At 42.4% G+C, this 57,671-nt stretch carries 52 protein-coding genes, 2 pseudogenes and 1 riboswitch (2 of these 55 cut by a window edge); of the genes and pseudogenes, 42 read left to right on the plus strand and 12 right to left on the minus strand.

The features are described 5' to 3' along the window. Positions 1–420, plus strand: partial view of an arsenate reductase (thioredoxin) gene (gene arsC / locus ACFFGV_RS15920; protein ID WP_377349875.1) — the 3' portion only. Its footprint begins 6 nt before the window's first position; the window shows 420 of its 426 coding nt (coding positions 7–426); the start codon falls outside the window, past its left edge; its stop codon occupies positions 418–420. Positions 421–578: 158 nt separating this feature from the next. Here arsC and ACFFGV_RS15925 read toward each other — a convergent pair whose 3' ends face one another. Then, complete coding sequence (locus ACFFGV_RS15925; RefSeq protein WP_377349877.1) at positions 579–1,676, minus strand: citrate/2-methylcitrate synthase; 1,098 nt, start codon at positions 1,674–1,676, stop codon at positions 579–581. A 112-nt stretch (positions 1,677–1,788) separates the two neighbouring features. Here ACFFGV_RS15925 and ACFFGV_RS15930 point away from each other — a divergent pair, with 112 nt between their 5' ends. The 3 genes from ACFFGV_RS15930 to ACFFGV_RS15940 all read left to right on the plus strand — a co-directional run bounded on the left by ACFFGV_RS15930 (position 1,789) and on the right by ACFFGV_RS15940 (position 3,740). Further along, entirely contained in the window at positions 1,789–2,670 is an 882-nt protein-coding gene (locus ACFFGV_RS15930; RefSeq protein ID WP_377349879.1) for a LysR family transcriptional regulator, read from the plus strand. A 210-nt stretch (positions 2,671–2,880) separates the two neighbouring features. After that, positions 2,881–3,339 (plus strand): LytTR family DNA-binding domain-containing protein, encoded by a 459-nt coding sequence (locus ACFFGV_RS15935; RefSeq protein WP_377349882.1) that lies wholly within the window; start codon positions 2,881–2,883, stop codon positions 3,337–3,339. Next, positions 3,336–3,740, plus strand: coding sequence for a DUF3021 domain-containing protein (locus tag ACFFGV_RS15940; RefSeq protein WP_377349884.1), 405 nt, complete (start codon positions 3,336–3,338; stop codon positions 3,738–3,740). Before ACFFGV_RS15935 ends, ACFFGV_RS15940 begins: the two co-directional genes overlap by 4 nt. A gap of 33 nt (positions 3,741–3,773) precedes the next feature. Here ACFFGV_RS15940 and ACFFGV_RS15945 read toward each other — a convergent pair whose 3' ends face one another. Continuing rightward, positions 3,774–5,243: a phytoene desaturase family protein gene (locus ACFFGV_RS15945; protein WP_377349886.1), complete on the minus strand. Its 1,470-nt coding sequence runs from the start codon at positions 5,241–5,243 to the stop codon at positions 3,774–3,776. 175 nt (positions 5,244–5,418) lie between these two features. Here ACFFGV_RS15945 and ACFFGV_RS15950 point away from each other — a divergent pair, with 175 nt between their 5' ends. After that, positions 5,419–5,868: an OsmC family protein gene (locus ACFFGV_RS15950; RefSeq protein WP_377349888.1), complete on the plus strand. Its 450-nt coding sequence runs from the start codon at positions 5,419–5,421 to the stop codon at positions 5,866–5,868. 19 nt (positions 5,869–5,887) lie between these two features. On the opposite strand, the gene ACFFGV_RS15955 is transcribed toward ACFFGV_RS15950, so the two are convergent. Together ACFFGV_RS15955 and ACFFGV_RS15960 are read right to left on the minus strand one after the other, a co-directional pair. Next, positions 5,888–6,451: a CBO0543 family protein gene (locus ACFFGV_RS15955; RefSeq protein WP_377349890.1), complete on the minus strand. Its 564-nt coding sequence runs from the start codon at positions 6,449–6,451 to the stop codon at positions 5,888–5,890. A 136-nt stretch (positions 6,452–6,587) separates the two neighbouring features. Beyond that, positions 6,588–6,839: pseudogene (locus tag ACFFGV_RS15960) on the minus strand (BCCT family transporter); the annotation flags it as partial. 378 nt (positions 6,840–7,217) lie between these two features. Then, positions 7,218–7,365: riboswitch (FMN riboswitch) on the plus strand. Between the two features lie 164 nt (positions 7,366–7,529). Here ACFFGV_RS15960 and ribD point away from each other — a divergent pair. Genes ribD through ribH form a run of 4 tightly spaced genes read left to right on the plus strand, consistent with a single transcriptional unit; the run spans position 7,530 to position 11,003 of the window. Next, on the plus strand, positions 7,530–8,636 hold the full coding sequence (gene ribD, locus ACFFGV_RS15965; protein WP_377349892.1) for a bifunctional diaminohydroxyphosphoribosylaminopyrimidine deaminase/5-amino-6-(5-phosphoribosylamino)uracil reductase RibD: 1,107 nt from the start codon (positions 7,530–7,532) through the stop codon (positions 8,634–8,636). 3 nt (positions 8,637–8,639) lie between these two features. Continuing rightward, the gene (gene ribE, locus ACFFGV_RS15970; RefSeq protein WP_377349894.1) at positions 8,640–9,296 is read left to right on the plus strand and encodes a riboflavin synthase; all 657 of its coding nucleotides are present in this window, start codon (positions 8,640–8,642) and stop codon (positions 9,294–9,296) included. A 22-nt stretch (positions 9,297–9,318) separates the two neighbouring features. After that, positions 9,319–10,512 (plus strand): bifunctional 3,4-dihydroxy-2-butanone-4-phosphate synthase/GTP cyclohydrolase II, encoded by a 1,194-nt coding sequence (locus ACFFGV_RS15975; protein WP_377349897.1) that lies wholly within the window; start codon positions 9,319–9,321, stop codon positions 10,510–10,512. Positions 10,513–10,532: 20 nt separating this feature from the next. After that, a complete protein-coding gene (ribH, locus tag ACFFGV_RS15980) occupies positions 10,533–11,003 on the plus strand; it encodes a 6,7-dimethyl-8-ribityllumazine synthase (protein ID WP_377349900.1) in 471 nt (156 codons plus the stop codon). Between the two features lie 324 nt (positions 11,004–11,327). On the opposite strand, the gene ACFFGV_RS15985 is transcribed toward ribH, so the two are convergent. Beyond that, positions 11,328–12,179, minus strand: a complete 852-nt coding sequence (locus ACFFGV_RS15985) for a TetR/AcrR family transcriptional regulator (protein ID WP_377349902.1) — start codon at positions 12,177–12,179, stop codon at positions 11,328–11,330. A gap of 112 nt (positions 12,180–12,291) precedes the next feature. Here ACFFGV_RS15985 and ACFFGV_RS15990 point away from each other — a divergent pair, with 112 nt between their 5' ends. Continuing rightward, positions 12,292–15,474, plus strand: coding sequence for an efflux RND transporter permease subunit (locus ACFFGV_RS15990; protein WP_377349904.1), 3,183 nt, complete (start codon positions 12,292–12,294; stop codon positions 15,472–15,474). A 130-nt stretch (positions 15,475–15,604) separates the two neighbouring features. Next, positions 15,605–15,736 (plus strand): hypothetical protein, encoded by a 132-nt coding sequence (locus tag ACFFGV_RS15995; RefSeq protein WP_377349907.1) that lies wholly within the window; start codon positions 15,605–15,607, stop codon positions 15,734–15,736. A gap of 200 nt (positions 15,737–15,936) precedes the next feature. On the opposite strand, the gene ACFFGV_RS16000 is transcribed toward ACFFGV_RS15995, so the two are convergent. After that, positions 15,937–16,059: a YjcZ family sporulation protein gene (locus ACFFGV_RS16000; RefSeq protein WP_377349909.1), complete on the minus strand. Its 123-nt coding sequence runs from the start codon at positions 16,057–16,059 to the stop codon at positions 15,937–15,939. Positions 16,060–16,154: 95 nt separating this feature from the next. Next, a complete protein-coding gene (locus tag ACFFGV_RS16005; RefSeq protein WP_377349911.1) occupies positions 16,155–17,150 on the minus strand; it encodes a YeiH family protein in 996 nt (331 codons plus the stop codon). A 113-nt stretch (positions 17,151–17,263) separates the two neighbouring features. Between ACFFGV_RS16005 and ACFFGV_RS16010 the strand changes: the two genes are divergently transcribed. The 4 genes from ACFFGV_RS16010 to ACFFGV_RS16025 all read left to right on the plus strand — a co-directional run bounded on the left by ACFFGV_RS16010 (position 17,264) and on the right by ACFFGV_RS16025 (position 22,781). Further along, a complete protein-coding gene (locus tag ACFFGV_RS16010; protein WP_377349913.1) occupies positions 17,264–18,157 on the plus strand; it encodes a LysR family transcriptional regulator in 894 nt (297 codons plus the stop codon). Between the two features lie 90 nt (positions 18,158–18,247). After that, positions 18,248–19,648 (plus strand): L-cystine transporter, encoded by a 1,401-nt coding sequence (locus ACFFGV_RS16015; RefSeq protein ID WP_377349916.1) that lies wholly within the window; start codon positions 18,248–18,250, stop codon positions 19,646–19,648. 335 nt (positions 19,649–19,983) lie between these two features. Further along, positions 19,984–21,426, plus strand: a complete 1,443-nt coding sequence (locus ACFFGV_RS16020) for a cryptochrome/photolyase family protein (RefSeq protein ID WP_377349918.1) — start codon at positions 19,984–19,986, stop codon at positions 21,424–21,426. A gap of 113 nt (positions 21,427–21,539) precedes the next feature. Continuing rightward, positions 21,540–22,781, plus strand: coding sequence for an aminopeptidase (locus ACFFGV_RS16025; protein WP_377349920.1), 1,242 nt, complete (start codon positions 21,540–21,542; stop codon positions 22,779–22,781). A 113-nt stretch (positions 22,782–22,894) separates the two neighbouring features. Here the strand turns inward: ACFFGV_RS16025 and ACFFGV_RS16030 are convergent, their stop codons facing one another. Together ACFFGV_RS16030 and ACFFGV_RS16035 are read right to left on the minus strand one after the other, a co-directional pair. Next, positions 22,895–23,212 carry a DMT family transporter gene (locus tag ACFFGV_RS16030; RefSeq protein WP_377349923.1) on the minus strand — a complete coding sequence of 106 codons (318 nt, stop codon included), beginning with the start codon at positions 23,210–23,212 and terminating at the stop codon, positions 22,895–22,897. Beyond that, positions 23,212–23,559 carry a DMT family transporter gene (locus ACFFGV_RS16035; protein ID WP_377349925.1) on the minus strand — a complete coding sequence of 116 codons (348 nt, stop codon included), beginning with the start codon at positions 23,557–23,559 and terminating at the stop codon, positions 23,212–23,214. The genes ACFFGV_RS16030 and ACFFGV_RS16035 overlap by 1 nt, the downstream gene beginning before the upstream one ends. A gap of 204 nt (positions 23,560–23,763) precedes the next feature. Here ACFFGV_RS16035 and ACFFGV_RS16040 point away from each other — a divergent pair, with 204 nt between their 5' ends. Beyond that, positions 23,764–25,014: a Glu/Leu/Phe/Val family dehydrogenase gene (locus ACFFGV_RS16040; protein ID WP_377349927.1), complete on the plus strand. Its 1,251-nt coding sequence runs from the start codon at positions 23,764–23,766 to the stop codon at positions 25,012–25,014. A gap of 21 nt (positions 25,015–25,035) precedes the next feature. On the opposite strand, the gene ligD is transcribed toward ACFFGV_RS16040, so the two are convergent. Further along, on the minus strand, positions 25,036–26,835 hold the full coding sequence (gene ligD / locus ACFFGV_RS16045) for a DNA ligase D (protein ID WP_377349929.1): 1,800 nt from the start codon (positions 26,833–26,835) through the stop codon (positions 25,036–25,038). 99 nt (positions 26,836–26,934) lie between these two features. Here ligD and ku point away from each other — a divergent pair, with 99 nt between their 5' ends. The 21 genes from ku (at position 26,935) to ACFFGV_RS16150 (ending at position 47,401) form a co-directional block, all read left to right on the plus strand. After that, entirely contained in the window at positions 26,935–27,813 is an 879-nt protein-coding gene (gene ku, locus ACFFGV_RS16050; RefSeq protein ID WP_377349931.1) for a non-homologous end joining protein Ku, read from the plus strand. A 261-nt stretch (positions 27,814–28,074) separates the two neighbouring features. Further along, a complete protein-coding gene (gene phnD, locus ACFFGV_RS16055; protein ID WP_377349933.1) occupies positions 28,075–29,127 on the plus strand; it encodes a phosphate/phosphite/phosphonate ABC transporter substrate-binding protein in 1,053 nt (350 codons plus the stop codon). 68 nt (positions 29,128–29,195) lie between these two features. After that, positions 29,196–29,984 (plus strand): phosphonate ABC transporter ATP-binding protein, encoded by a 789-nt coding sequence (gene phnC / locus ACFFGV_RS16060; protein WP_377349935.1) that lies wholly within the window; start codon positions 29,196–29,198, stop codon positions 29,982–29,984. Beyond that, positions 29,974–30,759, plus strand: coding sequence for a PhnE/PtxC family ABC transporter permease (locus ACFFGV_RS16065; protein ID WP_377349938.1), 786 nt, complete (start codon positions 29,974–29,976; stop codon positions 30,757–30,759). The genes phnC and ACFFGV_RS16065 overlap by 11 nt, the downstream gene beginning before the upstream one ends. Next, a complete protein-coding gene (locus ACFFGV_RS16070; RefSeq protein ID WP_377349940.1) occupies positions 30,759–31,610 on the plus strand; it encodes a PhnE/PtxC family ABC transporter permease in 852 nt (283 codons plus the stop codon). Before ACFFGV_RS16065 ends, ACFFGV_RS16070 begins: the two co-directional genes overlap by 1 nt. Before the next feature lie 200 nt (positions 31,611–31,810). Beyond that, positions 31,811–32,536, plus strand: coding sequence for a GntR family transcriptional regulator (locus ACFFGV_RS16075; RefSeq protein WP_377349942.1), 726 nt, complete (start codon positions 31,811–31,813; stop codon positions 32,534–32,536). A 43-nt stretch (positions 32,537–32,579) separates the two neighbouring features. After that, positions 32,580–33,020, plus strand: coding sequence for a phosphonate C-P lyase system protein PhnG (gene phnG / locus ACFFGV_RS16080; RefSeq protein WP_377349944.1), 441 nt, complete (start codon positions 32,580–32,582; stop codon positions 33,018–33,020). Next, positions 33,004–33,618, plus strand: a complete 615-nt coding sequence (phnH, locus tag ACFFGV_RS16085) for a phosphonate C-P lyase system protein PhnH (protein ID WP_377349946.1) — start codon at positions 33,004–33,006, stop codon at positions 33,616–33,618. The genes phnG and phnH overlap by 17 nt, the downstream gene beginning before the upstream one ends. A 6-nt stretch (positions 33,619–33,624) precedes the next feature. Continuing rightward, complete coding sequence (locus tag ACFFGV_RS16090) at positions 33,625–34,749, plus strand: carbon-phosphorus lyase complex subunit PhnI (protein ID WP_377349949.1); 1,125 nt, start codon at positions 33,625–33,627, stop codon at positions 34,747–34,749. After that, complete coding sequence (locus tag ACFFGV_RS16095) at positions 34,733–35,605, plus strand: alpha-D-ribose 1-methylphosphonate 5-phosphate C-P-lyase PhnJ (protein ID WP_377349952.1); 873 nt, start codon at positions 34,733–34,735, stop codon at positions 35,603–35,605. The genes ACFFGV_RS16090 and ACFFGV_RS16095 overlap by 17 nt, the downstream gene beginning before the upstream one ends. After that, positions 35,602–36,483 carry an ATP-binding cassette domain-containing protein gene (locus tag ACFFGV_RS16100; protein ID WP_377349955.1) on the plus strand — a complete coding sequence of 294 codons (882 nt, stop codon included), beginning with the start codon at positions 35,602–35,604 and terminating at the stop codon, positions 36,481–36,483. Before ACFFGV_RS16095 ends, ACFFGV_RS16100 begins: the two co-directional genes overlap by 4 nt. 45 nt (positions 36,484–36,528) lie before the next feature. Further along, positions 36,529–37,164: a DapH/DapD/GlmU-related protein gene (locus ACFFGV_RS16105; protein WP_377349958.1), complete on the plus strand. Its 636-nt coding sequence runs from the start codon at positions 36,529–36,531 to the stop codon at positions 37,162–37,164. Positions 37,165–37,177: 13 nt separating this feature from the next. Continuing rightward, a complete protein-coding gene (phnL, locus tag ACFFGV_RS16110) occupies positions 37,178–37,888 on the plus strand; it encodes a phosphonate C-P lyase system protein PhnL (RefSeq protein ID WP_377349960.1) in 711 nt (236 codons plus the stop codon). After that, positions 37,888–39,057 carry a phosphonate metabolism protein PhnM gene (phnM, locus tag ACFFGV_RS16115; RefSeq protein WP_377349962.1) on the plus strand — a complete coding sequence of 390 codons (1,170 nt, stop codon included), beginning with the start codon at positions 37,888–37,890 and terminating at the stop codon, positions 39,055–39,057. Before phnL ends, phnM begins: the two co-directional genes overlap by 1 nt. Positions 39,058–39,100: 43 nt before the next feature. Further along, the gene (locus tag ACFFGV_RS16120; RefSeq protein ID WP_377349965.1) at positions 39,101–39,958 is read left to right on the plus strand and encodes a PHP domain-containing protein; all 858 of its coding nucleotides are present in this window, start codon (positions 39,101–39,103) and stop codon (positions 39,956–39,958) included. A gap of 458 nt (positions 39,959–40,416) precedes the next feature. Next, positions 40,417–41,421, plus strand: a complete 1,005-nt coding sequence (locus ACFFGV_RS16125) for an acyltransferase family protein (protein ID WP_377349968.1) — start codon at positions 40,417–40,419, stop codon at positions 41,419–41,421. Positions 41,422–41,520: 99 nt separating this feature from the next. Next, on the plus strand, positions 41,521–42,183 hold the full coding sequence (locus ACFFGV_RS16130) for a type 1 glutamine amidotransferase domain-containing protein (RefSeq protein WP_377349971.1): 663 nt from the start codon (positions 41,521–41,523) through the stop codon (positions 42,181–42,183). Positions 42,184–43,070: 887 nt separating this feature from the next. After that, positions 43,071–44,015, plus strand: coding sequence for a polyprenyl synthetase family protein (locus tag ACFFGV_RS16135; protein ID WP_377349974.1), 945 nt, complete (start codon positions 43,071–43,073; stop codon positions 44,013–44,015). 74 nt (positions 44,016–44,089) lie between these two features. After that, positions 44,090–44,263: a competence pheromone ComX gene (gene comX, locus ACFFGV_RS16140; RefSeq protein ID WP_377349977.1), complete on the plus strand. Its 174-nt coding sequence runs from the start codon at positions 44,090–44,092 to the stop codon at positions 44,261–44,263. Between the two features lie 102 nt (positions 44,264–44,365). Then, positions 44,366–46,702 carry a sensor histidine kinase gene (locus ACFFGV_RS16145; protein ID WP_377349980.1) on the plus strand — a complete coding sequence of 779 codons (2,337 nt, stop codon included), beginning with the start codon at positions 44,366–44,368 and terminating at the stop codon, positions 46,700–46,702. 12 nt (positions 46,703–46,714) lie between these two features. Then, complete coding sequence (locus ACFFGV_RS16150) at positions 46,715–47,401, plus strand: response regulator transcription factor (protein WP_377349983.1); 687 nt, start codon at positions 46,715–46,717, stop codon at positions 47,399–47,401. 454 nt (positions 47,402–47,855) lie between these two features. Here the strand turns inward: ACFFGV_RS16150 and ACFFGV_RS20890 are convergent. Continuing rightward, positions 47,856–47,971, minus strand: a pseudogene (locus ACFFGV_RS20890) (transposase); the annotation flags it as partial. Between the two features lie 180 nt (positions 47,972–48,151). Then, on the minus strand, positions 48,152–49,867 hold the full coding sequence (locus ACFFGV_RS16155; protein ID WP_377349985.1) for a hypothetical protein: 1,716 nt from the start codon (positions 49,865–49,867) through the stop codon (positions 48,152–48,154). A gap of 520 nt (positions 49,868–50,387) precedes the next feature. On the opposite strand from ACFFGV_RS16155, the gene ACFFGV_RS16160 reads away from it, so the two are divergent. From ACFFGV_RS16160 to glmS, 5 genes are all read left to right on the plus strand, one after another. Continuing rightward, positions 50,388–52,589: a hypothetical protein gene (locus tag ACFFGV_RS16160; protein ID WP_377349987.1), complete on the plus strand. Its 2,202-nt coding sequence runs from the start codon at positions 50,388–50,390 to the stop codon at positions 52,587–52,589. Between the two features lie 35 nt (positions 52,590–52,624). After that, complete coding sequence (locus tag ACFFGV_RS16165; RefSeq protein ID WP_377349990.1) at positions 52,625–53,788, plus strand: hypothetical protein; 1,164 nt, start codon at positions 52,625–52,627, stop codon at positions 53,786–53,788. Between the two features lie 19 nt (positions 53,789–53,807). After that, on the plus strand, positions 53,808–55,220 hold the full coding sequence (locus tag ACFFGV_RS16170; RefSeq protein WP_377349993.1) for a glycosyltransferase family 2 protein: 1,413 nt from the start codon (positions 53,808–53,810) through the stop codon (positions 55,218–55,220). A gap of 100 nt (positions 55,221–55,320) precedes the next feature. Beyond that, entirely contained in the window at positions 55,321–56,676 is a 1,356-nt protein-coding gene (locus tag ACFFGV_RS16175) for a nucleotide sugar dehydrogenase (protein WP_377349996.1), read from the plus strand. A gap of 126 nt (positions 56,677–56,802) precedes the next feature. Further along, positions 56,803–57,671, plus strand: partial view of a glutamine--fructose-6-phosphate transaminase (isomerizing) gene (gene glmS, locus ACFFGV_RS16180; protein ID WP_377349998.1) — the 5' end (the start) only. 964 nt of this gene lie beyond the right edge of the window; the window shows 869 of its 1,833 coding nt (coding positions 1–869); it begins with the start codon at positions 56,803–56,805; its stop codon lies beyond the right edge, outside the window.

Raw genomic sequence — 57,671 nt, forward strand, 5'->3', positions numbered from 1 at the left:
ACTACTAAACCAGTACTTTACTTTTTATGCACAGGAAACTCTTGCCGCAGCCAAATGGCAGAAGCATGGGGGAAATACTATCTTGGAAATGAGTGGGACGTGAAAAGCGCCGGCATTGAAGCACATGGCCTAAACCCAAACGCTGTAAAAGCAATGGAAGAGGTTGGTATGGATATTACGGATCAAACGTCTGATATGATAGACAATGATATTCTAAATAATGCAGGCTTCGTTGTTACACTATGTGGAGATGCGAATGACAAATGTCCAATGACACCTCCGCATGTAAGAAGAGAGCACTGGGGCTTTGACGATCCGGCCAAAGCAGAAGGTACGGACGAAGAGAAGTGGGCAGTATTCCAGCGTGTCCGTGACGAAATTGGTAATCGTATTAAGCATTTTGCTGAAACAGGAGAATAAATGGTAAAAAGCCGAGCAGAGTCTCGGCTTTTTTTATAGCCTCTGATATGGATGGGCGTTGAGGTTAGATGGGTACGTAAGCAGGATAGCTGTGCTGTTTCCGTCCAATCTAAATAATGAAAATATTTAGCTGCTGCTTGCGAAAAAATCGATTTTCTTTATACTTCATAGAGCGGACCAATATATTCGGCTCTTGGACGAAAGATTACATTGTCTGCTCTTTGTTCGATTACGTGTGCTGTCCAGCCAACCATTCGACTTGCGGAAAAGGTTGGGGTGAAGAGGTGGGAAGCAAGGCCGAGCTCCCGCATGATGGCAGCTGCGTAAAACTCTACGTTCGTATAAAGACTGCGTCCAGGCTTGACTTCCTCTAGAACTTCAATTGCAAGGGCCTCGAGATCCATAGCAAAGTGAAGCCAGCTGTTGTCCTTATTATTTTGCTGCAGCTGCTCTTTTAGTGCTTCTGCTCGTGGATCCATCACTTTATACACACGATGGCCGAATCCCATAAGTCTTTCTCCTTTTTGAACCTTTTGATAAATATAGTCTCTGGCATTATCAACAGCAGCTGCTTCGTCGAGCAGGGTTAGTACTCCTGTAGGTGCACCTCCGTGAAGCGGTCCCTTCATCGTACCAAGTGCGGAACAAATAGCCGAAATCATATCTGCTTCTGTAGATGCTGTCACCCGGGCTGAAAAAGTTGAGGCATTTAATCCATGCTCCATCGTAAGTATCATATAAGTCTCAAGCGCTTTCACCTGAGAAGGTTCAGGGAGACTGCCGGTAAGCATGTATAAATAATGCTCTACGTGCGTAAGATCATTTCTAATTTCTGGTAGTGTTGGGGTGATTTTTCGTTGGTGGAGAGCTTCTTGATATGCAATAATAGCTGGGGTCATTGCAGTTAGTGTGATCGCATCTTCAATGGTTGGCTGTTCCTGATTATGTGCTATACAGGAAGATAAAGCCGTTCTTAACACACTTAACACATCTAACTGAGCTGGAAGCTGCTCTATGATAGCCTTTACGTGTTTCGGTAAGGCTCTTCTCTCTCTTAGCTTAGCTGTGATTTGTGTTAATTCATCAGCAGTTGGAAGGTGACCATACCATAATAGGTGGGCTACCTCCTCGAAAGAATGATGACGTGTTAAATAATCGATAGGATAACCCCTAAATAACAGTGTACCTTGCTGACCATCTATGAAACTAATACTGGTTTCTGTACAGACGACACCTTTTAGTCCTTTGTGAATCATGGGTAACACTCCTTTATAAGTCTTACTATAAGTATAAATCTTCTGATAATTTAACAGAAATAAATATTATTAATGAAATAGTTTATTATTTTTAAAGAATGGAGAGAGATAGATGGAACTATCATGGATCAACACCTTTGTCACCGTTGCGGAGGAGGGGAGCTTCCGTAAAGCGGCGGACCTGCTATACGTATCCCAACCGACCATTACGGTACATGTGAAATCTCTGGAAAAGAATTTAGGCGTCACATTGTTTCAGCGCAACAACCGAAATGTGAAGCTGACTGAAGAGGGGAGAGTTTATCTAACCCATGCCAAACAGCTACTATCCACCTATCAAAAAGGAGTGGAAGAGCTGCAGACCTATACCCAAGGCTATAACACTACTCTACGTTTAGCGATATCTCCCTTAATTGCAGATACCGTAATGCCATCTGTCCTGAAGCGGTTCACAAAAGAAAATCCAAACGTAGAAATATCGGTTCACGTTATGGAATCAGAGGATATCGAAAAAGCACTAACGAGCGAACAAGTAGATATAGGCTTCTCCTGCATGGAAAGTCACAACCCAGACCTCCAATGCCAGATGTTGTATGAGGATGAAGTAGTTTTCGTTGCACCACACGATGGAATGGACATGGAGACTGCGCCTGCCCATGATATAGAGGACCTGTTCAGTAAACATTATTTATTAAGCCATAACCATCCAGGATATTGGAATCCGCTATTGCAGCAATTAAAAACATGGTACCCAGGCCTACGATCCATGAAAGTTTCCCAAATTCATATCACCAAACGGTTCATCGAAAATGGATTAGGTATTTCCTTTCTGCCAAAAGCAACCGTACGCCGAGAATTAATGGAAGGTAGATTAGTAGAGGTGAACTTCGGAAACGTAGAACTGCCAAAGGCTAACACCTATGCCATTACAAAATATCACCACTCTCTCGAACGAGAATTCCTAGACTTCGTAACTCAATATCGTTATAAGTAAGAGCAAGAGCTATCCTCCATTTTTGGGGATAGCTCTTTTGAGTTTGCGGTGGGCGCATGGCGCATACAAGGTGACACGCCTAAAGCAAATGGACACCACCATTTCATACCTTCCCCGTCTCCGCTTAAGTAAGCTTTTCAGCATGTTATGTATTTTTTTCCACATCTATATTTTAATGTGCGATACTTACGTCAGGAAGGAGGCGATAGGTTGGATATTAAATTAGATATACATGCTAAATACAAGGATACTTCTGTAACCGTTCACACACCGAGCTGGACGAAGGAGATTGAATCTCTCCTGAATCAACTTCAGGCTCAGACTAATACGAAAAAATTAGCTGGAGTGCTTCGCGATCAAACCATATTATTGGATCCAAATGAAGTAGATTACGTTTATGCGGAAGCTCGTAAGGTATTTGCGGTTTTCGATGGGGAGTCGATTGAGCTAAATATGAAATTGTATGATGCGGAGAGGCTTTTGACCTCATATCGATTTACTCGTTTCTCGAAATCGGTGATTGGTAATGTCAATCGTCTGGAGCGTTTTGAATTATCTTTTAATGGAAATCTTTGTGTGTTCTTTTCGTCCGGTGCGAAGGAATATGTCAGTAGGAAGTATGTGAAGGAGATGAAACAACAATTATTAATGGAGGTGGAGGATAGGTGATAAGTATTATTGGGAGTCGTGTATTATCTGGGTTAGGGTTTGGTGGTCTTATGATGGTGTGCTTCCTGAGTTATTACCATTATGTTGATATCGAGATGTCTGTAGCGACTATTTGGCAACAGGCTGTTGGGGCAAGTGTAGTAGGGGTGTATTTTGGTTTGGCGTCCCTTCTCTTCGATGTAAAGGGTTGGAGTCCTATGAAATCAACGGTTCTTCATTTTCTTGTTTCTGTTGCAGTGTTCTTTCCAATCATTATTATGGCTGGCTGGATTCCGCTAGAGGCGGGACCTATACTAGTTTGTTTTGGGATCTTTCTCGTTATATACCTCTTCCTTTGGTGTATGATGTACCTTTATTATAAGAATCAAAAGGATGCGTTAAATAAAGGGCTTATAAAATAAGGAACAGAGGGGCGCGTCCCCTCCTGCTCCCTTTTATTTCATCGCTTCATTTGCTGCAATCCATCCTGACAAAGTTGTACCGAGGGTGCCTGCTCCTGGGAAAACGGTGTCTCCACAGCTGTACACGTTGTTAAGGCCGGTGTAGACAGAATGCTGATGAAGCCAACTCCATTTTCCGGTAGGGATATAGCCTCCGACGCGTCCTTTATCGCGTTTAACATATCTCTCAAAGGTTACAGGGGTGCCAGGGAGCTGTAAATCTATATGATTGCGAATGGAAGGGAAGGAGGTCTCCACCCCATTTAGCATTTTTTCTACATATAATGCTTTTCGTTCTTCATATGCGTCTCGGTCCCACCATTGGTGCAGCTCTGTATGAGTGGATAAGGTGATGGCTCGTTTTCCCTCCGGGGCCATAGTGCGGTCCTCTTTTTGTGACAAGGATAACAGAAATTGATTGGTTTCTGTTACAGGCTTGGAGGGATCTTGTATGATTTGGTGATATAGTACATCCTCTGGGAATATATCGTCTACTCCAAGGTAGAGGACGAAGGCTCCCCAGGATGCATTCTTGTCCTCTAAAGAACTAATGTTGCTGTCGGCAACCTGCTGCTGGTTAAATAAAGAAGTAAAGTTATGGATGGAGTTATTCAGAATAACTTTCTTGGCTGTATAGGTTCGTTGCCGTTTACTGGTAATGAGCCATTCCTTTCCCTCCGGGTCGACGCTCAGTGCCGGTCGGTTGAGTCGAACTTCCCCGCCATTATCCTTAATAGAATCGGCAAGTCTCTCTGCGACAGTAGCTAGCCCGCCTTCGACAGCATACGCACCCTTGTGAAAGGTATGAAGGGCGGCATGGCCAAGAAAAGCAGGGCAGTATTCGGCTGTGGTTTGGACACTGTCCATTAGCTGGCCGTTTAAAAAGGTCATAAAAGTACGGTCCTTGTGCAAATGATACCGTTTTAAGCGATCGTACAACGTCTGGGTTAAATATGGGGCAAGTCTTATCGTATTACCGTTGAGATAAGGGATTAGACGAACCCAGTCCCCTAATCGTTTAGGTGGGAAGACTGGAAGGTCCAAAAGTAGGGCATCCAGTCTTGTACCGACTTGAAAAACCTCTTCAAAGAAGGCTTTCACGGCTGAGGAACGCTCTGGAAAGATACGTTCAATTTCTTGAAACCACTTGCTTTTTTTACGGTAATAATGGATAGTCTGACCTGGTAAATGAATATCCATGATTGTATCCATACGCTGCATGGGAGGAAGATCGATTTCTAGTTCGTCAAATAAACGAGCTAACACACCGTTTTTCTCAAAGCCCATTCCTACTGTAGCTCCTGCCTGAAAACGGTAGCCTGGGCGATTGAACTTTCCTGCACAGCCTCCTAGCTCGGTAGAAGCTTCTAAAACTGCTACGCGCCATCCTTTCTTCGCAAGAATGGCGCCAGCGCTCAGCCCGCCAAATCCTGCCCCTACTATAATGGCATCATAAGTACTCACAACATCACCTGCTTTTATAGAAAATGTACGACCATTCAAGCTCTTATTAACATTGTACAACTTCTGAGCGTATATGTTAGCTGGGGATGGGCTCTCAATATGCTCTGTTATCAGGCATCACATTGGAAACGGGGAATTTTTTTCGTTATGATAGCGGTAACGAGGAGGTAGAAGTATGGCAAAACATTCATTCCATTTAAATGCTGACTGGCCTGGAGGACGTAACTCCGTGGGCTCCATCGATGCCGGTCAATTAAAAACAAAAATATCTATTCCTCAAGAGATGGATGGACCTGGTATCGGCACCAATCCAGATGAAATGCTACTTGGAGCTGCGGCGACATGCTATGTTATTACGCTTGCTGCGATGATGGAGCGCGCTGAGCTGCCGTTGCATGAAATGGGACATACGTCTGAAGGAATTGTGGATGTGACGAATGGGGTCATTTCCTATGAGGAAATTATTCATCGGCCAACAGTGACACTGCAGTCAGGAGCAACAGCTGCACACATGGAAAAGCTAGAGAAACTTGTAGAGAAGGCAGAAAAAAGCTGTATGATATCGAGAGCTATTCAAGGAAATGTTAAGCTCACGCTTGAGCCTACTCTTTCTATAAAGCAATAGACGTATAAAACCTCCAGTCTCATGTTGAGCTGGAGGTTTTGTTCTGATGTTCCGATTTTTTCAAACACTGGACAAAGTAACGAGCTAAAACACCAAGTAAGTAATAAATCGGAACAGAATATATGCTCTTCCACGTTACTAATTCATAAGCACCGATGAGACGAAACAAGCCGCCCCCGATATATGTGTTAAACAAAGCCACAAAAATCAGGCTGATTAAGTATCCCTTCCAAGAACGGGTGTATTGGTACACCAGCATATACACTATAGGCAACAGGGTGAAGTTTGCCGGGTCAAATACCTCCCTCTCTAACGGGGTAAGGGTATAAGGGTATTCCCATAACTGAAAGGACGCTCCGACTTCATCGAGGAAAAAGGAGGTCAACATAATAAACAGCCCTACAATCCACGTCCGGAAGGCCTGATTTCGATCAAATAACAGCCAAAATAAAAACCAGGGAGCCATTAGTGAAAATAGTAGAAACCACCATTGAGGAGAAAGGTAAACCTCCTCCTGCCAATATTGGAACTGAAGCTTAGAAGCTTTTTCTTGAATTTGCAGTACTTTATCCAGGGATGCCATATTCTTAACCTTCTTTAATACATAGTAATCTTAGTATGGATTAGAATTGGTCATTATATACTTTTTTGGACGTATGATGACATTGAAGTAATCACCTCCGAAGGTGTTGTAAGCAGCCTACACTTACTGGGAAGCAGCGAGGCTTCTCCTTTGGGTCTCCTAATACAACCTGGCCATATTTAGAAAAGGATAAGTATAAGCCAGCTGCTACTAACAGAAACCCATACCAAAGGTACCCCCAGCTAAACGTATCCACAATATAGGAGAAGATAGAATTTAAAAGCTCCAATGACTTTTTTTCGTAAAGAGCAAATGGAATACTGATGGCGATAATCACGAGTAGCGATGGAATGAAGATACTATAGTCTATCAATTTTCTCCGCTGCATAATATCCTCCTTTTATAATTTGTTTATACGTAGCTTATCTACCCTGATAAGAATGTAATTAAAAGGGAATTTAACTATTTTTATATAATTTAACTAGGGAAAGGGGGAACCGCTATGGTTATGCGGGAGAATATTATGTTAAATATTTTATGCATAAAATATATAGTAACAAGAGAAGAAAATGTTGGTCTTTTTCAAGGTATTGGGATTATGAATTAGTTTATTAATATATTAAAATGGTCGAGATGGGTTTGATGCTTCACTAATAAAAATAAGGGTTCGAGTGGTGAATGAATCTAATGGAGTTTTGAGCATCCGTTCGTTTCAAACAATTGCTAAATACGTAAAAATCAGATATATTTATTTTATACAATCGAATATTTCCTTCGGGGTCGGGTGAAAATCCCAACCGGCGGTGATCGAGTGAAAGCTTGCTAGCCCGCGACCCGTATCGTGTGTGTACGATGCGGCTGATTTGGTGAGAAACCAAAGCCGACGGTGAAAGTCCGGATGGGAGAAGGAATAGGAGTAGAGTCACTTAAGCATAAAAAATGCTTTCGATAAATTCTGGAAGTGTGTCCATTTTCGAACTATTATGTGGACTCCGCTAAAGCCCTGGGGAACGTGTATCTTCCTCAGGGTTTTTTGTTTAGGTAAAGCTTTTACAGAGCATAAATAGGAGGTGAAACGATGACACAGGAACAAGACCGACAATATATGGAGCTAGCTATTCAAATGGCTGCTGCTACAACAGGCCAAACATCCCCAAATCCTCATGTCGGGGCAGTCGTTGTCCATCAAAACGAAGTGCTGGGTATGGGGGCGCATCTTAAAGCGGGAGAAGCCCATGCGGAAGTCCATGCCCTTAATATGGCAGGTAATCGAGCGCGGGGCGGTACGATTTATGTCACGCTCGAACCGTGCAGTCACCATGGGCGGACGCCTCCGTGTGCCGAACGAATTATCCAAAGTGGTATTGCTCGTGCAGTAATTGCGACGCTTGATCCGAACCCTAAAGTAGCAGGGCAAGGAGTACAAAAGCTTCGAGAGGCAGGGATAGAGGTGGAGGTTGGTCTTCAGCAGGAAGAAGCAGATCAGCTTAATCAGGTATTCTACCATTATATCTCGACGAACACACCTTATGTCACGATGAAAACAGCCATGACGATGGATGGCAAAATTGCAACCACAACTGGTGAAAGTCAGTGGATAACGGGCGAAGCGGCCCGGGCTGATGTCCATCAGTATCGTCACGCTAATGATGCGATATTAGTAGGGGTGAACACGGTGATCCAGGATAAGCCGCGTCTCACTGCCAGGTTACCCGATGGAGGGAACCATCCGACTCGAATTGTTCTTGATACACACTTAAGAACTCCTATCGATTCTCCTCTCATACAAAACCCCGATGCTCCTACGTGGATCCTTACCGGAAATCAGGTGGAGCAAGATCAAATCGATGTATATCAATCCTATCCTCATGTAGAGATTATAAAGCTTTCTCACGAAACTATTTTTATACCGGACGTACTAACGTTGCTTGGTGATAGAGGGATTACCTCCTTGTTTGTGGAGGGTGGTGCACAAGTGAATGACGCGTTTGTTCGAGCGGGAGCAGTCCAGCAGGTCATTCAATATATTGCACCGAAGCTGCTCGGTGGAAAAGACGCTCCTACTCCAGTAGGTGGGGAAGGTATTGGTGAACTTCAAGCAGCCCTTGCCCTTGAAATTACTGAAGTATCATCCATCGGGCAGGATATAAAGGTAGTCGCAAAACAGAAAAGACAGGAGGGATGAAGCGTGTTTACCGGAATTGTAGAAGAAATAGGAACGTTGAAGCGCATCAAACAAGGGAGTGAATCCCTGGAGCTTGTCGTAGGTGCTGAAAAGGTGTTAGAGGACGTCCATCTAGGAGATAGCATTTCCGTTAACGGTGTTTGTTTGACTGTGACAGACTTCTCCAGCAAAGAGGCTAGCTTTGACGTTATGCCAGAAACGTATCGAGCTACTAATCTCCATGAACTACGTATTGGCTCTGGAGTAAACCTAGAACGTGCGATGCAGGCTGGCGGGAGATTCGGTGGCCATATGATGAGCGGTCATGTGGATGGAGTTGGTGTTATTACAAGCAGGAAAGCTGCGTCTAATGCTATTTACTATGAGATAGCGTTAGATAAAGAAGTAATGGATTACTTAGTATATAAAGGTTCTATAGGAGTAGATGGCACGAGTCTTACTGTTTTTGGAGTAGGCGATCAAACGGTAACAATCTCTCTCATCCCTCATACGGTTGAATATTCGGTCATTGGCACAAAGCAAGCGGGTGACAAGGTCAATATTGAAATAGATATCCTAGGAAAATATGTAGTGAACTTTTTAACAAAGCAAAGCGGGCAAGGTGGTACCACGCAATCAGCAATAACCACCTCCTTTTTAGAAGAAAACGGCTTTAAATAAGTGTAATGGAGATGAGAAAACGATGTTCAATACCATACAAGAAGCATTAGAGGATTTGAAAAAAGGAAGAATGGTCATCGTTTGTGATGATGAGGATAGAGAGAATGAAGGAGACCTAGTAGCGCTTGCAGAACACACTACACCAGAAGTAATTAATTTTATGATTACACAGGGCAAAGGGCTGGTATGCGCCCCTGTTTCTCATAGCATTGCGGAGCAGCTGGAACTTTTTCCAATGGTGGAGCGGAGTACGGATCCCCATGGTACTGCATTTACGGTTAGTATCGATCATAAGTCCTCTACTACCGGTATTTCTGCAGCAGAGAGAGCCAAGACAGTAAGAGAGTTATTGAATCCAGAAGCGAGATCTCATGATTTTAAGCGACCTGGTCATATCTTTCCGCTGCTTGCCAAAGATGGAGGTGTCCTCCGTCGGGCAGGCCATACAGAGGCGGCAGTTGATTTGGCTAGATTAGCTGACTCTAAGCCCGCTGGCGTTATTTGTGAAATCATTAAAGAGGATGGAACGATGGCGCGTGTTCCAGACCTTCAGGTAATGGCGAAGGAATTTGACCTGAAGATGATTACCATACAGGATCTCATCCAATACCGGAATCGGGAGGATAAACTGGTTCAAAGAGAGGTAGACATTAAGCTGCCAACGGAATATGGAGATTTTACAGCAATCGGCTATTCGAACGTCGTCGATGATAAGGAGCACGTAGCCTTAATCAAGGGGGAGGTCGATCCGAATCAGCCGACGCTTGTCCGAGTTCATTCCGAATGCTTAACAGGCGACGTATTCGGTTCCTTTCGATGCGATTGCGGCCCGCAGCTTCACTCGGCTTTGAAGCAGATTGAAGAAAATGGATCGGGCGTTTTGCTCTATATGCGACAAGAAGGACGCGGCATTGGATTGTTAAACAAAATGCACGCTTACCGCTTACAAGAGCAGGGGATGGACACAGTAGAAGCAAACGAGGAATTAGGATTCGCCCCTGACTTAAGAGATTACGGCATAGGAGCACAAATATTAAAGGATCTTGGTATCCGGCAGTTAAACTTGTTAACCAACAACCCGCGAAAAATTACCGGTTTAAAGGGATATGGTTTGGAAGTAGTAAATCGTGTGCCGATTCAAATGGAAAGCCGTAAGGAAAACGAACGTTATTTAAAAGCGAAGCAAAGCAAGCTAGGCCATTTATTACATTTTTAAGATAAAGAGGAGGAACAAATATGGGTAACGTATTTGAAGGAAATTTAGTAGGAAGTGGATTGAAAGTAGGTATTGTGGTAGGAAGATTCAATGATTTTATTACAAGTAAGCTATATGATGGTGCTGTCGATGCACTAAAGCGTCATGGGCTAGACGAGCAGGACATTGATGTTGCTTATGTGCCTGGCGCTTATGAAATACCGATGATTGCTAAGAAAATGGCGGCTACCAATAAATACGATGCAGTGATTACTCTTGGGGCGGTAATCCGAGGCTCTACTCCTCACTTTGATTATGTATGCGGGGAAGCTTCAAAAGGGGTTTCTCAAGCGAGTATGCAAACAGGTGTGCCAGTGATTTTCGGCATTATTACCACTGAAACGATTGAGCAAGCAATTGAACGGGCTGGAACTAAAGCAGGAAATAAAGGCTACGAAGCAGCAACAGCAGCTATCGAAATGGCTAATCTCACCAAAAGCTTTGCAGAGTAATATGGAAAGGAAAGAGGAGTGGATAATTCCATTCCTCTTTTTTTGATTAGCATCTGTTATAGGTTTTACTGAAGAGTACCCTTCGTAGAAGACTTGAATTCCTCGGGAGGGGGAAGGGCGTTACGTCATGGAGAGGACAGTATAGCTCGGAAAACACTTGATTTCCTACTCCCCCACCCGATGTGGGGCTTGTCTCAACCATTCTTCCGGGGGAGTCACAGATTTTCCAAGCCATCCCTTTTGCCGTATATAGAGAAACGTTCTGGGAGTTTAGTTGATAACCCTTTTTAATGGCAATTAAATCATCATAATGAAGAAATTTAGTTAATAGCTGGTGCAATATGTTCGTATCATCATGGCGACATCAAAGGAAGAGGTGTGCTTCTCTAAATTGGCTGTCATCCCGTTGATAACAGCTTTTCGTGGAGTTTCTCGTTGGAATTCTTCTAGTAGCACATCAGCAGTATCCGATAATTCTGCTTCTTTTTCCTCGGCCTTTATTTCCTTCAAACGTTCGATAATTTCTATCTGTTGATTCGAGGCAAAATCAGCAGGTATAATTTGTTGAATAAGGCTTTCCGTTATGACTGGCTGGTCATTATGGTTGAGAAAGCCTTCTATGAGATAGTCGGTACGTTTTAATATAGCCTTGGCTATATCAAGATAATCCAGCTCTGCGTTATCGGTAATGATTAGGTCGATATAAGTTCGTATGAGTGATTGACTTAACAAGGCCATTTCCGAAACGTATGTCTCTACCTTATCTCCATACATGTCGAGTAGGTGTTTTTTATAAAATAAAAACCCGTATGTTCTCATTTTTTTAATGAATGTTTCAATCGTATCGTTAAACGGGATAGCCTGCTCCCGAACCTGCATAATAATGAATTCTCTGTGGTTTGCTATTTCTTCGATTACTACTTTAATTTGTTCGGTAAATCGTTCTCTAGGATCATCTGAGATGAAATGAATCGTATGCACTCTGTGCTGGATTTGCTTCCAATAGTATTCTAGTAACGTATAAAGCAGTGCATCCTTTGACTTGAATTGTAAGTAAAAAGCCCCCTTAGACATTCCGCATTCTGCAGCAATCTCTTGAACGGAAGTAGAGCTGAACCCCTTATTTGCAAACAGTCTGCTAGCTTGTTCGATGATGTGGACTTGTTTCTCTTCCATGCTGAATCCACCTTTCTAAAAAACACACCTTTTCTCTTGACTAATGACTGACTGGTCATTTATATTGTATTACGTGATGACTTACTAGTCAATATAGGAGGGGAAGGGTCGAATGAAGAATATCATTAACTTTTCCATGAATAATAAATTTGCTGTGTGGTTGTTGACCATTATTATAACAGCAGCAGGTTTATATTCTGGGTTAAACATGAAATTGGAAACGATACCTGATATCGAACCACCAGTTATTACCGTGACGACAGTGTACCCAGGGGCTACACCAGCGGAAGTAGCTGATGAAATATCAGAACCATTAGAAGAGCAGATACAGAATCTAAGTGGAATGAGCACCGTAAGCTCCACGTCCTATCAAAATGCGTCCAACCTACAGCTAGAGTATAGCTATGACAAGGATTTGGATGAAGCTGAAGATGAATTAAAGGAAGCTGTGAGCAATGTCCAATTACCAGACGATGCTCAGGAGCCAAGTGTATCAAGGGTGAACTTTAATGCGTTTCCTGTCATCAGTATGAGTGTGTTAAACGATGGCCAATCGCTAGAGGAGCTCACGAATAAAGTGGAAGAGGATATTATCCCACAGCTAGAAGGGCTGGAGGGGGTTGCTTCCGTACAAGTTTCTGGCCAGCAGGTGAAAGAAGTTCAGTTAGAGTTTGATGAGAACGCTCTTCAGGAAAGAGGCATGGACCAACAAACTGTACAGCAGATAATCCAAGGCTCTAATGTTAATTTTCCTTTAGGCTTATATACATTTGAGGACACTCAGAAATCTGTTGTCGTAGATGGTAATGTATCCTCGCTTGAAGATTTAAAGCAATTGAACATTCCTATGATTCCATCTCAAGGTGGGGGATCACAAGCGGCTGAAGGAAGCCAGAATAGTCAGCAACAGGACCAGGCACAAGCCCAACAGGGCCAAGCGCAGGCTCAGCAAGCTTCTCCACAGGGGCGGCAGACAGGTCAAGCTGGACAGCAAGCAGCACAGCCACAAAATGTTCCAACAGTAGAACTGCAAGAGATTGCTAATATCGAGGTTGAAGGGAAAGCCGAATCCATTTCCAGAACGAATGGAAAAGAATCCATTACTATTCAAATTGTGAAATCACAAGAAGCCAATACTGTAGATGTTGTAAACCTTGTGAAGGAAAAAGCAGACGAATTCGAAGGTGATATGGACGGAATGGAGTTCGTCACTACATTTGATCAAGGGGAGCCAATTGAAGATTCGGTTAAAACGATGCTGAATAAAGCATTATTTGGTGGTTTATTTGCCATCATAGTAATTCTGATGTTCCTGCGTAATTTCCGTACTACATTAATTTCAGTCGTATCTATTCCGCTATCTTTATTAATAGCCATTTTGATTCTTAATCAAATGGGCATTACGCTGAATATTATGACGCTTGGTGCTATGACCGTTGCCATCGGCCGGGTGGTCGACGATTCCATTGTGGTCGTAGAAAATATATACAGGCGAATGGCGCTGCCAGGAGAGACATTAGAAGGTAAAGACCTAATTCGAGCTGCTACGAAAGAAATGTTTATGCCAATTCTGTCGTCCACCATTGTGACGATTGCAGTATTCTTACCGCTTGGCTTAGTAGAAGGCGTCGTAGGGCAAATCTTCTTGCCATTCGCGCTTACCGTTGTATTTGCGTTACTTGCTTCTTTAGTTGTAGCTGTAACAATCGTACCGATGATGTCCCATTCCTTACTGAAAAAGGAACATGCTGTGAAAGGGCATCAGGAAGGCGGCGGTCGTTTAGCGAAAGGCTACCGTTCTGTATTAAACAGTATATTAAACCATAAAATTATATCCTCCATCGTTGCAATAGGAGTACTCGCAGGCAGTATCGCTATGGTACCGCTCGTTGGTGTCAGCTTCCTTCCAGCGCAGGAAGAGAAGATGGTAATGCCTACCTACAGTCCAGCACCGGGACAGACGATAGAGGATGTAGAAGCAATTGCCGAAGATGCTCAACAATATTTCGATGGAAAAGAAAATGTGCAGACAATCCAATATTCAGTTGGTGGAGAAAATCCAATGAATCCTGGTGCATCTAATCAAGCAGCCTTTTTCATTGAATATGATAGCGAAACAGAAAACTTCGCTGATGTGAAGCAGGAAGTTATGGATGATCTCAAGGCTATGACGAATAAAGGAGAATGGGCGAATCAAGACTTCTCCTCAACCGGTTCTAGTAATGAAATTCAAGTACAAGTATTTGGAGATTCCACCGAAGAGATAAAGCCTGTGGTCGAGGATGTAACAGCCATGATGAGTCAACAGGATAACCTGCGGGATGTGGATTCTAGTCTTTCAGCAACGTATGAAGAGTACACATTAGTAGCCCAGCAGGAGAAGCTTAGCGAGCTCGGCTTAACAGCTGGGCAAGTAGGTCAGAGTTTAAGTCAAAATGGAGAACGTCCGAAGATTACTACCATCAAAGAAGATGGTGAAGAGCTGCAGGTCTACCTGGAAGTTAGTGAGGACGATTATAATACTATTGATGAACTCACAGACAAGGAAATTCAATCACCACTAGGGCAACGTGTTCCTATTAGTGAAGTGGTGGAAGTGAAGGAAGGTACGACTGAGGATACGATTAACCGCCGTAACGATAAGGTATATGCAAGCGTTAGTGCTCAAGCTACCACAGATGATATTGGTTCTGTATCTTCTGCTGTGCAGGAAGAGCTGGATACTATTGAGCATCCTTCTAGCGTAGATCTAAGTATCGGCGGAGTAACAGAAGATATAAATGAATCCTTTACCCAGCTAGGGTTAGCAATGCTTGCAGCGATTGCCATTGTATATCTCGTACTGGTCATATTCTTTGGGGGAGCCCTTGCACCATTTGCGATTCTTTTCTCCTTACCATTTACGATTATAGGAGCTGTCATAGGACTTCTCATTGGAGGGGAAACCCTAAGTATTTCAGCTATGATTGGTGCCTTAATGTTAATCGGTATTGTAGTAACAAATGGTATCGTATTGATTGACCGTGTCATTCATAAAGAAAAGGAAGGACTATCAACTCGAGATGCGTTACTGGATGCAGGTATGACCAGGCTCCGTCCTATTTTAATGACAGCATTGGCAACTATCGGAGCATTGCTGCCACTTGCATTAGGGTTTGAAGGTGGATCCATCATTAGTAAAGGACTTGGCATCACCGTTATTGGCGGTCTTGCAAGCTCCACTCTACTAACATTGTTAATCGTTCCACTTGTGTATGAAATGCTAAGTAAATTCCGTAAAAAGCAAACGAGATAACAAACCACCACACGCACCTGTGCTTAACAGGTGCGTGTGGTTTTTCTGCATGAAACAAGTTCAGAACGTACACACTACAAGGGTATCTTAATAGAATGAAACAATAACCGGAAGAAGCGGGTGAAGCGTGATGCGCGAATCTAGATTCGATACATTTGTAGAAAGCTTAAAGAAAAAAGGGGTAAATATTGAAGTCATCCCAAAAAACAGAGAAACTCAGGAAAAAGCTACAAGCTTTAAGGAATCAGGGGAGCGGCCATAACGAAGAAAGTAAATATGTATTTATGGAGGAAATACGAAGCTTTGTGAGCTTCAGCTATGTACATAGGGAAGGGGCCCGCTGAGGGTTCCGTCCGTGAGAGCATACCTCTGTAGTGTGCTCCCGTGAGATAAGATCTCATTTATACTAGTAAACAATACAACAGGCGCAGATATAAACCACTCTGCGCCTGTTTTTCTCTATTAGTATCCGTAACCGCCGCCATAGCCTCCACCGTAGAATGCGCCTGCTCCGATAATGATAAGCAGGATGAAAAGTACTACGACAAGAGCAAATCCTCCACCGTATCCGTAGCCTTCTGACATTACATCCACCTCTTTTACGTATAATTTAACTTTCCCTGTTACTATATGCCGTTCCTTAAGATTTGGGAGGGCTTTTGACTAGTAGGGTGTATTTCTTATAAGACGAAAAGAGTAATGCCGCTTAATAATATGGATGTAATGAGCATGGCCAGCAATGGTTTGGCTGTTTTCGAGCCCATTTTTCGCAGGTCCACATTAAGACCCAATCCACTCATGGCCATGGCTAGCAAGTAGGTAGTAATAAAGGACACCCCTTGTTCCATTGTGTCAGGGAATGGGATAACGTCTCCTATTACATAGGTTCCTAAGAAACTCATAGCTATAAAACCGATAAGGAACCAAGGGAAGGCTACGGCTGCTGAATCGCTCGATTTTGTTTCCTTTCTCCGCATCCACCACACTAAAAGAAAGGATAGTGGAATAAGTAAAAGGACACGTCCTAACTTAGCGAGGAAGGCCATGGCTAGGGCATCTTCTCCAGCTGGTTCCGCTGAAAGTGCGACGTGGGCAATTTCGTGTAAGCTTAAGCCGGACCAAACTCCGTACTGGACATTGCTTATCGGTAAATAAGGCCCGATTATAGTATAGGCAATTCCAAAAATCGTACCAACCAAGGCGATAATCCCGACGCTTAATGCGGTATCCTCTTCTTTTGATTTAAGGATGGGGGATACTGCAGCAATGGCTGCTGCTCCACACACTCCGGTTCCTACAGCCAGCAGCATGGAGATGGTCCAATTCGCTCTCAGCCATTTAGCTAGAAGCATTGTGACTACAATGGAGAACACAATGGTGCCAGCACCTCTAGCTAAGAGGCCGAGTCCTTCCTGAAACACAACATCCAAGTTGAGCTTTAGTCCAAATAAGATAATGGCTAGACGTAACAATTTTTTGGTCGAAAACTGAATACCCTTATGGATAGTCGTTGGGTATCCGATGAAATGTCTATATATAACAGCTAGCAAAATAGAGGTAGCGAGTGCGCCAATGTGCGCGAAGCCTGGTAATGACGCGAGCAATAATCCAACTCCTGCAATAACGAACGTAAACAGAATCCCGCCTATTTGTGCCTTAGATTCAATTGGTTTCATATGTTCACCTCCAGTAACTCCATATATAGCGTAAGGGATGTTATAGTATAAGTGAAATAAATCATAATAATTGAAAGAATAAGTGATTACTTATAGTTATAGAGGTGAATGGATTGGAGCAGTCGTTTAGAGTATTTATTGAAGTGGTTGAAGCCAAGAGCTTCTCCAAAGCAGCGGAGCGGCTATACATGACGCAGCCAGCTGTCAGTCAATATGTGAAGTCATTAGAAAGTCAGCTCGATGCAAAGCTTTTGGATAGAAGCTATAAGAAAATAAGACCGACGAAGGCTGGGGAGATTGTGTATGAACATGCGAAAGAGATGGTGCACCATCAGGAAACGATGGAGCAGCTGATTCACGATTTGTTTCATGAACCAAAGGGGGAGCTGGCGATTGGGGCAAGTTACACCTTTGGAGAATATGTACTTCCTCGTATTATTGCCTCACTGCGGATTCAATATCCCGGTATCCATCCGACAGTAACGATTAGTAACACACAAGAAATTGCTGAGCTTGTGGAGCGGATGAAGCTGGACATTGGTATTGTTGAGGGAGAGGTCCATTTGCGTGGATTGCAGGTGGAGGATGTAGCGGAGGATGAAATGAAAATCGTAGCATCCAGGCACCATCCTCTAGCAGGGAAGGAGCAAGTATCGGTTAAAGAATTAGAGCAAGCGATGTGGATTACAAGAGAAGTTGGATCTGGGACGCGAGCTGCGACAGATAAGTTATTTGAGCAGCTGTCATGCTACCCTGAGGAACGAATGGAGTTTGGGAGCACCCAAGTCATTAAAGAATCAGTGGAGGCAGGCATCGGTCTATCCTTACTATCGTTATGGACGGTTAGAAAAGAGATAGAAATGGAGTCATTAGTAGTCATTCCGGTAGAAGGTGGGAATGTCAGACGGTCTTTTTCGATTCTCACCCGAAAGAAATTACAGCAAACGAAAGCGACGCAAGCCTTTAAAGAATTATTACGTACAGTCATCAGCCACTATTCCGACTAGAAAACGAGTCCCCCTACTCATAACGCAAAGAACGGTATGCATATATATAAGAAGTAAACGGATTTTCTAACATCAGGAGGAGGGGGACATATGGAAACGCTGTGGATTATATGTAATATCGTACTTATGCTAATAGGGATTTGGCTGCTTATTCGAATGTATAAACAGAAAGTATCATTTAGTAAGAGAGTGTTTACAGGGCTTGGCTTAGGTATCTTGCTTGGAGCGTATCTTCAATGGGTTTTTGGTCCCGAGTCAAATGTGGTTGGAGTCACGACAGACTGGTACAGCATTGTTGGGAGTGGTTACGTTAAGCTATTATACATGATTGTTATACCACTCATAATGGTGTCGATCATTCAATCCATCACTAATTTAAAGAAATCCTCAGAGCTTGGTAAAATGTCTGCATGGATTATTGGCATTCTTGTGGCAACAGCGATGATAGCGTCCTTAGTTGGCGTAGCCACCTCGGCTATGTTCGATTTAAGCGCTGATCAGATTCAGGCAGGTGATGCAGAGGTAGAGCGTGGAAAGGTGTTGGAGGAACGACTGGAAGGAATTAAAGATTTATCTACACCAGATAAGATACTGGAATTCATACCTTCCAATATCTTTTTGGACATGACAGGGGATAGAGCGACCTCTACTATTGCTGTAGTGCTCTTTTCTGCGCTAATTGGTCTTGCTGTACTGGCACTTCGAAGGAGGAATCCAGAACAAGCGGCTGTGTTTACGAAAGGAATTAATTCGGTGTATGGAGTGGTTATGCGTCTAGTGGCCATTGTCCTTCGCCTAACACCATTCGGAATTATGGGGTTAATGGCTAATACCGTTGCCTATACAGACGTAGGAGGAATTCTGGAGCTAGGAAAATTTGTGCTTGCTTCCTATGTGGCGCTGGCTGTTATGTTTGTTATCCACCTTCTTTTGTTGCTCTTTACAGGACTGAACCCATTAACGTTTGTGAAGAAGGTTTTGCCAGTGTTAGGATTTGCCTTTACATCTCGTTCTAGTGCTGGGACTATTCCGCTGAATGTGCAAGCTCAAAAATCAAACCTCGGCGTCCAGGAGGGTATTGCAAACATGTCCGCCTCCTTTGGTGCCACCATCGGTCAAAATGGCTGTGCTGGTATTTACCCAGCAATGCTAGCTGTGATGATAGCTCCGACGGTTGGGGTCGATCCTCTCAGTCCGGGCTTCATTCTCAGCCTTATGCTCATTGTCGGAATCAGCTCATTTGGAGTTGCTGGAGTTGGCGGGGGAGCCACCTTTGCAGCATTAATCGTGCTATCGGCGATGAACCTACCAGTATATCTCGCTGGACTACTAATTTCTGTGGAACCGTTAATTGACATGGGAAGAACTGCAGTCAACGTTAATGGTGCGATGACTTCTGGGACGATAACAGCTAAGGTGCTTGGCAAATTAGACAACGCTACCTATAATGACCCGAATGCTAAAGAAATAGATTCCTCCTATAATTTATAGGGAGAAAAATAAAATCTCATCGTAGATTCAGCTCCGGCTGAAAGGTACAACTGCTTTAAATGATAAAGCTCCCTATCCGTTTGAAGGATGGGGAGCTTGTTGTGCGTTCATGAAATTCAGGATTCGATATAATGTCTCTTTTGAAAATGTCCCAAAATCACTAGCCATAGGTTTAAGAATGCGCTTAACATAATACATATTAGCCTATCATTTCTATGAGTGCTTTCCCATCAGCCTTTCTATTGGCTGCTAAAAGGGAAGCACATCAAATGTGTCATTTTCCTGCTAGATTAGGGTACTATGGAAGGAAAGAGCGAATGTCTGGGGGATTGTATATGAATGAGGTAGTAGTAGTTTGGTTTCGACAGGATTTACGGTTGCAGGATCATAAAGCACTTCACTATGCGATAAAGGATGCAAAACAGAACAATCGCTCAATTATAGGTGTATTTCATATACATCCGGCGTTGAATGAGACATTCACAATTCGGCATGATTATTTTTTCAGCACGCTGGCAAGCTTTACAGAGGATGCCAAGGAAATTAACCTGCCCATTCACTTTCTTCACGGAGACACAGAACAAGCGTTTAGGAATCTTTTGTCTACTATCCCTTCAATCCAAGCTGTCTACTTCAACTTAGACGAGGTTGGCTTTGGCAGGCAGCGAGACGATCATATAACGGTGTGGCTGGAAGAACAAGAGGTGAATGTTCATCGGTTCGTGGATGCGCATATTCACGGGGCGGAAGAGGTGAAAAAGCCAGATGGAGGATTTTATCAAGTGTTTACTCCGTACTATAGGCGGTGGAGCTCCTTTGATAAACCCTCTTTATATACCATTGATAAACAAAAGCTGCAACAGTACGGGCAGGATAATACGGACCAATTTTCACGTGGTAAGGAGCAATTTCAGCAACTGCTCAACCAATGTCAGAAGGATTGGAACCACATTGGTGAAAGGTCAGCTGTTCAGCGGCTAAGCCATTTTCTCCGCCATAAGGTGAAGAAGTATGAGCAGGAGCGAGACTTTCCGGCTAAGCATGCTACCAGTATGATATCTCCTTATTTAAAAAATGGAGTGTTATCGCCGAGAACCGTGTATCAAAAAGCGATGGAAATACAGAACGAATACGGAGAATCAAAAGGGTTGGAGACCTTTGTGTCGGAAATTGCCTGGCGAGACTTTTATAATATGGTTCATTACCTCTATCCCAATTTTAAAAAAGAAGAGGTTCAATCGAAATATCAAGGGTTGGACTGGAATGAGGATGAGGAGCTATTTGATACGTGGAAGAAGGGAGAGACGGGCTTTCCGATTGTCGACGCTGCGATGAAGCAAATAAATGAAATAGGCTGGATGCACAACCGGCTGAGAATGGTAGTGGCTTCCTTTCTAACTAAGGATTATTTAATAGATTGGCGTAAAGGGGAGCGATATTTCGCTGACCATTTAATTGATTATGACCCCTCTTCTAATATTGGAGGTTGGCAGTGGGCAGCTTCAACGGGGACGGATGCAGTGCCGTATTTTCGAGTGTTTAATCCGACAAGACAATCAGAGCGGTTTGACCCTGATGGAGAGTTTATTAAAGCGTATATACCAGAGCTTACACATGTTCCGAAAAAGTATATTCATGAGCCTTCGAAGATGACGGAAGCAGAGCAGGAACGGTATGGTTGTATAATCGGGAAGGATTATCCGAAGCCGACCGTAAACCATAAAACAATGCGTAAACAAGCCATTGCTATGTTTGAAAACAATGAGCCCTCACTCTAAAGTGGAGGCTCTATTGTGCTTTTCACAATGCAGGCTAAACTATTGGTAAGGGAGGCAATTTTATGAAATAATAGAAGATAATTCTGAATCTTTATATTATAGGGGGAAATAGGATGAAACCAACTCAACAACAAATAGAGAAATATGCGGACCTTGCCATACATACAGGTGTTAACCTACAGGAGGGTCAGCCAATCATCATTAATGGTCCAATCGAGGGGGCGGACTTTGTACGGACCTTGGCTAGAAAAGCGTATGAAGCGGGAGCGAAAGATGTCCACGTGCGTTGGAATGATGAGGATTTAACCTACTTAAAAATGAAGCATGCTCCCTTGGAAGTGCTAGAGAATGTACCACAATGGAAAGTGGACGAAGTAATGAGCTACGCTAAAGATGGTGCATCCATCCTTTCTGTTTATGCACCCAATCCCGATTTGCTAAAGGATATTGATCCAGAGCGTATCGCTGCGGCGAATAAAGCAAATGGTCAGGCGTTGAAGGAGTATCGCGATTACATTATGAATGATAAAGTGTCGTGGTCTCTCGTTTCCATTCCTACTGAAAATTGGGCAAAGAAAGTGTATCCGGATCATTCACAGGATGAGGCAGTTAGCAAGCTGTGGGATAAAATTTTCCAAATTACGCGTGTGGATCAGGAAGACCCTATTCAAGCATGGGAGGAGCACAACGCAACGCTGCGCAAAGCTCGAGCATATTTAAATGAAAAGCAATACACGAAATTGGTCTATAAGGCGGAAGGAACCGACCTTTCTATTGAGCTAGTAGATCAACATATTTGGCATGGGGGAGATACGAAAACACAGGATGGAAAGAAATTCAATCCTAACATGCCTACAGAGGAAGTATTCACCATGCCTCATAAAGACGGAGTAAATGGTAAAGTCACCAGTACAAAGCCGCTTAACTACGCGGGTAACTTAATAGAGAACTTTACTCTGACGTTTGAGAACGGTAAAGTAGTAGATTTCGCTGCAGAGCAAGGGGAAGAAACTCTGAAGCTTCTGCTTGATACAGATGAAGGAGCGCGTCGATTAGGAGAAGTAGCACTAGTACCTCACCAGTCGCCTATCTCCCAATCTGGCTTGATTTTCTTTAATACGCTATATGATGAGAATGCATCCTGCCACCTGGCACTAGGAGGAGCATACCCTACGAACATTAAAGGCGGTTCTGATTTCGACGAAGCGCAAAAAGCAGAGCACGGTGTCAATGACAGCATGGTGCATGAAGATTTCATGATTGGGTCAGCCGACATGGATATAGACGGTGTATTAGCCGACGGAACTACGGAGCCGGTTTTCCGTGACGGAAACTGGGCAATAGACTTCGATTAATGGAAAAGGCCCTTCCTCATGTTTTGAGGAGGGCCCTTTTTTGCTTTAGGAGCTATTTTTCCTGTGTATGAGCTATTTCTTGTCGAATAAGAGCTTGTGCATTGCTGCCCTTATTAAGCGGTGGTCATCTTCAAACCGACGATACCGATAATGATAAATGACATAAATAACAAGCGAATCCACTCTTTTGATTCTCGGAAGAAAATCATGCCGATGAGCACACTGCCTAGAGCTCCGATTCCAGTCCAAATGCCGTATGCCGTTCCTACAGGCAGGGATTCCAGAGCTAGGGATAGTAAGTAAAAATTAACAACACTCGCTATAATGGTTGCTGCAAGATACCCTTTGTTTTTGAAGCCGTCGGAAAGCTTTAGCAATGTGACAGCTGTTACTTCTGCGACTCCTGCTATGATTAAAATCACCCATGCCATTAGGAACGCACCTCCTCAGCCGTTTCTTCAGATCGATCAGTATATTTTAACCCCATAATTCCAGTAATTAATAATAGTAGGAAGAGTATCTTCATAAAGCTGATTAGCTCTGGCTCCATAATGAATTCGACGGTAACTGCTCCTACAGTGCCAATACCAGTAAAGACTGCATAGGCGGTGCCGACTGGGAGCACCTTCATAGCAACTGCTACAAAATAAAAGCTAATGATTAATAATACAATCGTTATGACGCTTGGGAGAAGGTTGGTGAAGCCGTTAGACATCTTCATGGTGAATACCCAAATAATTTCCAATGCGCCTGCTATCAAGACATAGGACCATGCCATTGATTATCCCTCCGTTCCTACAGGTGTTGCTCTTGAGACTCTCACGAGTATAACACGATTAGACCTGAGACTGCCCGTATGCCGCACACTATATGGAGAGTTTTCTCTTCCTATAGGGTCTAAGGAACCATAATTTGGTTTTGGATATGAGCGCTTTGGGAAGAGAGGGTATATAGACTTAAAGACGAAGGAGTGCATGTTTCGGTGAGTAATCAAAGCCCAGTAGAACGTTTTCGAGCTCAAATACAAGAGGTAGTAGAGGAATTAGACATATCCCCATCTGTCTATCAAATATTAAAAAATCCGAAACACATTATGACAGTGTCAATCCCATTAGAGAGGGATGATGGTACTGTTGAGACATTTACAGGTTATCGCTCGGTCCATAGTGATTTATTAGGACCTGGGAAAGGAGGCATCCGATTTCATCCCGAGGTTAACCAGGAGGAGGTTACCGCTTTATCGATGTGGATGACACTGAAAACAGCTATTGTGAAGCTTCCCTTTGGAGGAGCAAAGGGTGGTGTCGTCGTAGACCCAGGCACTTTATCCAGAAGAGAGCTTCAGCAGCTTAGTCGTCAATATGTGCAGCAAATGGAGCCTGTCATTGGGCCGCAAAAGGATATACCAGCACCTGATGTCAATACAAACGGCCGTGTCATGGGCTGGATGATGGATGAGTTTTTTAAACTGAGAGGACGTAATGTACCTGGTTTTATTACCGGAAAACCTCCCGTGGTCGGAGGCTCAGAAGGTCGTGTGGAGGCTACAGGACGCGGAGTTGTCGTCAATGTCATGCAAGCATTGGAGAAGCTCGAGATGGACCCCTCTACAACGAAAGTAGCCATTCAAGGCTTTGGAAATGTTGGTTCGGTTACTGCTCTCAGGCTTTATGAGGAAAATGTCTCTGTAGTAGCTGTAGCGGATGTGGATGCTTTCATCTATGATGAAAACGGTTTGGATATTCCGGAGATGGTGAACTATTTAGAGAAAAAAGGATCCTTACAAGGTTACCATCATCATGATGGTTCTCCTGAGGATATTTTCGAGGTGGAATGTGATGTGTTCATCCCGGCTGCTCTTGAGAACCAAATTACCGAGGATACAGCACAAAGCATCAAGGCATCTATCGTTGCCGAGGCGGCAAATGGTCCGACGACGGCGAAAGGAGATAAGGTGCTGGCTGAGAATGGTATCTTCGTTATCCCAGATATTTTGTGCAACGCTGGTGGTGTGATGGTCTCTGCCTTTGAATGGATGCAAAATGATTCCCATGATCATTGGGCCAAGCAGGTCGTCAATGCTCGTTTAGACAAAGACATGGCCCAAGCATTTCAGGAAGTGTACGATATGAAAGAGGAGGTAAATAACAATAAGACCATGCGCCATGCAGCTTATTACTTAGCTGTCCAGCGATTAGGTGATGCCATGTATGCTCGTGGCTGGGTAGATTAAAAGGGGGAGCTCATCGCGCCGTTACGGTTCGATGAGCTTTTTTATATGCTTTACCTGGATATCTGTTCTTGCTTCGTTATAGCCTGCGAACGCATTCCCGTGCTCCTTTAAACGATCTAGAGCATTACAAATGGTGAAGGAAAGCGGTGAAAGTCCTTCATCCACCTCATTCCAGAAAAGAGGCATGGCAACGGTTCCCTCTGCGGTTGCTCTAGGGGAGAAAGGGCAGATAATGGTTTTTCCCTCTGCATGCTGAATGTAATCAATGTATAAGCGTCTACCCCTGTTCTTCTTCAGCCGTTCCATCGTAAATAGCTCAGGTTCTTGTTTTACTAATAGTCGAGCGAGCTGTTCTGTGAAGCTTCTCGTTTCTTCATACGATAATGAGCCCTCTGGAATCGGAATGTGAAGCTGCATCCCTTTGTTTCCTGATGCTTTAATAAACACCTTAATCTGAAGCTCATCCAATACAAGCTTCAATAGCTTTGCCGCTCGTATGGCTAAGGAAAATGACTCGCGGTCAGGGGGATCCAAATCAAACACAATTTCATCCGGGGTAGTGAACTGCTCCTTGTTAAACGGTATGTGATATTCCAAGGCCGCCTGATTTCCGAGCCACAGCAATGTGTGGAGGTTTTGGCATACCATAAAGACTTCTTCTCCGTCTTCTACACTCTGAATAAAATCTGGAGCATAATCAGGTAAGTGTTTTTGATAAAAGGAATCCTCGTCCACGCCGTCAGGATAACGGATGACCGTCAGCCGTTTATCCCTTAAATAAGGAAGCATGTAAGGGGCAACGAGTCGTAAGTATATAAGTAGGTTCTGCTTGGTAAAAGCCGCAGATTTCCACAACCATTTCTTCTCGTTTGATGTATCCACATGTGGATAAAGTGATAAATCCCATTGTACCTTCTCCATTGTGCATTCCTCTGGGGACAAGTCGAAACGAAAGGCGTTAAACATAGGTTCACGCAGATCGTCCTTTTGAGCGTGTAAGCAATGGACGTCCAGACACACTGCTGGGGGGATGTTATATATTCCGTTTTTCCTGATTCCTTTTTCGGTAACGAATTGACGCAATGTTTGCTGTTGAGCACGTGATAATCCGTGCTTAAAGGAGCCTAGCTTCGTTATGGCGTCACCATTATACACGCCGATATGATAGTAGCCATTGTCGGTATCATATTGCTGTAAAAATCCAGAAACTGTACGCCAATGCTTGATTTTAATCCAATCCGCTGACCTTTCTCCAGGTGCATAAGGACTAGTAACCCGTTTAGCGACAACTCCTTCCCCTAAGTGAAGAAACACAAGCTCCGATGCTTCTTTGTAGGTGGGGAAGGATTGGATTAGTTCAAGACGAGGGCAGGATAGGCTTTCCAACACATCACTTAATGTGGACCTCCGTTTAGAGAGAGGCTCTTTTGTTATAGAGGCCCCTTTTATTTCCGTTATATCAAAGCACATTAGTAAGGATGGTCTATGCCTTGCAGCAGTTTGAATGGACGTTGTATTCCTCATCCGATTACGCATTTGCAGCAGTGGAAAATTAGCTTGATATGGTGTGTTCTTTATAACGATTTCACCGTCTATCTGTAAGGGAAGAAACGAGGAAATTGTTTCCGTCCATTCTGATAAGCTCTTCACGATTTCAGGAAACCGATCGTGCAATGGTTTACCGTTTCTGCTCCATAAAGTGATACCTTCCTCCGTCCAATGAAGCAGTGTTCGAAACCCATCGTATTTTACTTCATAACTCCATTCCTCTCCTGTAGGTACGTCCTCGCTTAGTGTAGGGAGCATTGGTTTTTGCAACATTTCACACCTCCTGTTTGTTAGCTTGCGCTAGTTCATCGAGAAAATGTTCATAAAAGGAAGAGGAGATGCGAAAGCTATTCCAAAAAGGAGGCAATGCTTATGCATACAATGTGGAAGGGGACTATCAGTTTTGGGCTAGTTAACATTCCTGTGAAGCTTCATGCGGCGACGGAAAATAAAGATATAAAGCTTCGCAATCTGCATCAGGAATGTAAAACACCGTTGAAATATGAACGTACTTGCCCAGTATGTGATAAGGATGTGGATAATGAGGAAATTGTTAAAGCCTATGAATACGCCAAAAATAAATTTGTAGTACTAGATAAGGAAGACCTCGAAAATCTGAAAAAAGAAAACGAGGACAAGGCTGTAGAAATAATGGACTTTGTGAAGCTGGAGGAAATTGACCCTATCTATTTTGAAAGAAGCTATTTTATTTCCCCTAACGAAGGTGGTACAAAAGCATATGCCTTGTTAAGGAGGACGCTTCAGGATACAGGGAAAATTGGTGTGGCTAAAATCATCATTCGATCCAAGGAGCAGCTTGCCATTATGAGAGTGTATGAGAATACATTGTTAATGGAAACGATTCATTTTCCGGATGAGGTAAGGGATGTGGCAGAGGTTCCTAATGTGCCAGAAGAAGCGGAATTAGGGGAAAAAGAGCTATCTACCGCCAAAACGCTCGTTGATCAATTGACTGCTGAGTTTGACGCGCAAAAATATAAGGATGAGTACCGTGAATCCTTACTAGATCTTATCGAGGCGAAGAAGAATGATGAGGAGGTAACTACCGCCAAGCCGCAGCCGACCCCAGACAATGTGACCGATTTAATGGAGGCGCTGGAAAAATCTCTAGAGAAAACCAAAACGAAAAAAACAACAACCAAAAAGAAAACCACATCACAAAAGAAATCATCCCAAAAGAAAACAAGCGGCAAGGAAACCGGAAAAACAGCGTCCAAAAAAACATCCTAATGACAAAACCCTCATAGAATGGGGGTTTTTCTTTGTTTTGTTCTACATTTTTCGCACATATTTTTTTGTTGCATTCGACAAATTGGAAGTGAATGTTGTGGAACTTACAACATTTTAATATTTCCTTACAATTTAAATACCTTTTCTTAATAATCCGTTGATGTTTAATACTTATAGTTGGAATTGTCCAAGCGAAAGAACGGTATATGGTTTTTCTCGTGTTGGGTTACTACAAAAACGAATGATGGGGGATTGAACGAAATGAAACGATTACTATTTCCTGTATTTGCACTGGTACTAATGGTAGTGGCCGGATGTGCTTCTGCCGAATCAGAAGGTGGAGACAGTGCTGATTCTGGTTCAGGCTCTAGCGATAATAAGATTACGATTGCATGGTATCCAAACGAATCCGGTGGTGATTTGAAGGCGGCTCGGGAAGGAATTGGCCAAATGATCGAGGAAGCTACGGGTAAGGAAGTAGAGCACAAAACAACGACCGATTACATCATTGCTATCGAAGCAATTGCTAATGGAAATGCTGACGTAGCATACATGGGAGCTCAAGGATACATTGAAGCAAATAACAAAAATGAAAATGTTCAGCCAATTGCTGTGTCCAGTGGGGAATCCGGTACGCTGGATGATGCAAAGTATTATAGCTGGCTGGCTGTTAAGAACGGTAACGAAGAGGCTTATCAACAAGCTGGCGAGTACTCTATCGACAATATCGCAGGTAAAAAGTTCTCCTTTGTGTCCAATAGCTCCACATCTGGTTTTAAAGTACCTTCTGCAGGAATCGTTTCTCACTTTAGTGAGCAGGAGAAATATAGTGACCTAGCGCAGGAAGATTTATTAAAGGGTGGAGATTTCTTTAGTCAAGTTCAATTTGGCGGCTCTCACCAGGGCTCCGCAGTAAACCTTCTAACAGGCAAGGCAGAAATAGCAGCATTTTGTGACGTCTGCGTAGCAAACTATGTTGAGAATGTAGATGGTGAGCATAACAAGGCTGGAGCTACGTATGAAGTGACGAAGGATGCAGCTGAGCCTTTCAGTAATCTAGCAGGCGAGCGCTTCACTCTCATTAATTCCACTCCAGTACTAAATGCACCATTTGCCATGAACACGGAAAGTCTCAATGAGGAAACGCAACAGCAATTAGTAAAAGCGTTCACGTCCGATGAAACAGCGAATAACGAGAATATTTTCGTTCCAGAGGACAGTCAAGACAATGCGTTATTCTACAAATCAGCTAAAGAACGGTTTATTCAAGTAGAAGATTCCTGGTTTGACCCTATTCGCGAGCTATCTAAATAAGTATTCATTCAAAAACTAGTTCCCTGCTACTGTCAGGGAACTAGAATTCATCTATAAAGGGGTTCATTATGACTGCTTTGTTACAGGTAAACCAAATATCTAAGCAATATGGTAACGAAACGCTGGCGTTATCTGATGTTAGCTTCTCTGTGCAAGAAGGAGAGTTTGTATCTGTCATTGGTCCGTCTGGTGCAGGTAAATCAACTCTCCTTCGGTGTATCAATCAAATGGTCTCTACTACAAACGGTGCCATCCAGTTTGATCAAAAGGATGTACAAGGAATGAACAAAAAGGAATTGCGTCAGCTACGAACGAAAATTGGGATGATTTTTCAGCATTACAACTTAGTGGAGCGCTTAACAGTAATGGAAAATGTACTGCATGGACGTCTGGGCTATAAATCTACATTAGCTGGTATGTTTGGCTTCTATCAGGAAGAGGAGAAACGCCGAGCGATTGAGCTGTTGGAAATGCTCGGATTAGGAGAACAAATTTACAAAAGATGTGACCAGCTTTCTGGGGGACAAAAGCAGCGTGTTGGAATTGCCAGAGCATTAATTCAAGAGCCGCGAATGCTGTTGTGTGATGAGCCAATTGCTTCTCTTGACCCTAATGCCTCCAAAAAAATTATGGATCACCTTCATTCCATTTCCCGTTCGATGGGGATTACCGCTTTAGTTAATTTACACCAGGTAGATATTGCGCTTCGGTATTCCGACAGGGTTATTGGAGTAAGTGGCGGGCAAGTGGTGTTTAATGGTCCGCCTAGTGACATAACAGAAGGTACTATTCGAACCATTTATGGCTCGGAAGCAAATGATCTTTTAGTGAAGCTAGGTGGTCGGGATGCAGGTTAATGCTATGGAGAAGAAACGAATACAATCCGTTGTCATGCTGATTGTGCTATTGGCATTTACATACGGGGCGATGGTGATTACCCAATATAATGTAGTGGAAGGATTTGTATCCATTCCGAAGGCATTCGTGTGGGGGATTACCAGCTTTTACCCGACAGCATCTTCCTTTGAGAACCTACCTGGAATCCTGATGCAGCTCGGAAGAACAGTATTAACCTCTGTAGCGGCTACTACTATTGCAGCAGTGTTTGCGTTGTTCTTTTCTCTGTTCGGTTCTAAAGTAACCAAAGTGAATAATGTGTTAAGTGTCGTTAGTCGTGGGACTGCTACTGTATTCCGTAACATAGATGTGGCAGCGTGGGCGCTGATTTTATTATTCTCCTTTGGTCAAAGTGCGCTTACTGGCTATTTCGCTTTGTTCTTTGTTTCTTTTGGTTTCTTGACGAGAGCCTTCATCGAGACACTGGATGAGGTAGGGGCAAGCTCCATTGAAGCGCTGCGAGCAACAGGGGCAAGCTATCCTGCTATTATCATTCAAGCCATCCTGCCATCTAGTACTCCCCAAATGATGAGCTGGATTCTATTTATGGTAGAGATGAACATCCGAAGTGCGACACTGGTGGGCATTTTGACGGGTACGGGCATCGGCTTTGAATTTGATTTGTATTATAAAAGCTTGGATTACAATACAGCCAGTCTTGTCGTTATCTCTATCGTTGTCGTCATCCTGGCTCTAGAATATGCATCGAATTATGTACGAAGGGTGGTGCTGTAATGGATGCGAAAACCGTAAAAGCAAGTACGAATTTACAGTATAACCGATCCAACCATATTAAAGTGAGGCCGCTTTCCAAGTCCACTGTAGTATTACGAATTACTCTCTTCGTATTAGCGGTGCTGACGGTTGTGAGCTTTGCGACGATTGATTACCAAAGTATAGATCTACTGAATGGTATTTGGAAAACACTAGAAAATTTCCGAACGTTGTTTCTGCAGCCAGAGCTGCATCATTTCTCGTTTTCAGGAGGGTTATATGCTGTTCTGATAACGATGGGACTAGCATTTTTAACCACTCTATTTGGTGCTGTCATTGCTCTGTTTTTCGGTTTACTCTCAGCTGAAAATTTATCAAATCGCAGAGTGTCCAATTGTATTAAGTCAGTAGTAGCCTTTATCCGGGCTGTCCCGACAGTGTTGTGGGTATTGATTTTTGCTGTATCTGCAGGGCTGGGCAGTGTAGCTGCTGTTATCGGCATGACATTTCATTCGGCTGGATATTTAATTAAGGCGTATTCTGAATCGTTTGAGGAGATAGACCATGGAGTGATAGAAGCTCTTCGAGCGAGCGGAGCGAAATGGGGACAAATTGTCGTGCAAGCTGTGCTTCCATCTACATTGACCTATCTTGTCTCTTGGACGTTTATGCGGTTTGAGCTGAACTTCTCTGTAGCTGTTGCAATGGGAGCAGCGGCAGGGGCAGGAGGTATTGGATATGACATGTTTATGGCTAGTTCTTTCTATTTTGACTTAAATGAAATTGGAGCCATTACATATTATATTCTGGCATTTGCAGTTCTGCTTGAAGTGGCGGCTATTCGTTTTAAGTCTGGGCTAAAGGGCAATTAAAGCCATTTGTTAAGGAAGTCAACAAGTGATAAACCCTTTTATGACAAAGCTCATAAGGGTTTTTTTCTTACACATTAATATTTTCCATCAACAGCTTTACATGATCTTAATCTTTATATAACACTCCTTAATTTGTGCTACATGTCGACAACGTACAGTTGAAAATGTAAGAAGAGATAGCTCGAATGGGAGGTGTGGGGATGACTTCACAGCATAAGAATATCTCCATGGCAATGTTTATTGCAGATGAAATTCAAAGGGAGATCGAACGAGGGGTATATAGCGATGGCAAGCGTCTGCCGTCAGAAGCCTCGATGTGTCATCGTTTTTATACAAATCGATATACGATTAGGCAGGCAATGGATCGACTCGTTAACATTGGCTTAGTTCGTTCTAGAAAAGGGGTGGGATATTTCGTCAATGAACGACCGCTTGACCTTTGCTACACTATCACACCCTTTACACGCTTCTCTACAATGATTGAAAACGGAGGCTTGAAGCCATCTGCCATGATTATATCTCAGGAGAAACGCCTTCCCTCTGAAAAAGTGCAGGAAGCGTTACATGTAACTCAAAATGATGAGGTATATCGCTTTGAAATTCTTCGATTTGCAGACGATACACCGCTCGCTTGGAATGAAACGTGGCTGCCAGCGAAAATGTTCGAAGGGCTGCCACAGTACATGACAAGCTTTGTCTCCTTGTACGATATTTTGAAAAAGCATTATCATGTTCGTCCAAAACGAATTAATTCTACCTTTCAAGCCGTTGTACCTACTGTCAATGAGGCAACATACTTGCAAATTTCCCCAAGTACGCCACTCCTTCAAATCGAGAGCATTGTGAAGGATGAAATTGCAGGACGAATGGAGTACACAAAGGCTAAGTATCGCGGCGATTTATGTCAGGTAACATCCGAATTATAAATATCAAACTAAGCTCAAGTGGAGTGATAGGAGGTTATGAATAATGAAGAAAAAGCAATTAACTAAAATATTGGTAGAAGGGTCTGAGGAGCTAGCTGCCTCTCTAGCGGACAAGATAGAACAATCCTATGAGGTGTCGTTGGATAAGCCCCCTCAAAAAAGTCTCGTTATGCTCAAAAATTTGGATTCTGTTTCTAATCAATCCTTTTATGCGGGAGAAGCACTAGTTACAGAATGTAATGTGACCGTAGAAGGAAGCATGGGTCTTGGTGTAATTATGGGAGAACAACCAGAGAAGGCGTATCATATAGCCGTTATTGATGCGGCATACAATGCAGCTTTGCCAGAAACTACTCCATTTACAGAAGCATTGTTATTGGAAGAAAAAGCGATTTACAGTCGTCATCACCAAGAAGCGGCCATGGCAGCTAGAACGAAAGTTAACTTCGATACAATGGAGGATTATGATGACCAAGATGACTAAAGCAGGCTTTGATAGTGTACATGATACCCAGCATATTTTTAGAGAATTAGTCGAGGCAACTAGCCGCCCAGGCACTATTGCTGAGCTCACATCTTATGTGGAGGGACTGTCTCCCTCAGTAACCTTTTCCAAGCCCATGATAGGGCTGGCTCTTACATTACTGGATCAGGAAGTAACCTTCCATGTACAGGCAGAGAATGTAAAGAGAATACAAGAATATATACATTGGCACACATTCAGCCAAGCAATGGAGGAATCAGAAGCTGATTATGTATTTGTTTCCATATTAGAATCTTCAAGGATTGCTTCGTTCATGAAACATCTGAAGCGCGGAACTCTTTATCAGCCTCACCAGAGTGCCACTCTGTTTATTCAGGTAAAGGACTTTAAGGACGGAGCAGATGCGGACAAGTTTATACTTTCAGGGCCAGGTATTAAAGATTCTACTTCCATAGTAGTAAACGGACTAGACGAAGAGTGGATAGATGCTCGCAATGAAGCGGTACAGGAATACCCACTAGGAATTGATGTGTGTCTTGTATCGGAACAGGGAGAACTCGTAGCACTTCCAAGAACAACAAAAATAGAAAGAGGGTGAAGAGGAATGGGTTATGTTGCAGTAACGGGTGGTCAGGAAGCAATAGAACAAGCTGACCAATTATCTAAATACTATCGAACCAATGATATCACTACACTACTAGATCCACATATGATTGAGAAGCAAATGCGACTGCTCATTGATCGTATTATGGGGGAAGGTGGATTATATGCTCCTGAGTATGCAGCAATCGCTTTAAAGCAAGCAGAAGGGGACCCTCTAGAAGCGACATTTCTTCTACGAGCCTATCGATCAACACTACCGCGTCATTTTTACTCCAAGCCGATGGATACGGCATCTATGCGAGTAATTCGTAGAATATCAGCTTCTTTTAAGGACATTCCCGGTGGACAGATGCTTGGCCCGACCAATGATTACACACATCGTTTGTTACAGTTTGGTCTTAGAAAGGAAGATGAAGAGGCTCTAAGCCAATTTGTGACCGACTATGGACTGATAGAGGAGGGGGATAACGTACAGATAACCTTCCCTAAAGTAGTCGATTTACTTAGAGAGCAAGGGCTCGTAGCCAACACGAAGGATAATATGGAAGAGGAAATCCCTTATGATATAACCCGCAAGAAACTGACCTTCCCAACCTCTCGCTCTGCAAGATTACAAACACTCGCTAGAGGAGAAACAGGGGCGATGACATCTCTAGCCTATAGTAGTATGCGAGGATTTGGTGTCATACATCCGACTGTAGGAGAGCTACGAGTTGGATACACGGAAGCACATATTCCATATCCTTTTGGTGACGATGAGGAGGATAGTATTTATATAGGGGAAGTCATGATGACAGAAGTAGAATCCATTAACTCCTTTGCAAACAACGAGGATGACGATGACGTCCAATTTGCTATCGGTTATGGGTTGACACTTGGTCAGAATGAAGTAAAAGGCATAGCCATGTCTGTACTGGATCGAAGCCTTGAAACAACAGGGGACGCTCCTGCCCATGATGAAGAATTCGTATTAACGCATATTGACAGTGTGGAGTCCTATGGGTTCGTATCACACTTAAAGCTGCCACATTATATTACATTCCAGTCCAAGCTCGATCGTATTCGTCAGGCGCAGCACAAACGAAAAGCTGAGGAAGGAGCAGAAACTAATGCCAAAACAACTTGACTTTACAATGGAAGAATACAATTTTGCCTTTCTTGACGAAGGGTCCAAAAGAGAAATTCGCCGATCCATTCTGAAGGGTATTTCCATTCCTGGTTATCAGGTGCCTTTTGCTTCAAGAGAATTACCGATTGGACGAGGATGGGGAACAGGAGGCTTACAGCTGACGTTGTCGCTTCTTGGTAAAGAGGATGTGCTTAAGGTAATTGACCAGGGTCATGATGATAGTGTGAATGCAGTAAGTATCCGCAAACTGGCTGAAACGAGCAGTGGCATTGAAACAACGGAGGATGCAGCAGAGGCATCTGTTATGCAGACGAGACACCGAATTCCGGAAGAATCACTTCGGTCCGATCAAATATTGGTGCTGCAAGTCCCTGAGCCAGAGCCTCTTCGGCGTGTGGAAGCTCGTGAAACGGAAACGGAGCGTCTTCATGGAGAAATGGAGTACAGCAGCATATGGGTGCGTCTATACGAGGACATTGTTCGTTGGGGTGAGATTACAATTGGAGCTGATTATCCTTGTATGGTACACCATCGTTATATTTTCAATCCAAGTCCGATTCCCCGCTATGACGTAACCAAGCTTCATCAAGCAGAGGGTCTGTATTTATTTGGGGCAGGGAGAGAGAAGAAAATATATGCGATTCCACCTTATACAGACGTGACACCGCTTCAGTTTGAGGATTATCGCTTTGAAGCAGAAGAATTTAACGGGGCCTCCTGCCGATTGTGCGGCAGCGATGATACCTTCTTGGATGAAATATATGACAGTAACAGCGGAGAGAAATACTTTCAGTGTTCAGATACCGGCTATTGCAACAAAATTCAGATGAAAAGGGAGGAGGAGAAGTCATGATACAAGCATCATTGGGATCTACTTTAACACAAGAGCAAACTAAGGGTTCTGCCTCGTCTCCTGTATTACAGGTTCGTAATTTAACGAAACGGTTTGGGGATGGATGCACTTTTTGTGAGAAAGAGGAGCTAGAGGAGAACTATTGCCCAAGATGCGGAAGTGTTCTGGCGTGCTCTAATGTTAGCTTCGATTTGGATAAGGGCGAGATTTTAGGCGTCGTAGGAGAAAGCGGCTCTGGAAAAAGTACAATGGTGAAGAGTCTGTATTTTGACCAGCAAGTTACCTCTGGCAGCGCGACAATCGCAAATTATAAGCAGGGAATGGCGAATATTTTTACAGAGTCTGCTCAACAGCAGCGGTATATTCGTAACTATGTGATGGGGATGGTGTATCAAAACCCGCATCTTGGCCTGAAAATGGATTATTCCAGTAGTGGAAATGTAGCCGAGAAGCTAATTGCAGCAGGTCATTTTCATGTTGGAAATATTCGGGAGCGGTCTGCTGAATTACTGGAAAAGGTAGAAATTCCCGTTTCGAGAATGGATGAGCTCCCCCGTAGGTTTAGTGGAGGCATGCAGCAGCGTGTTCAAATTTCTAAAGCTTTGGCTAATAACCCGCCTCTTCTTTTATTGGATGAAGTGACTACAGGGCTAGATTTATCCGTCCAAGCTAAAGTATTGGATTTAATTCGGAGTATTCAACGAGAGCTACAGGTGGCAATGGTTGTCGTATCCCACGATTTAGGGGTCATTCGCATGCTTGCAGATCGAACAATGGTGATGAAGCAGGGGAAGGTAGTGGAACAAGGTCTGACGGATCAAATATTAGAAGACCCACAGCACCCATACACTCAGTTGCTCGTTCATTCTCTCCTGTAACGGACAGGTTGCAGCAAGACGACTATGGAAGAAGGAAGGGTCATTATGTCAACAAAGAAGGAAGAACGTATTCTAAGCAGCGAACCATACATCGATGAGACAAGTGTAGTCACACATAGTGAGCTCGGAGAATGGGTTTCTATCGGAAGTCATTCTCTTATACAGGAATCTACTATTATGGATTATACCTATACTGATGGCGATGCTAATATCATATACGCTACTGTTGGAAAGTTTTGCTCCATTGCTTCTCATGTTCGTATTAACCCGTCAAATCACCCGATGTGGCGTGTTACCCAGCATCATATGACCTATCGGAGAAGGCAGTACCAGTTTGCGGCAACCGATGATGCTTCCATTTTTGATTGGAGGAAGGAGGATTCCGTTACGATCGGTCATGATGTGTGGATTGGGCATAACGCAATTGTAATGCCTGGAGTGACAGTCGGTAATGGAGCGGTCATTGGTTCAGGGGCAGTCGTTACCAAGGATGTAGAGCCCTATATGATTGTGGCAGGTGTTCCTGCGAAGCCTATCAAACGCCGTTTTTCAAAAGATATAGCTCAGCAACTAGAAGAGATCTCCTGGTGGGATTGGGACCGATCAACACTGGAGGAGCGATTTGATCAGCTTAATGATGTAGAACGTTTCGTGGAACGGTATGGAAAGAAGAATGGTTAAGGAGGGACGCTATATGCCAGAGCTACTGAAGATACAGAATCTGGAGAAATCATTTTATATGCATCATTTTGATAAGACTATTCAAGGCTGCAGTGGTGTTTCATTCACACTGAACCAAGGAGAGTTTATTGGTATTACAGGAAAAAGTGGTGCAGGCAAATCTACCATACTAAGAAGTGTGTACCGCACATATTTACCGACCGCTGGAAGCTTGATCTATCAATCTGACCAGTTTGGGGAAGTTGACTTGGCCACTGCATCCGAACGGGAAATTCTTGCTATTCGCCGTCACGAAATCGGTTATGTATCCCAGTTCTTAAAAGTTATGCCAAGAGTAACTGCCATTGAAGTAGTACAGAAAGCATTAGTGGAAATGCACTATACAAGAGAAGAAGCAAAGGAAGAAGCGAAAAAAATGCTTACTCACTTCCAGCTATCCCAGTCGTTATGGGATGCCTATCCGCAAACATTCAGTGGAGGGGAAAAGCTGCGCTTAAATCTCGCTCAGGCCATGGTTAAGAAGCCAAAGCTACTCCTATTGGATGAACCGACTGCCTCCTTGGATGCTGCAACGAAAGAGTCTGTAAAGGATATGATTGTCCAGCTGAAAGAGGAAGGAACGAGCATGCTTGGCATTTTTCATGATCTAGAATTTATGGAATCCGTAATTGATCAGCAATACAACATGAAACAAGGAATGATGGAAGAAGGGGTAGAGGCATAATGGGTTCATTACTTATTACAAACGGAAAAATCGTTACTCCAAATACGATAGTAGAAGGTAGCCTTGCAATCGAAAATGGACGGATTGCCTTTATCGGAGAAGTACCAGCGTATTTTCAAGCAGATCACACGATTGATGCAGAGGGAATGCATGTGACTCCAGGCATGATTGAAACACATTGTGATGCAATCGAGAAGGAAATGGAGCCTAGACCCAATACATTCTTCCCCCTTGATATGGCGATGAAGGAAATGGAAAGAAAGCTAGCAGGAAACGGCATTACGACAATCTATCATTCTATTTCTTTATCAGACGGTTCAGGGATTCGAGGGGACGAGCAGTCTATTAAACTCATGAACAATATTGATGAGCACAGAAGAAGCTCTCCTTCCATGGTACGCCATCGGATCCACCTTCGATATGAAGTAACCAATAGAAGAGCGCTGCCAACTATCCAGGCATTTATTGATGAAAAGAAAATGGATTTATTATCATTTATGGATCATTCTCCTGGGCAAGGGCAATTCAAATCAATGGACAGCTTTCACCATTTTACTAAAGCATTTTATAACATTACAGAAGAAGAAGCTCAGCGGATGACCGAGGAGGTACTAAAGCTCAAACAAAAAGTGGACTGGGATGAGCTTAAGCAAGTCGCTCAGGAAGCATATGCAAAAGGGATAAGCCTCGCTTCCCACGATGATGATACCGTGGAAAAAATCGATTATATGCTAAAGGACTTCCCGGTAAATATTAGTGAATTCCCCATTACTATGGAAGCAGCCAAACATGCCAAGGACCAAGGATTGTTTGTGAGTGTTGGTGCACCAAATATTGTGAGGGGCTTCTCCCACAGCGGTAATATGAGAGCGATAGACGCTATTATAGCAGGGAATGCAAACATGATCTGTTCAGATTATCATCCTTCGGCCCTTTTCCCAGCAGTGATAGAGGTTCATCGTCAAGGAATCCCTTTACCGGAGGCAATGAAGATGGTCAGCACTTATCCAGCAGAATCACTTGGTATTGCATCTGACCGAGGAAGTATTGAAGTAGGGAAACAAGCTGATGTCTTACTTATAGATTTAAACGATACGTACCCAGCTGTACGTCAAACGATTGTAAATGGAAATATCGTCTATCAATCTCAACTGTCTATGATGGGATAATCCATAAAGGTAACTAGTGATCGGGAGATTGGAGTGAACATATATGATTGATTTACATTGCCACACAAGCACATCTGACAACACCATGTCGATTAGCGAGGTTATTTACCACGCTAAAGAGAACGGAATAACACATCTTGCTATTACTGACCATGACACTACTGCTGGACTTGCGGAAGCAGAACAGATTGGAATAGAAGCGGGAGTAACCATTATCGCTGGTATTGAGATATCTGCATATGACTATAAAAGGGATAAACGAGCTCATATACTAGGCTACCACGTATCCGCAGATAACGAGGAACTCTATCATCTTTGCAATCCTATGGTAAAGAAGCGCCATTTCGCCTCCTATGAAATGGTTCAGAAAATAGCCAAGGCAGGCTACGATGTTTCTTGGGAAGAGGTGCAGGCTTATGCTAAGCATTCGACGAGTGTATATAAGCAGCACATTATGCATGCTTTAATGGACAAAGGCTATACGGATCGTATTTATGGACCGCTATACAAGACGTTATTTGCGAAAGGAACAGCTGAGACGGAGGAGGGGCTAGCCTATACTCCTATTGATTATTTAGATGCTATTGATGCAATACGGACTATTAACGATATTGGTGGTATTGCGGTCTTGGCTCACCCTGCTCAGTTTGATAACTATGAAGCGGTAGAAGAGTGGACCAAACATGGACTGAAAGGGATCGAGGTGTACCATCCTGATCATGATGAAGGTCTAGAAGCAAAGACCAAACAGTATGCAAAAACGTATGGATTAATTCAAACGGGAGGTTCTGATTTTCACGGTGGCTATGGACCATCTGAACGATTCCCACTTGGCAGTAAAAACCCAGGCCTGCAAGCTGTTGAAGCATTAAGTAAGCATATGTCCTTTCCTGCCAAATAAAAAAATAGGTTTAAAAAAGCAAGAAAGAGTGTAAATTCAGTAGGGGTTTATGCTCTTTTTTTATCGCTATGGAATGAAGGAGAAGTCTTGATAAGGTAGACTACGGATAATGGGGAGGCCGCTTGTGCTTACTAACATTCCTTGCTCATTCTCTCAATAGGTTCCATACAGTGAAAAAGCATCTCATTTGAATTCGTATAATATGAGCCTATCTACATATCGATGGAACAGCTTGTTTTTGGGATAATATGGATGCGCATGCATCCATTTTCTGTTTCCTATTGTATCTGGTGAATAGTATGGTTGGAATTTGTCATCCCTATATATTCTAAGAGACTCTATAAAGTATTTATATTACATATACCTTGCTGAACATTTACAAATACATGACAACCTTCCTTAAACAACTCCTTCAATCGAAAGGTATAAGGAAAGTAGAGGAGAAAGGACTGAAGCTGATGGAACGAAATGCTTATTTTGATAATGCAAGATGGATCTTAATGTTTTTCGTTGTATTCGGTCATACTATTCAACCATTTACAGAAGAGAATCATATTATAGATGTTACCTATCATTGGATTTACACCTTTCACATGCCAGCGTTTATATTTGTAGCTGGATTTTTTGCTAAGGGAAATCTAACTAAAGAATATGTCCTTCATTTAATGAAGAAGTTGCTGCTCCCCTATGCAGCTTTCCAGGTATTATATACAGTGTATTATTTCTTAATTGGTAAAGAGGACTGGCTTCATCTTCCGTTTGAGCCACATTGGGCGCTTTGGTTTTTAGTTAGTCTATTTTGTTGGCATTTACTGCTGTATTGGTATAAACGTCTGCCTAAATATATGGCGTTATTTATTGCTGTACAGCTTGGTATTATTGTAGGGTACATGGACCCTATTGGTCACATGTTCAGTTTATCTAGAACTTTCGTGTTCTTTCCGTTTTTTCTATTAGGATATTGGTTTAGTCAGAAAGAAATTCAATGGCTCACGCAATGGAGAGTGAAGGGGATAGGACTAATAGTAATGGCCACTACAGCCTTTCTATTGGTGATTACTCCTAACTTCTCCATAGATTGGTTCTTATCCTCCAAATCGTATGCAACCATGGAGATGTCTGAATGGGGAGGCATGGCTCGATTAGGAGTCTACACCATAAGTGCTATTATGATGTTTAGTGTGCTTTCCTGGATTCCATCTAAGGAATATCGCTGGAGTAAGTATGGAACAAGAACGTTGTATGTGTATCTGCTCCATGGATTATTCATCCATGTATTCAGAGAATATGAGTTATTTTCCGTCAACTCCTTTTTAGATGGGGCCATGCTGGCTGTTTTATCTATCCTAATTACATGGATATTATCCAGTCATAAAGTCGCATTACTAAGCAAACCACTTATTGAAATGTATAAATATATTCCAGTTCGGAAAAGACAGCATACGAACAGCTATAACGTATAAGAGGGAAGTACCACCTCCACTCTAAAGGTTTAAGATTTTCTAATTTGTGATATTAAACCTTTGAAAGCGATATGCGTGAAAAAAAGGAGTGTGTCTCGTATGGCAGACAAGTTATTAATGATAGTGACAAATGCTGGCTGGCTAGATGAGGATCATAAAACTGGTTTATGGCTTTCTGAGTTTGCAGAACCATATATGGAATTTACTCAAGCAGGGTACGATGTAACCGTTGCAAGTGTTGCAGGAGGTGAGATTCCTATTGACCCCAACAGTATCTCGGGAGAAGAACCGGAAGAATGGGAAGGAGTTATGGAGCCTCTAAAAGATACACAATCACTTGAAACAGTGGATCCTGCTCAGTATGTAGGAGTCTTTCTTCCAGGTGGACATGGTACGATGGTAGACTTTCCAAATAATAGAACAATGAAACGAGTATTAGAACCATTTGTAGCGGAAGATAAAGTTATAGGGTCCGTCTGTCATGGACCTGCAGGATTTGTTGGGATAAACGATAAGGATGGGAATGCCTTCGTAGATGGTAAGCGCATGACGTCGTTTACAAACGAAGAGGAAAAAGATACTGAACTTGATGGTAAGGTTCCATTCCTGTTGGAAACACGGTTAACAGAGCTTGGTGCCACTTTCTTAGCAGAGCCAAATTATACGGTTCATGTAGAGGCGGATGGTAACCTCGTTACTGGCCAGAATCCACAGTCAAGCCTTGATACAGCTCGTAAATTCTTGCAAAAGCTAAAAGCATAAACAACGTTCTGCATGATGCAAGACGAACAGATGGAGAACTAGGAGGAACTGGAATACAAGCCCGCCATAATGGTGTTCGGCTAGCTTGTTCGCTAGTTCCTCTTTTTTTCATGGAGTTAGTGTGGTGCTCCTGTCTATTATGAAATAGTAATGAAGCCTCCAATACCGTTCATTATATATACATTGTGCTAAAAGCATTGGATGAAATCTTTTGCTTTTTTATTTTGTTCTATTAACGCCCGATGTTGATAGTAGGTTAATCGATATGGAAGGCTGTATTACGAGTTAATTTCATTGGAGTATGCCGACGGAAATATCTAAACATGTACTGTAAAGGTCGTTTTCTATCAACAATTTTTTAGAATAAATCCTTACTATTTGCCGCGAGTGTCATGCTTCATCCTTTTACACATTCCAAATTAATCCTACTATTATGTCAGAAATGTTAACAAAGCTTATACTTTTGTAGGAACCAATGACTACACTATTAAATAATAGAAGGATTCTAAGTTTCGGTAAACGCTTCCAGATGATGATTGGTAAACCTTTATGCTTATAAATATTAAATCTCTGTAAATTTCGACATTTTCATCGACATATTTCCCTAATCTTGACAGGACTTTGGTTCCGGAGAGAAAGTAAAAAAACAGATAATAGTTTTAGTTTGGAGGAAATATATGGATGAGTATAGCCCTTTCGAGGTGTGCTCTCGTTAATCTCTTCCTTAAGGAGAAAAGGATAAGTATTACTTTAATACCTATTCGCCATATTTGGATTGTGATAACCTTATCTTGAAAATAGAAACCACAGAAAAACAACAGGAATAAAACTCCCCTTCCTCTATAGGAACCGTATAAATATCCACAGCGTGAGAAGGGAAGTGGCATATGATACAGGAAATAGAACACCTGAACCATGCGATTGCTGATAAAATCCTTCAAACCATACAAGATAGGTGGTATGACGCGGATTTAGTTGAAAAAGCACAAACTTGCATACATGCAAAGTACCAAGAGGGTTTTTCCTTTGCTGTGCTTACTCGCACCCATTTTTATATGTTTGGTGGAGAAGAGAAGGATGAGTGTATTGAACCGTGTGCTGCCATCGAGTGTATGATTCTAGCATTAGACATATTCGATGATCTACAGGATCAGGATAGAGAGGATAAGCCATGGTGTCAGATGTCTTACCCGATAGCTATGAATATTGCTACCGGCTTATTGATGATGAGTTTAGACATTTTGGATAATACATCCTTTCCTGCATCGCACAAGCAAACAGCGCATCAATATTTGTATCACCAAGTCATTCGTGCTGTGCAAGGCCAGCATCAGGATTTGTCTGAATCATTAGAAACGGAAGAAGCTTATCGAACCATGCTGCGGAATAAGTCAGGCTCTCTCATGGCTTGTGCTTGTTTGATTGGTACAAGTTTAGCTACTACATCAAAATCAGTACACAATGAAGTTAGAGCGTATGCAGAGGACTTTGGTATAGCTGCTCAGCTTGCTAATGATCTGGAAGATGTGCTGCGTTGGGATAACAAAAACGACGTATTATATGGCAAGAAATCGTTCCCGGTTTTACTGCTGTTAAGGCAGGAGGGAGAAGAAAGTCATATGCTGCGATCCTACTATCGAGGTGAGCTATCTCTTTCTCGATTATTAGAGCAGAAACACCACTTGTTTCATTGGATGCAGCACTCATCCGCACTTAAATACGTACAGGTAGTAAAGCGCCTCTATCAACGACAATCTCTCCAAGGGTTAAAGCAAACATCTGGTCTGGAAATTTGGAAACAGCAGATCATACACATGATGGAGTCCCTTTAGATTTTCTGAACCAAGGCCTATAAAGCAAAGAAAGCATACTTAATGATGCTAACCAATTAAAGGAGGAATTCTGTATGTTACAACAAGTCGTTGAAAAATTTATGAATAATCCGGAGCTTTTGGAAAAATTCCAGCAAGGTCAAATCAGTGTAGTAGGGATTTCTGAAACAGAAGCAGCGGCACTTAATGATGCATTCAGTGAATCAACACAAGAGGATCGCTCCCGCGGCATGTGTTATTGGAAGTAACGTGAACAGAATACCTTTACATTAAATAGCCAGACGGTGTCTGGCTATTTTTTGCCTTAACGATTCTCTTTAATATGGAAAGACTGTAGAAAGGGATGTACCATGACAGATTTACAAAAACGAAGAATAGTCGTCTCTACTATCACAGTAGTAGTGCTAGTGCTTGGTTTCTTTCTTGCCTATACCACTATGAATAAATCCTTCACCGGTATTAACGCAGAGAAGCAGGAGGACGTATGGGTCATAACTAATATTGATGAAATGGGGTGGGCGTGGCACCAAAATATAGAAGTCGGGGATCATATTCTCTCCATAAATGGAAAGAGACCAGGTGTTCATAAGCCTATGAAGCGCTATGGAGTCATTGGTTCGCTGGATGAACTGGTTCTACAGCGCAATGGGATTGAGGTTACGTATGAACCGGAAAAGAAGTTTTATTCCAAGACCATTGTCTATCATAATATTCTTCCCTTTGTAGTGTTCTTAATCCTGTTCAGCTTTTCTATTATTCTATATAGAAAAAAGAAAGAGGACAAAGCGGCTGTATTATTAATAGCCTTTCTATTGGCAGTTGGCTTTGGATATTTAAGTGCTGCTGCCTCCGCCCGAACGGAAATGCTAGCTCGAATCATAAATGGTATTTCCTTATTAATGATTCCTGTTCTATTAATGCACTATTATCATGCCTACTTCTCTAAATACAATATACTATTATTTCCGAAAAAGCTGTTAGCCCTCTTATATAGCTTGAACATGGTTGTAGTTTTAATGGATACGGTGTACATCTATCTTCCTGTCAGTGGATTTTATGCTATTATTCGTCATACCCAGTTAGCTGTATTTTCTATGGAGGTACTAGGGTGTCTCAGCATATTGCTATATTACTATTTTCGTTATAAAGGGACGGTACATAAGCCCGTTTTCCAAAACACGATATTTGCCATTATTGTTTCCTTTGTGCCATTTATTCTTTTTACTGCTATTCCGAGTACATTGTTAGGTATTAATATTCTTCCAGCCTCGGTTACGGCATCCTGTTTAATTTTCTTACCGATATTCTTTTTATATCAAGTGTTAACCAATAGTCTTTTTGATGTCGATTTTATTAATAGCCGTCTGCGATACTATTCCTTTATATCCTTTATATTAACCTCCATCATAATAGGCATGCTGGTTATCATGACATCGTTTACGATTTTACAATGGATTCGCATTTCCATTATTTTATATATTGCTATCATTGCTTTTTTCTATATGGAAGAGCGCTTGAACCTAAGAAGGAGATTATTTGGAGAGAATTTCAATTTCCAAATAAGTCTTGATCAATTTTCAAATGATATATCTAAGATGTTAAAGCGGGAAGAGCTGGATGATCGTTTGATCCAGGAAGTACGAACGGTGCTTCCTGTTAATGGTGTTGCTTTATTAGAATGTCAAAAAGGCCACAGCAGGGTCCACATGATAAAGGGCGACCAAATGTATCCTGAGCATTCATTGAGTAAGTTATGTAGTGAATATGGTGCGTTTATGCGGCCGCGTAAATCTTTTCAGCTGGACAAGGGCCGTTGCTACGTTATTAGTGAAATGCGTAATTCTCTCCACATTTTATGGGTGGATCAGAAGATGAATCATACTCCGTTTAATAAAGACGAGCGTCGTTGGCTTAAAACGTTGGTCCATTACACAAGTATCGTATATGAGAACTTTCAGTTAATGGAGAATGTGACAGAGGAACTGAAGGAATCCATGTATAACAACGCAGAAACACCGAGCTGGATGACACGGTTATTATTTAACCTTTCCGAAAAAGAGAGAGCTCGGCTAGCTTCTGATCTTCATGACGAGGCCTTGCAGGAACAGCTCGTATGGTATAGGAGAGTGGAGGGCTTGCTAGAAAAGGACACATTACCGGAAGATGTCCATGGCGATTTGGCAGAGGTTAAAGAAGGATTATTAGACGTTGTTACACAAATTCGAGAAACATGTACGTTCTTACGTCCACCGTTCCTGAAAGAGTCAGGGATCGTGGAAGCATTAAGCTATCTGATTGATCATTACCGATTAAGGTGTGATTTTTTAATAGAGTTAGATGCAACTCAATTCCATTTAGAGCTAGATCACGAGCATGCGTTGACATTGTATCGCATTGTACAAGAATTATTAAATAATGCAACGAAGCATTCCAAGGCTACTAGAATTGAATTTGACTTGAAGAACGAAGGCGATATGGTGATTTTAAACTATAAGGATGATGGCATTGGGGTTCCAGAATCTGAATGGAGTAAAAAGCATACCGATAGTATGGGGCTTGCTGGTATAAGACAACGGGTTAAAAGCCTAGAGGGAGATGTAGAATTCTATTCTCCTGAAGAGGGAGGCTTCGAAATTGCCGTGGTGTTACAAGAAAGTACACAAAAAAATTTTTTTCAAGTCATGTAGGTGGTGCAGATAATGATACGTATCTTATTAATTGATGATCATCCCTCTGTGGGGGAGGGGACTAAATTAATGCTGGAAAAGGAAGCAGATATGGAGGTGACGGTTGCTCATTCTGCAGGCAGTGCTATTCACATATTAGAAGAGCAACGATTTGAGCTTATCTTGTGTGACCTGCGTATGCCCGGAATGAATGGAATAGAATTAATTAAGAAAGTACGGTCTCTTGGCTACAATGAGCCGGTCGTTATTTATTCTGGTTATGAGGTGGGACCACATTTCAATGCTCTCATTGAAGCAGGTGTTTCCGGCTTCATAAGTAAAACAGAGCCACGGGAGCAGCTTATTGTCTATATCCGCTGTGTGTTAGAAGGGAAGGTGATTTTACCTTTATCCTTGTTTAAGCAATTACGACGAGTAGATGTACAGGTGGGCGAGGCTTCCACGCAAGATGCTAAACAGCAGCAGAGCAATCCAGTTGAGTCGATAGAGGTATCTATCACTCCTAAGGAGCAGGAAATCCTGCAGGAAGTAGCAAAAGGGAAAAGCAATAAGGAAATTGCGAGCATTTTCTACCAAAGTCAGCGTACTATTGAGTACAATCTCACTGAAATCTTCCGTAAACTGCAAGTGAAATCACGTGCCGAAGCAGTATTAAAGTCCAAAAAGTGGGGAATTATTACCGAAGAAGTAGGAGAATGAACCGACTTTCTTCCTATTATATATGGCTTCATTTAACGATTAACGTTGTTTTTATATGGTCTAGATAACGGGGGTCTCGCATATAAGGGCTATACAACCATACTCAAATGAAAGTCAGGACCGCTATTGTAATAGCGGTCCTCAGCTTGTAGAGAAACCCCCTCGTTTCCTACAAGCTTTTTTCATGTATGCGGGCTGGCAAATACCACTCGCTTTCCGCGGACGAACGCCCGAGCCTCCTCGTGAAACCCACACTCGGGGGTCTCGGATCGCCCGTTTTTCCGCAGGAGTCTCCTGGTATTTGCCAGCNATTGATAGGTGAAGGGTAATCTTCTTCATGTTCTGACAGGCAGCTGTCCGTAACGCCGGGTCGCGCACATTTTCTTTTCCGCGCAGGCGACAATAACGCAGCCTTATAGTGTCGATACCCGTCACGGTCAGTCGTGCTGTAAAGACCATTGTCTTCGGAATAGTAAGATCGCACTTTTTCTGGAATGAAGAGAAGTCTATGTACCGATCGATTTTACGGAGGAGATGGTCTTCAGGAACAAGCTCTTCAATCGTGACCATTTCTATTTAATTGTGACGCTCTTTTTTGGATTGAAACATCGAATCACCTTTCGTTAGAGGATATATAACTATTATAACAAATTAACGCGGTGAATAATTAAAGTAAAAAACAATAAGGCTGTCGAGACTTTCTCGACAGCCTGGTTCTGTTTGTTTTGGTGTTGTGTTATTCCCGTAAACTTACTCCTTCGCTTCTTTCCAGTAATCGTAGGAGTGGACAGCGTGACCTAGATAAGAGGAATTGTTTCTCCATCTAGAGTCGACGATATTTAACTCCTCTTCCATGACACCTTTCCCTTCCTCATAGAAGGAGATATAAGGAGTATTCTTGTTTTCCTTCATTTCCACGGCTATGACTAATTCCTTGCCCAGCTCATCTCCAAAAGCAACTTCTTCTTTAGTCGTATCAATAATTCCGCCAGAGCCTTCAGCGAAATCACGGAACGCCATAATAGTAGTGTGATCAACCTTATCAATCATCCATTTAGATATGGACATATCTGAATCATCAGAAATAGGGTGATCATCTAACCACATTGCTAAATCAACGCCTGTTTTTAAATTTGAATTTGCCTTTACTTCCTTTTGATAGAAGGATATATTCTCGCGCCATGACTTCATGACCTTCGATTCATCATCGTACCATTCTTGAAGCACATACGGCTCAATGTCCAAGTGGATACCATCGAATTTCTGAGGCTTTTCTACTTTTTTATTGTATGTCGTAACATAATCAATAAACATCGATAATCGTTCTTTTCCTTTTTCGAGCGCCCAGGTTGGATGTCCACCCATAGCGTGCACTTCAATACCTTGCTCATGAGCTTTCTCTACAAAATCGGTGTAGGCAGCAAAGTCCTGCTGACGATCTAGCCTAGCATAAATTAGGTTCAAATCATGTTCCTTGGCAAAGCTCAATATTTTATCAGGCTCTTCAATTAAATTTTCAGCATGCCAAATATAGGTGCCTCGATACTTTTCCTCATCTTCCGGACTAGTTTCTCCTTCTTTTGGAGGTTCGGAGGCTGGATTACCCTCTAATTGCGTCCAGTGTTGATAGTTTTCTATGGCATGTCCAATGTAAGAAGGGATGTCTTTCATATGTTTATCCATTACATTGAGGTGCATCATCATATCATGAAACCCTTCCTCATGAAACGTCACGTGGTTTTCGTTCCCTTTCTGAAGGGTTACACCCACAATCATCTTCTTATTTAAGTTACTTGCAATCTCTAATTCATCCTCTATCAGGGAAACGATTCCATTGCCCCCTTCGAGTGTATCTCGATAGGCAAGGATAGTGGTGTGATCAAACTTCTCGATCATCCATGTATTAAATGATTGATTCGATTGACCAGGTGTTTGAATGGTATCGAGCCAAAAAGGAATAGTTGCACTGGTTTCTAATGATGTGTCCTTCACATTTTGCTGAAAGGCGGTCACATTTTCTTGCCATTGCTTAATAACGGACTCAGAATCCTCATACCATTCAGGCAGATAATGCGGCTGTATTTTGAGGTGAATTCCGTCCATTTGCTGCTGTTCTGAAACGGAATTATTGTAATTCATTACCCACTCAGAAAAATCAAGCACAGATTGCTTTTGGTCCTTTAACGCCCATTCTGGTTTACCGTTGTAGGCATGAACCTCAATCCCTTTTTCGTGAGCGGAAGCAACAAAATCTTTATAGAAAGAAGCGCTTCTCTCCGAATTAATCTCTAAATAAATCAAACTGATGTCATTGTTGGAGCTCTTTTTCAACAATCGATAGGACTCTTTTGATAAATCGGTATCTTCCACCCATAGAGCATTTTGCTGCTCCTCTGGCTTAGACCATCCTGCTAGTAGTGTGCAAATACTTACCATAAGTAGTATATAAAGGGACTTCCTCTTCATTGTTTTCCTCCATATTCTTTTCGTCGTTTTTGAGCAACTGTTAATGATAGAGTCTACGCAAACTTCCCCACGTCCCGTTTTTCTCTAGTGGTATATCCTGGTTTCGGGGGTACCGAAATGCCCCTTTCGGACATGACTGAAAAAGGAACATAAAGGTACGATTTAGATAGTATCCTGTTAATTTTTATGAAAGCGATTCATCCTCTGAAATACCAACACTCCTTTCATTTTTGAAAACGGATTCCGCAACAGCACCGAAATGAAAATTCGTGCTTCCGAAATAGAGTTTTCGATGAGAACCTTTGTGAGGTCATGTTACGTTTAAAACGCACTCGGAAGAACAATGCACCTTAAAGTTAAACGTTTAAAATTGTTTTTTCAAGAGAGATTTTTAATATTTATAATTTTGAAATAAATATTACGTAAAAATCCCTATCGTACTAATCGTCCTATTAAAATTTTTAGTTAGGTCTTTCGAGTGTATGACCTAATCTGGGACCCAAAGAGGGGGAAAAATCCATTGAAGGGTAAAAAACTCACCATATTATCCTTACTGTTCCTGTTAACTGGCTCCATTTTATACTTTCAATTTATGTACTTAAAACCAGTTGAAAGCCAGGAACTTGAGGATGGTACCAAAGTGAAGTTTCGAACATCGGAGAACACCATCGAGGTTTATCAAGATGAGTCATGGTCTTCCATGTTTGTGAAGGGTGTGAATCTTGGTGCCACAGTACCAGGACATTATCCGGGAGCATTAGCCATCGAGGATGGTGATTATCATCGTTGGTTTAAGAAGATCCAGGATATGGGTGTAAATACAATTCGAATTTATACCATTCATGAACCTGAATTTTACGAAGCCCTTGTGCAGTTCAACCAAAAACACCCAGATAATCCACTATATTTCATGCAGGGAGTATGGACTCCAGTCAATGAATTGAACGAACAAGAGGACGCAATGAATGACAAAGTAACAAAGCAGTTTAAAGAGGAATTGAAGCGAGCAGTCGGAGCAGTTTATGGAGACATAACGATTCCGGAACGAGACGGGAAAGCAAGCGGTGACTACACTGCAAACGCTGGACAGTACTTACTCGCCTGGCATATCGGTACAGAGTGGGCTCCTACTATCGTAGAGAATACGAATGAAAAGCATAAAGAAGCACCAGCTGTAAAAGGTGATCATTTTCAGACAACCAAAGATGCAGAGGCATATGAGAAATGGCTGGCGGAATTATTAGAGTACACAGCAAAGCTGGAAGAGGAGAAAGGGTGGCAGCATCCAATGACGTTTACCAATTGGGTAACCACTGATCCTCTTGAACATCCAAAAGAACCGTTAATAAATGAAGATTTGGTCGGAGTAGACGCAACCAATATTAAAACGAAGAACTGGGAAGCTGGTTATTTCGCATCTTACCATGCTTATCCGTATTACCCTGATTTCTTCCGGTATTCCGAAAAATATCAGGATGTCAAAAACGACGAAGGTAAAGCAGATTCATATAAAGGGTATCTTCGTGAATTGAAAGATTATCACGATGGAATGCCCATTATGATAACAGAATTTGGAGTGCCGTCCTCACTCGGCAATGCTCACAAAGGAGCACTTGGCAGAGATCAAGGAGGGCATACAGAACAAGAGCAAGGAGATATCAATGCAGAACTTCTCAGACATATCCATGAAGAGGGTTATGCAGGAGCTGCGTTATTCACATGGCAGGATGAGTGGTTCAAAAAAACATGGAACACCATGCCTTTCGAAAATAAAAATAGCAGAGCATACTGGTACAACTACTTATCCAACGAAATGTCCTTTGGCGTTCTTGGCATGTATCCCGGTAAAGAAGAAGCAATTGAAATCGATGGCAGCAGAGAAGATTGGCAGGAATTAAACGAAGAAGAGGTCCAGAAGCAGGAATTAAACGCGGATGGATGGGATTCTTTGTGGATTACACATGATGAAGGATATGTGTACATTAATGCCAGGCTCCAAGAAGACTTTAATCCAGAAGAGGATAACTTATTTCTAGGTGTAGATACACTTAGTGGCGGAGTAACGAAGGGAGATATCCTTCCAAAGGGAGAGCTTGATAAAGGATTGGAAACCCTAATTCGATTAGGCCGAAAAGAGGAAAGTGAAGTATTAATCGCTTCTGATTATGACTATCACAATCGTCTATATGGCAATCAAATAGGGGAAGCTGAAACGAAAAATGAAACAGATACCTTTACTCCATGGAGGCTTGCCGTCAGCTTGAAGCTGGAACCTCCGAACGCCAATTATTCACTACCTTTTGAAGAGGTATCGGTAGGGAAGCTGCCGCGAGGAACAGCAGGTGACTTCCAGGACAAGAACTACCAATCCCAGGCACTATGGCAAACAAAAGGAAACATAGTAGAAGCGAAAATTCCTTGGGCTCTTCTTGGATTTTCAGACCCAAGTTCACAGATGGTTGTCAGCTACGAAAACCACGATAAAGAAAGCTCGGAACTAAAATCGAAGAAGGCAGAAGGAATTCGGTTGGTTCCATGGATGGAGAAGAATGGTTCTGAAACCCAGTTAAGCTGGAAGGAATCGACTACTCCTCATCCAGTATCAGAACTTCCAAAGTATGAATGGGAGTCATGGACAGAAGTCGATTACGTAGAGCGGAAGAAACAAAGCTATTACGACATGCAGGAAGCTTTTCAAGCAATTAACAAAGTAAAGCAATAAACTTACACTATTCATTCTAAAGGGGAGGCGTCTAGATGTTCATTAACTTGGAATTAGCGTACTGGGTCCTATATGGCGTGCTGGGGTTAATGGGGATATTCACCATTGCCATCATGACAGTAAAATTCAGAGCAGCTAATGATAAGAAAAAGACAGCAAAGTCGAGACAAAAACTGCAATCCTACTTGGATTACGTCCAAAACCAGCTTAGTAAGGTCGGTCCCATTTCCATACCGGATATGACATTAGCTAAATATGACAAGAAGGTGCTGCAGGAAGTTTTATGTACATGGATTGAGCGATACGAGGGAGAGTCTCGTCAAAAGCTCATAACGTTATGTGAAGAATTAGGATTAGTGGAATTTAATCTCAAGCGAATGAAGAGCCCATCCCATTTTAAGAAGCTAGATGCTGCTTATTACCTGGGGGGAATGAGGAACTCCCGAGCTGTTCCGGCGTTATTCACCCTTTTAGAGAATACGAAGGATGACAGTGAGCTATTTATCATAGGACGTTCCATTGCCCAAACAACAAATCGACCAGAAGACATCAAGAGCATGCTTATGCATGTAGCGAAGGGCGAAAAGAATAATTATTTGCTGCTGGCTGACATCGTAAATGAATCCACTTTAAATCTACAGCAGCAATTTGAGGATTTAATATCAAGTAATAATGCAGATTTGGTGAATGTATCCCTTCTCAGCCTTGCTGAGGATAACGATTATGGGATGGATTCCAGAGCGAAGTCCTTACTACGTTCTAAACACCGTGATATAAGAGTGAACGCTGCCCGATTAATCCTAGCATCAGGACAATGGTCAGCTGAAGATATCAAGCAGCTTATCCAGTTTAAAGATGTTGAAATGCGTGTGTTTGTAGCAAATTGGATAGGAGAGAAGCAACTGGCACAATTAACACATTTATTGCGAGAGGGGGTACAAGATACCAATCAACGAGTAGCTAGAACATGCGCGAAGAGCCTTTTACAACTAGGGGACATCGGATTCACCCAGCTTTGTGAAATAGCAAAGCAGGAGGATGGCCAAACCGCCTCTATTGCTTTGGAGTGCTTGGAAGAAGATATTAAGGTTGCTTCAGCTAACATGGAAAACCTTGAAAAAGTAAACATGTACAATCACAAAGTTTACTTATTTGAGAAATACTTTGGTAAAAATAACGACCTGATCCAGGCAATATAACAACAGGAAGGAGAAAGAAATGAGGGAACTATTACTCGGTTACGGTACGTTTGCAATGTACTACGTAATCATCATCAACACTATTTACCTTGCAATTATTTTGTTTTCGTTTACGAAGATGTCCGGAATTTTAAAGGGTATTCGTTATTCGAAGCACGAATCCTTATCGGACTCAAACCATATTCCACCCATTTCCATTCTCGTTCCCGCGTTTAATGAGGAGCTTACCATCATCGAGAATGTCAGGTCATTACTTGCACTACACTACCCAAAACACGAAGTTATTGTTGTCAATGATGGTTCTAGCGACAAAACAGTTGATGTACTAGTAGAGGAATTTAACCTGCAATATTTCAATCCTTCTTCTGTGGAGGAGAAGGTAGAAACGGAAAACATTAGAGGTCTTTATTATAACCCAGCTTATCCGAACCTAATTGTTGCAGATAAGGAAAATGGTGGAAAGGCAGACTCACTGAATGCTGGAATTAACCTATCCAATTATCCGTTGATTTCTTCCATTGATGCAGACTCCTTGTTAGAGAAGGATGCTCTTATTCGAATGGCTAGAAAGTATATGGAGAACCCAGAAGAAACAGTGGGAATAGGTGGGAATGTCCGAATTGCCAACGGCTGTCGCATCGAAAATGGCGTAGTAAAGGACGTAAAGCTACCAAGAAAGTTATTACCTATGCTGCAAACAGTAGAATATATGAAAGCCTTTATTGGTGGTCGTATAGGCTGGAGTAAGATTAACGGTCTCATCATTGTCTCAGGAGCTTTCGGCTTGTTCCGTAAAGATTATGTGGTAGAGGTTGGCGGTTACCGAGGTGGATATCCTGGTGAGGACATGAATATTATCATCAAGCTCCATCGTCACATGCTGGAAAACAAGCTGCCTTATAAAATCGAATTTGTTCCTGATGCTGTTTGCTGGACGCAGGCACCTGACACATTCAAAATCCTCGGATCTCAGCGTAAACGGTGGGGGAGAGGCAATCTTAAGAACATGATTGATGAAGGAATATATATGTTCATGCGTCCGAAATACAAAGTGATGGGGCTCTTGACAGTACCGTACAACATCATCTTTGAAACACTTAGTCCGATCTTCCGTATTACCGGTTTGCTTGCACTAATTGGTTATACAGCACTTAGCATGACTGGGTGGGAGATACTGCTGGCATTTACGCTGCTTAACATTGCTTATGGTACATTGCTTGGTCTTGGCTCCTTACTAATGGAAGAAATGGCCTTCCAACGCTTCCCTAAGGTCAGCGATTTCTTCAAATTGCTTGGATATACCGTATTAATGTTCTTCGGATATCGACAGCTTGGAATCCTATGGAGATTTCTTGGTCAAATTGACTATTTCCGAAAGAACAATTCCTGGGGAACTATGGTGCGGACAAGCTGGAATGCAGAACAGAAATAAGCTAACCACTTTGGTGTCACCAGCTGAGAAGCTAGTAGATATAAATAAAGGCGTACATGTTTGATTTTATGACAATCTAAAAAAGAGAGGGATTTTGAGAATGAATTATTATGCACAACTAATGCAGAAAATTGAGGATAAGACAGCGAACATTGGTGTTGTTGGAATGGGTTACGTTGGCCTTCCGCTAGCAGTGGAAATGGTTAAATCCGGCTTCACTGTGTGTGGAATCGACCTTTCTGAAAATAAAATCAACCAGTTAAAACAGGGGAAAACGTACATTACAGACGTATCAGATGAAGACATGGAAGAAGTAATGGCATCCAAGCGCTTCCTTCCAACGACAGACTATTCCAACGTATCTGAACTGGACGCAATCAGCATTTGTGTACCAACTCCACTAAGTGAGAACCAAGATCCAGATACATCTTATATCACTGGAGTAATCGATAGCATCAAGCCTTATGTTAAAAAAGGTATTATGATTACGCTAGAAAGTACTACGTATCCAGGGACTACAGAAGAGTTAATTCTAAGTGAATTTAACAAGATGGGCTATGAAGCTGGTAAAGACCTATTCCTATGCTACTCTCCAGAGCGGGTTGATCCGGGTAACAAAAAATACAGCACACACAACATGCCTAAAGTAATTGGCGGAACCACGGAGAAATGTAATGAGCTAGGTGTTGCTCTATATCAAAACTATGTAGGTAACGTTGTCCCTGTTTCTTCTCCGAAGGTAGCAGAAATGTCTAAATTACTTGAAAACACATTCCGTAGTATCAACATTGCATTCGTTAATGAAATAGCAATGATGTGTGAGCGCATGGACATTGATGTATGGGAGGTAATCGATGCAGCAGCGACGAAGCCATTCGGCTTTATGAAGTTCCAGCCGGGACCTGGAATCGGCGGTCACTGCATCCCATTAGACCCAATGTACCTTTCCTGGAAAGCGAAAGGGTACCGTTTTTACAGCAAGTTTATTGATTTAGCTCAATCTATCAATAACAATATGCCTGAGTTTGTTATTAACAAAACATCTCAAGTGTTAAACGTAGATGGTAAATCTATTAATCGCGCTAACATTCTTATTCTTGGCATGGCTTATAAGCCAGACGTCGCTGACCTACGTGAATCTCCAGGACTTTACTTGTATGAGCTGTACAAGCAAGCGGGTGCGAATGTTAAATATTATGATCCGCATGCAGGAAGCTTTATCGATGATGACGGAGAAATTGTTTACTCTGTACCTTACATTCAAGATCAATTAAAGCAATACGATTGCATGGTGCTTGTAACGAATCATAATGACTTTGATTATGATGAACTTGCTAATCTAGGTGTTCCAATCGTAGATACTAGAAACGCATTTGGAGACTATGACCAGACGCATATTCATAAAATCGGTACTTCTACTAAGGTAAGTCCAGCTCACCAATCTCTAGCTCTTTAAAGCAAAATTGGGAGGGGAGGGACTCCCTCCCTTCTGCCACTTGAGATACTAATGAATATTGTATAGGCGACCATTACGAACCATTAAATTTACTATAATCATCATATATGGAAAGGATGAATCATTATGTGCGGTATCATCGGTTACATTGGAGACAAACAAACTCAGGAGATTTTAACAACAGGACTTGGCAAGCTAGAGTATAGAGGGTATGACTCTGTTGGAATTGCTATTAATGATGGGGAAGCAATCAACGTAACTAAGGCAGAAGGTAGACTAGAAAATCTAGCAAGTAAGCTATCTGACAAGCCACTTAACGGGACAGTGGGGATTGGACACACTCGCTGGGCAACACATGGCAGACCTTCTGACGAGAATTCCCATCCTCATACGGATGAAACTACCGACTTTGCAGTAGTTCATAACGGCATTATTGAGAACTATCAGGACATTAAGCAAGAACTGATTGAAAATGGCGTGACATTCCAATCTCAAACAGATTCTGAAGTCGTAGCGCATCTCCTATCCCGCTTATATGATGGTGACATGATTTCTACAATCCAAAAAGTAATTGATAAACTAGAAGGCGCATATGCACTAGGAATCGTTTCCAAGTATGAGCCTAATAAGCTATTCGCAGTACGTCAGGCAAGCCCGCTCATCGTAGGAGTAGGTGAAGGAGAGAACTTCATCAGCTCTGACATTCCTGCAGTACTGGAGCACACTCGTGATGTAATCATCCTAGAAGATAGTGAAATTGCTGTTCTTTCTAAAGAGGGTGTATCTCTATTAGATATGGAAACGGCTAATCCAATCGAACGTGACGTATTTAAAGTAGATTGGGATATGGAACAAGCAGAGAAAAATGGCTATGATCATTTCATGCTGAAAGAGATTTTCGAACAGCCGACAGCACTGCAAAATACGATGACTGGACGCATCGACCAGGACAGCCAAATGGTAGAATTCCCGGAGCTTGATTGGTCTGAAGCCAA

Origin of the sequence: Pontibacillus salicampi (genome assembly GCF_042434395.1) — a bacterium.
Lineage (GTDB): Bacteria > Bacillota > Bacilli > Bacillales > BH030062 > Pontibacillus > Pontibacillus salicampi.

Coding starts and splice junctions, on each gene's coding strand:
- ACFFGV_RS15925 (WP_377349877.1), bottom strand. CDS start 1,676: ATGATTCACAAAGGACTAAAAGGTGTCGTCTGTACAGAAACCAGTATT.
- ACFFGV_RS15930 (WP_377349879.1), top strand. CDS start 1,789: ATGGAACTATCATGGATCAACACCTTTGTCACCGTTGCGGAGGAGGGG.
- ACFFGV_RS15950 (WP_377349888.1), top strand. CDS start 5,419: ATGGCAAAACATTCATTCCATTTAAATGCTGACTGGCCTGGAGGACGT.
- ACFFGV_RS15955 (WP_377349890.1), bottom strand. CDS start 6,451: ATGGCATCCCTGGATAAAGTACTGCAAATTCAAGAAAAAGCTTCTAAG.
- ribD (WP_377349892.1), top strand. CDS start 7,530: ATGACACAGGAACAAGACCGACAATATATGGAGCTAGCTATTCAAATG.
- ACFFGV_RS15975 (WP_377349897.1), top strand. CDS start 9,319: ATGTTCAATACCATACAAGAAGCATTAGAGGATTTGAAAAAAGGAAGA.
- ribH (WP_377349900.1), top strand. CDS start 10,533: ATGGGTAACGTATTTGAAGGAAATTTAGTAGGAAGTGGATTGAAAGTA.
- ACFFGV_RS15985 (WP_377349902.1), bottom strand. CDS start 12,179: ATGGAAGAGAAACAAGTCCACATCATCGAACAAGCTAGCAGACTGTTT.
- ACFFGV_RS15990 (WP_377349904.1), top strand. CDS start 12,292: ATGAAGAATATCATTAACTTTTCCATGAATAATAAATTTGCTGTGTGG.
- ACFFGV_RS15995 (WP_377349907.1), top strand. CDS start 15,605: ATGCGCGAATCTAGATTCGATACATTTGTAGAAAGCTTAAAGAAAAAA.
- ACFFGV_RS16000 (WP_377349909.1), bottom strand. CDS start 16,059: ATGTCAGAAGGCTACGGATACGGTGGAGGATTTGCTCTTGTCGTAGTA.
- ACFFGV_RS16005 (WP_377349911.1), bottom strand. CDS start 17,150: ATGAAACCAATTGAATCTAAGGCACAAATAGGCGGGATTCTGTTTACG.
- ACFFGV_RS16015 (WP_377349916.1), top strand. CDS start 18,248: ATGGAAACGCTGTGGATTATATGTAATATCGTACTTATGCTAATAGGG.
- ACFFGV_RS16020 (WP_377349918.1), top strand. CDS start 19,984: ATGAATGAGGTAGTAGTAGTTTGGTTTCGACAGGATTTACGGTTGCAG.
- ACFFGV_RS16025 (WP_377349920.1), top strand. CDS start 21,540: ATGAAACCAACTCAACAACAAATAGAGAAATATGCGGACCTTGCCATA.
- ACFFGV_RS16030 (WP_377349923.1), bottom strand. CDS start 23,212: ATGGCATGGGTGATTTTAATCATAGCAGGAGTCGCAGAAGTAACAGCT.
- ACFFGV_RS16035 (WP_377349925.1), bottom strand. CDS start 23,559: ATGGCATGGTCCTATGTCTTGATAGCAGGCGCATTGGAAATTATTTGG.
- ligD (WP_377349929.1), bottom strand. CDS start 26,835: ATGTTGCAAAAACCAATGCTCCCTACACTAAGCGAGGACGTACCTACA.
- ku (WP_377349931.1), top strand. CDS start 26,935: ATGCATACAATGTGGAAGGGGACTATCAGTTTTGGGCTAGTTAACATT.
- phnD (WP_377349933.1), top strand. CDS start 28,075: ATGAAACGATTACTATTTCCTGTATTTGCACTGGTACTAATGGTAGTG.
- phnC (WP_377349935.1), top strand. CDS start 29,196: ATGACTGCTTTGTTACAGGTAAACCAAATATCTAAGCAATATGGTAAC.
- ACFFGV_RS16065 (WP_377349938.1), top strand. CDS start 29,974: ATGCAGGTTAATGCTATGGAGAAGAAACGAATACAATCCGTTGTCATG.
- ACFFGV_RS16070 (WP_377349940.1), top strand. CDS start 30,759: ATGGATGCGAAAACCGTAAAAGCAAGTACGAATTTACAGTATAACCGA.
- ACFFGV_RS16075 (WP_377349942.1), top strand. CDS start 31,811: ATGACTTCACAGCATAAGAATATCTCCATGGCAATGTTTATTGCAGAT.
- phnG (WP_377349944.1), top strand. CDS start 32,580: ATGAAGAAAAAGCAATTAACTAAAATATTGGTAGAAGGGTCTGAGGAG.
- phnH (WP_377349946.1), top strand. CDS start 33,004: ATGACCAAGATGACTAAAGCAGGCTTTGATAGTGTACATGATACCCAG.
- ACFFGV_RS16090 (WP_377349949.1), top strand. CDS start 33,625: ATGGGTTATGTTGCAGTAACGGGTGGTCAGGAAGCAATAGAACAAGCT.
- ACFFGV_RS16095 (WP_377349952.1), top strand. CDS start 34,733: ATGCCAAAACAACTTGACTTTACAATGGAAGAATACAATTTTGCCTTT.
- ACFFGV_RS16100 (WP_377349955.1), top strand. CDS start 35,602: ATGATACAAGCATCATTGGGATCTACTTTAACACAAGAGCAAACTAAG.
- ACFFGV_RS16105 (WP_377349958.1), top strand. CDS start 36,529: ATGTCAACAAAGAAGGAAGAACGTATTCTAAGCAGCGAACCATACATC.
- phnL (WP_377349960.1), top strand. CDS start 37,178: ATGCCAGAGCTACTGAAGATACAGAATCTGGAGAAATCATTTTATATG.
- phnM (WP_377349962.1), top strand. CDS start 37,888: ATGGGTTCATTACTTATTACAAACGGAAAAATCGTTACTCCAAATACG.
- ACFFGV_RS16120 (WP_377349965.1), top strand. CDS start 39,101: ATGATTGATTTACATTGCCACACAAGCACATCTGACAACACCATGTCG.
- ACFFGV_RS16125 (WP_377349968.1), top strand. CDS start 40,417: ATGGAACGAAATGCTTATTTTGATAATGCAAGATGGATCTTAATGTTT.
- ACFFGV_RS16130 (WP_377349971.1), top strand. CDS start 41,521: ATGGCAGACAAGTTATTAATGATAGTGACAAATGCTGGCTGGCTAGAT.
- ACFFGV_RS16135 (WP_377349974.1), top strand. CDS start 43,071: ATGATACAGGAAATAGAACACCTGAACCATGCGATTGCTGATAAAATC.
- comX (WP_377349977.1), top strand. CDS start 44,090: ATGTTACAACAAGTCGTTGAAAAATTTATGAATAATCCGGAGCTTTTG.
- ACFFGV_RS16145 (WP_377349980.1), top strand. CDS start 44,366: ATGACAGATTTACAAAAACGAAGAATAGTCGTCTCTACTATCACAGTA.
- ACFFGV_RS16150 (WP_377349983.1), top strand. CDS start 46,715: ATGATACGTATCTTATTAATTGATGATCATCCCTCTGTGGGGGAGGGG.
- ACFFGV_RS16155 (WP_377349985.1), bottom strand. CDS start 49,867: ATGAAGAGGAAGTCCCTTTATATACTACTTATGGTAAGTATTTGCACA.
- ACFFGV_RS16165 (WP_377349990.1), top strand. CDS start 52,625: ATGTTCATTAACTTGGAATTAGCGTACTGGGTCCTATATGGCGTGCTG.
- ACFFGV_RS16170 (WP_377349993.1), top strand. CDS start 53,808: ATGAGGGAACTATTACTCGGTTACGGTACGTTTGCAATGTACTACGTA.
- ACFFGV_RS16175 (WP_377349996.1), top strand. CDS start 55,321: ATGAATTATTATGCACAACTAATGCAGAAAATTGAGGATAAGACAGCG.